A 57,671-nucleotide genomic window follows, 5' to 3' on the forward strand; every position below is an offset into this window, starting at 1 on the left:
CGGCCGAAGTCTTCCGAAAGAAACTGCTCGCGCAGATCAGACATGCCGGCTAGCTTGATGAGCCACAAAAGTCGCGGTTCAGCATGAACTCACACCGCAAAGTTAGAATGTCCTGTTTCTGCAAAGTAGAAATGTCACTCTCTCCCCGGGTTTGATGACGGCGGAGATTGCGGATGGGACTGATTGCGATGAGCGAGCGTGATCTGCAGCGGATCGAGATTTTGTCGAAGGTGATCGCCGGCCGGATGACCCTGGTGTCAGCGGCGCATGTGCTTGACCTGAGCGAGCGTCAGGTGCATCGGCTGCTGGAGCGGATGCGGACTGGCGGCGCGGCATCGATCAGACACAAGGCGATCGGTCGGCCATCGAACAACCGGATCAGCGACGGTGTTCGCGATTACGCGGTGACGCTGGTTGGCGAACGCTATGCGGATTTTGGGCCGACCTTGGCAGCCGAGAAGCTCGCCGAACGCGATGGCTTGCGTGTGTCGCGCGAGACACTTCGAAGCTGGATGGCGGATGCCGGACTGTGGCTGTCGCGCAAGCAGCGCCGAACGTTTCATCAGCCGCGGCTACGACGCGAAGCCTATGGCGAGCTGGTGCAGATCGACGGGTCAGAGCATCGATGGTTCGAGGATCGCGGACCGCCGTGCTCGCTGCTGGTGTTCGTCGACGATGCGACCGGGAGGTTGATGCAGCTGCGCTTTGTGCGTTCCGAAAGCGCCTTCACCTACTTCGAGGCACTGGCGCTCTATCTCAAACGTCACGGCGCACCGATTGCCTTTTACTCGGACAAGCATTCGGTGTTCCGGGTGGCGAAGAAGGATGCCAAGGGTGGCCAGGGCATGACCCAGTTCGGGCGTGCGCTTTGCGAGCTAAATATTGAGATTCTTTGCGCAAATTCGAGTCAGGCCAAGGGCCGTGTCGAGCGGATGAACCGGACGCTGCAGGACCGCCTGGTCAAGGAGCTGCGGCTTTCTGGCATTGATACCATGGAGGCAGGCAATGCGTTCTTGCCGGACTTCGTGGAGGACTACAATACGCGATTTGCGATCATCCCTGCCCGCCCAGACGACCTGCACCGGCCGATGAATCTGGCGCCTGATCGGTTGACGGAGATCCTCTGCAAGCGTGAGCAGCGCTATGTCGGATCGCAGCTGACGTTCTCGTTCGAGCGCAAGCGGATCATGCTGGAGGAGACAGAGGTGACGCGTGGTTTGGTCGGTCGCTATGTCGAGACCTATGCCTATGCGGACGGTCGGCTGGATGTGCGTTGGAAAGGCTATTGCCTGCCCTACTCGGTGTTCGACAAGGATCAGCGGGTGACGCATGCGGCGATTACCGAGAACAAGCGGCTGGGTGAACTCCTAGCCTATATCAAGGAGCGTCAGGACCAGCAGGAACAGCCGGTCGTAAAGAGCAACAGTGACAAAAATGGCTATAAGCCGAGGGGTCGCAAGCCCGGAAGGCGCACGGATTACATGAACGATCCGGCGGTGATTGCGCGACGTGAGAAGGCTCTGTTGCGGCAGCAAGCTGCCGAGTGACGGGTCGATTGGATCGTCTCAAAGCTAAAGCCGAAGGGGTGTGTCCCACCCGCCCCCTCCCTTCCCTTGCAACCTGGCCCAGCCGGTCCGGTCGGGGGCTTGCCTCAGTGCAAGTGGACATGGTGAGTGTCGCATTTCTAAATGGCTGAAGACCCGCCCAAGGTGACATTTCTACTTTGCAAATCGGCGGACATTTCAACCTGGCCGCCACAATAGATGTAGGGGCTATTTAGTAATGCGACAGTTGGGCCAGTTAGAGATGCGACAGTCTCGCCTCTCGACGTGCTGGTCAATGCCAACGTTGGGAGCAAGGATGACGACCTCCAGTCTGGTCGAGACCATGAGCGGTCGGAGTCGTCATGTCCTTTATGATCACCATGTCGCAGAAAGAATTGCATCGCCTCGAAGTTATTCAGAAGATCCGTGATCAGCGCCTGAGCGTCGTTCAGGCCGCCGAGCTGCTCGGCCTCAGCCGAAGTCAGGTGCACCGGCTGCTGCAGGCCTATGACCGCTCCGGCGCGACCGGCCTAGTTTCGAAGAAGCGATCACGACCGAGCAATCGGCGCCACAGCGAGGAGTTTCGCAATGCGGCGCTGGATCTGATCCGCGAACGCTATCTGGATTTCGGCCCGACGCTGGCCCGCGAGAAGCTGATCGAACTGCATCAAATCTCGGTGGCCAAGGAGACGTTACGTCAATGGATGACCGAGGCCAGCATCTGGATCTCGCGGCGCGAACGCAAGAAGCGGGTTTTTCAGCCGCGTGGCCGGCGGGATTGTCTCGGCGAACTCGTCCAGATCGACGGCTCGCATCACTGGTGGTTCGAGAACCGCGGTCCCAAATGCGCCCTGCTCGTCTACATCGATGACGCCACCGGCAAGCTCTTGCATCTGCGGTTTGCCGGATCGGAGAACACCTTCGACTACTTCCATGCGACGAAGGCCTATTTGCAGCAGTGGGGCAAGCCTCTGGCATTCTACAGCGACAAGCACGGTGTCTTCCGCCCAGTCCATGCTTCGGAGAAAGACCGGACGAGCGGCCTGACGCAGTTCGGCCGAGCCCTTTATGAGCTTAACATCGACATCATCTGCGCCAATACCCCACAGGCCAAGGGACGGCCCGCCCTATCTCCCGAAGACATGAGCCGTGGCGTTTCAGGGTGCTCGGCGCAATCATTCCAGATCTCGATGATGTCGTCGAACGGAAGTGCGCTTCAGCGGCGCTATCGAAGAGATCATGACCCACACATGCCGATCTATGGCGTCTTCGCAGTTGCAGTTAATTCGACTTTTACCTAGCAAGCGACACGTGTCATCAATATCATCCACGACAAACATAGAGCGCAGGTAGCCGAAGCCATTCACTGGGGCGTTGCGGTGATCTTCGACGACCGATGGGTTTAAGAAGCGGGAAAGCTCCAGCCGGCTATGACCATCCGGCGTGCGCATCATAGCGATCTCGATACGCTGATCGCCCAATCCGGTGATACGTCCAGCCCACTCTCCTTCGACCGTGGCCCGCCCCTCGAGTTCGAGACCAAGATCGTGAAAGAAATCAATCGTCGCTTCGAGATTCTCTACGACGATTCCTATATTGTCCATCCGCTTGAGTGCCATGTTTATACACTCCAGTGCGCCGTTTGATTTTACGATCTGTCGCCTTGTCGTAGAAGGGCGCGCGTCTCCAAGGCGCCGCAGCACTGGACACTCGTCCTGACGGTCGCCGATCCCTCCGACCCAAGGGCTTCACGAGCGGTCTGCAAGACCGCGAGCAACCTGACGAAGTTCCGCAAGGCATATAGATCTGATCTGAACAAGAAAATCACCGTAGATAAGGGGCTAGCTTTGTTCGCTGCAGTCCCAAGGGGTCCCTAGGAGGAGGCAATGGAAGGAACACCCGACCAGCCCGATGTAGTAGATGGTGAGTCTACGGAACGCTTGAACGTGCTCTTGGTAGACGACGACAACGCTTTCGCGCATCGACTTGGCAAGGCCCTAGAAGATCGCGGTCTGAATGTCGAAATCTGCACGACGATTGAGAACGCGGGCTCTGTTATCAGGCTCGGCCACCTTGATATACTTATAACTGATCTACGCATCGGCGACGAGAACGGTCTTGAACTCGTGAAGCTTTGTAGGGAAGTTTCGCCCAACATCAAGTCGCTAGTCCTTACTGGCTATGGCCACGTCAGCGCTGTTGTTTCGGCGGTGAAACTCGGTGCGACCGAGTTCTTGAGCAAGCCCGCCGACGCAGACGAGATTTTGGAGATACTCGGACTAAGCCAGCCTGAAGAGCAAAGTGGCGGCCCTTGTCTAACGCCTGCCGAACAGGTTCGATGGGAACATATCAACAGGGTATTGGCTGAAAACGGGTACAACATTTCCATGACAGCGAGGTTGCTGAGATTGCACCGGCGGACTTTGCAGCGACTGTTGACCCGTGGCCAGCCGCGCTGATGACTACAACATAAACACAGTTGATTTTGTTTTGATCCGCGGTTCGAGCACTCCGTAATAAGTCCGTTCCATGCAGAGCCCTAAAGCGATGGAACCGGCTCCACACCCCAGGAGCTGACGCGGATCGGCATCGGATCCGCAAGGGCCGGCCTCCGCCGGCCCTTTATTGGAGGAATTTATCAATGGACTACGAAGACGGCATGACAGTGTTTTACGATCCGGTATCAAAGACGGTAATCGTTGTCTTCCGCGGAGTAACTACGATACTGAAAGGACCCTTCGAGAGTGCACGCAGTGGCGTCTCCGCTGGTGAAGACCTGTGCACTAAACTCGGTTGGCGTTCGAACCGGCCGGATGTGGATGCTGACTTCAGTCAAACGTGAACATATAAAGTGCCGCGCCGAGAGTATCGGCCCGGCAGCCCAATCACATCTTGGGAAGCAGAACTTTATCGATCACGTGGATCACGCCGTTCGACTGCTTGACGTCAGCTATCGTCACCGTCGCCGTTCCTCCTGCCTCGTCAGTGAGCGTGATCTTGCCCATGTTCTCTTTAGCCTTCAAAACACAGCCGCCGACCGTCTTGATGTCATGTTCGCCGCCATCATCCTTGATCATCTTGGCGACGGTGCTGGCCAGCGCATCAGCGGCAACCACGTGGCAAGTCAGAATTTTGGTGAGCTTTTCTTTGTTTTCGGGCTTGAGTAGAGTCTCGACGGTTCCTTTCGGAAGCGCCTCAAAGGCTTCGTTGGTCGGAGCGAACACGGTAAGCGGCCCTTTCCCTTCAAGTGTGGAAACCAGGCCCGCAGCCTTGACGGCAGCGACGAGCGTCGTGTGATCCTTCGAATTCGCGGCGTTTTCGACGATGTTCTTGTCCTCGAACATCGCCGCTCCACCGACCTTAGGGTTGGCGGCATATGCAGCCAAGCAGCCTGTCATCATGCTGGCCAACGCGACTGCCGAAACTACCAGAAATTTCTTCATAATCTTCTCCTCTCAATGCCGGCCTCTTGGCTCGGTAGAGGTTCTACGAATAACCGCCGCTCCGGTTCAAAAACGAAGAAAGATCGTGCAAAGTGATCTGCACAAGAGGCTGTGAGCAGGTCTGCGATTGTTGGATCGATGATACTGACCGTCAAATCCCGAGGATTGGCTGTATCAACCGCAAAAACCTGCTCTTGAAGCGTAGCGGCGCCTCGGTCACGGCAAGACATATACAATCTTTGCCAGCATCAGCCTTAGGCTGATGCATCAAGCTGTCGTCGGCCATCTCGACATCGCCTCGCGCAAATGTCGAAACCTCGTCGCTGAAGCTCCCGTCAAGCACCAGCGTCAATTCCACGCCCCGGTGAGAATGCTCCGGGACCGGCTGACCGGCAGCAATCTTGAGCAGTCGCACTGTCGTTGTCTCGTCGCCGGTCGGTATCATCATTTGGGCAGCGCCGCGCCCGAGCTGGCGCCACCTTAGACCGCCCGCTGCGTCGATATAGGTCCTCAAAGGTTCCGGATATGTCCGATCCGAAGCGAAACGATTTTTGATTGGCACAACCTTGTCGATCTGGCCTGCATCGATTTTTGCTTTTAGACTTTGCCAGCTTTGCGAGACATCGGCATCATCAGCGGATTCACTGTCGATAAAATACCCCCCAACGCTTTCGAAGGTCGACAGCTCCGATCTGCATGCCGGGCACAAGGCAAGATGGGTCGCCACAGCAACGCTCCAGCCTTCAGCCAGGGTCCCGGCCGCATATTGCTGGAGCATGTCGCCGTCCAGATGATGTTTTATCATTTGGCTTCGTCCTGAAGCGCTGTACGAAGTTTCTCGCATGCAAGTCGTATCCTTGATTTCACCGTTCCAATTGGGAGGTTTAGTTTTTCTGCGATCGTCGAATGGGTGAGCCCTTCGAAAAACGACATGCGCAGCACTTCGGCATATCTCCCCTTCAAATTTGTCATTGCGCGGCGTAGCGCTGCAGCGCTTTGCTGACGCTCGATTAGCACGTCAGCGGCCTCAAACTCATCCGGGACGAACGCCGGATCGTTTGGATCGAAATCAGGCTTTATAGCTCTGCGAACAGAGTCTATCATCTGATTTCTGGCGATCGTGAATATCCAGGTCGACGCCTGCGCCCTAGACGGGTCGAAAAGCGCAGCCTTGTGCCAGACGCGCATCATCGTCTCCTGCGCCAACTCCTCTGCCAGTATCCGGTTTCCTCTCGTCATTTTCACCATGTAAGAGCGCACGCGCGGATAAAAGTGCCTATAGAGGAGTTCGAACGCGCCGATATCGCGCGAATCTACCACCGCGGCCATCAACACCCTGATCCGTTCTGCATCTAAGCTAACGGTTTCTTCCTCCAATTTACCGACCTTTCGCGCCCCGCCCGACGACGTCGGCCACACTTTCGCGTCGGCGCATGTGGCTCGAAGTACTCCGGTTCGAAGCGGCATCTGTATATTCATGGCGTAACCTACGCATCAGCGCGCTGCTGGATCAAAAAATGAATTCAGAAATTTGCCTCGAGCTATCTGCTTGGGCTTGGATAACCCCGGCGCCGACATCGCGTGCGAGCATCAAAGGCGCGCCACAGTGCCAAAGATCCGCTGCGTGACCCAAAACCCAACGCCTGATGCTGCCGCCGACAAGACCGTTTCCCAGATAAGGTCGGCGACCGTCAAGCCAGTCGACCAGTTTCTCAGGGTGGACTGGTTGGTCAGGTCATAGGTGGCATAAGCCATGAAACCGACGGCAGCGCCGTAGATGATTGCTGTCGCTATCGATCCTGAGATGTACCCTGTCCTGACAGCGAGGAGGTCAGCCCAGCGGCGTAGACCAGGTAGAAAGCCACTGCCGGCGCCAATCGGAACTGCGGCGCAAGCATCTCGCCCAACGTCGGTCGATAGAGACGGTCGGCCATGGTGCTCAGCCAGACAAAATCGATTGCGACGAAGGCGATCAGCGTTGCGGTGTAGGCGGTCAGGTAAGTTTTCATACGGGGCTCCCAGATGGATTTTTCGAGCTCAGTTTATGCGCGTCCATTCCACGCCCTTGCAGATCAAACCGGCGATGACACAGCCTTTCGTGGTCATCCTATCGCCATCGACTTTGACTGTAAGCTTGTAGATCAGGTCGCGTTGCGGGTCGAAAGCGGTGCCCGGGTAGCTGCCCTCGCTGTCTTCCGTGATGGACATAACCAGTTTGTCACCTACCTTCTCCTTCGGCGTGCCGGGCTTTATCCAAGTGTTGACCGCGCAGATATCAGCGCCGCACGACGCAATACGCACACGCGCATTTCCGCCTGCGCGCGCCCAGTTGCCGTTTATATCGGAGGCTTCAGCAGGGATGCCGCTCCAACAAGAAAAACGGGAATTGCCCAGGCAAACGATTTCGCTCTGTTCCTTCCGTTCGCTGTCGCGAGCCTGATGACCTTTATCGGGCTACGATACGCGGGGCTTTGGCGCCGATAAAGAGACATCATAAACTGAAGTGCAAATTAACGATCCAGGGAGGTCTCAATGAAAAATCATCTCAGTAGCGTACGGCCGTTCATGCTCGCGCTTGCCGTCATTGCGTCGGCAACGTGCCTCGCACAGGCCGAACCCGATGGCGTGAAGGTCGAACCAGACCATTACCGCGGCATCTGGCTGGAGGCCGCCAGAAGACCCATGTATCTGACCTACGGCTGCGTCGCGGGCTACTCAACCTATAGGCCCGGCCCATCGAACGGCATCAAGAGGCATATCGACGTTGTCATCGGCCCAAACGCCATTGGAATTAACAACAAGAGAAGCGGGCTCTGGACGAGCCGGTTTTGAGTGGTTGTAGGCTATCCATCCAATAACTGGATCCGATACACGAGCGGCGGCGAAGAGCTCGGGAGGGTGAGAATTTCGCTTTATCATCAGCGTGAAACATGCGTGCATGCCAACCTCCCGCAAGGTTTCATGGTGGGAAAAGCTGGCGGGCAAGAGCGCCGCACTTTGTGGCGCCGGCGCAGTCGCAACGATCCAGTCGAACGGCCCCTCCACAAGTTCGCCGGAGTGTATAAGCCAGCGACCAGGCTCTCCGCCGATCTCTGCCACCCGGCAGTCAAGACGGATATCGAGGCCCTTCGCCATCGCTTTCGTCAAGGCGGTCATAGAGGGAACGGCAACATACCTTGTCGTGCTTGGAACCACGTGTCGCGCCGGACCACCTGCGGTCAACGACACCACATCGCCTGTCCAAGGCTTGACCAAACCCACCCCGCAAGCCTGCTCTATTTCCCTGCGAAAATCCTGATCCCGTACTGTGAAATATTGTGCGCCGTGATCGAACGAGACGTCGTCAATCCTGCGTGTCGCCATCCGACCGCCGACGCCTCTGCTTTCTTCGAAGACGATCACGTCTGCAATTTTCTGCAGTGACCTAACAATAGTCAGCCCCGCAATACCCGCCCCTATAACCCCAACTCGCAGCCGTTCCGCCATTCGAGTTACGCCTCCCATTTCTGCTGCTGCCTCGCGTCACCGTATTTGCTGCCGGTTCGCTCCGCAGACGTCAGGCTTCACAGCCTTCGCAATTGCCCTTGCGCGATCAGCCGATCGACGAAGCCGCGCTCGGCGTCGAACGGATGCCCATCCCATCCCTGATGCGAGAAGCCAGCGAGTAAAACCTGATCGCCAGACGCTGCAACCTCGCCGATCACTTAGGCTATAGTGATTAATCCAGAGCTCGGCACAATGTACGCGCCCGGCATGAGCCCTCGCAGCTCCAAATCCAAGAGATCATGATATCGGCGTGGAATCACCGCAAAGCTTTTGCCGGTGTTAGTGGCGAAGCTTGCAAAGCTCTCAGTATAATCGTCACAAAAATCGTTGAGCTCGGGATATTGTATCGCGAAGACCGGCATGAGTTCGGCAAACCTTGAAGTCTCGCTCATTGCGGCAGCAGGACGGCCAGTATTGCAGACCGCGACGATATCCGTTCGACGGCCGCCCTCGCCGACCGAGCGACAGCCATTGAAGCGAACGACAAGATCACTGCCGTCAATTGCACGCGCTTCACCGCGCGAAAATGAACCGTTGCCAACTATCACGATTGTTCGCGCCATCTCTCTGCTCCACGGTAACTGCATGCTTACGAGGCAATCGCGAAACAGATCAAAAAATTGGAACCTAATGCGCTGGAAATTTGATCCGACCGATGGGTGGCGTCGTACCATCTGGGTTGTCATAACGAAGGACATTTCTAATGGACGCAACCGCCAACGATACCGACTTTCTAGCGGCCGCGGAAATACCAACTCAGGAGGAAGCCGAGGCCGCCGTGCGGACCTTGATCCGCTGGTCTGGCGACGACCCGTCCCGTGAAGGTCTCCTCGATACCCCGGCGCGTGTCGCCAAAGCTTATCGGGAACTTTTCGCCGGCTATGACACAGCGCCGGAAGACGTTTTGGCGAGGATCTTTTCCGATGTCGCCGGTTACGGCGACATGGTGGTCGTCAAGGACATCACATTCCATTCGCATTGCGAGCATCACATGGTGCCGTTTCATGGTGTTGCCCATATCGCGTATTTCCCTGATGGCGGCGTCCTTGGACTTTCAAAAATGGCACGAGTCGTGGACCTTTATGCCCGTCGGCTGCAGACGCAGGAAACAATGACGTCGCAGATTGCAAAAGCCCTCGACGAGAGCCTTCGACCAAAAGGCGTGGCCGTCATGATTGAAGCGGAGCACATGTGCATGGCGATGCGCGGCATTCAAAAGCAGGGTGCCAAAACCATAACTACGACATTCATGGGCCAGTTTGAAGGCTCTGCGCAGGATCAGTCGCGCTTCATGATGCTGGTGTGCGGCTGATTGTCCGAGCTGGAACCATCCGATTTGCAGGGAGTACGTTCAATGGCGGGGAAGCTGGTGACATCGTTAGACCCCGGATACTCGGCCCTCGGGTCCAGTGGCGGCATCGGCCATGCGATCGCCAATTGCTTGGAAGCCGATCCCAATTGTTCAAACACGGTTCAGGTTTTGCGCCGTGATGATCAGCTTGGCATCACTGACGAAGAATCCGTCCATCGCGCAGCCGATCGGTTTCAATCAACGTCGTTCGATTTGATTGTGTGCGCGACGGGAGCTCTCACCATAGATGATGCCGAGCCGGAGAAGTCGATCGGACAGATTTCGCAAAACCGCCATGATGAACCAGTTTGCCGTCAATGCCATTGGACCGGCATTGTTACTGAAGTACTTCGTTCCGTTGCTCGCCAGGAAGAAACGGGTGATCTTCGCATTCCTGTCGGCGCGCGTCGGGTCGATCGGCGACAATCAGCTCGGCGGCTGGATTTCTTATCGATCCTCCAAGGCCGCGCTGAACCAGATCGTCCACACTGCCGCGATCGAAGTGTCCAGGGCAAATCCCGCATCGGTGGTCGTCGCAATGCATCCAGGCAGTGTTGCCACATCCCTGTCGGATGGATTTTCCTCCGGTCACGAAAGGTCGGAGCAAGACGACGCCGCGCGATCCGTTCTTCAGGCGCTTGACGCGCTAGAGCCCGCAAATACCGGCGGCTTCTTCGCATATGACGGGAGCTCAATCGTTTGGCATCAGACATCGCAAATGCTTCGCTGGTGACCAGAACCTGATTAGACCTTGCAAGAGGCTTCGTTGAAACGTGCTCGCAACCTGATCTTTGTGCTTGGCGATCAGCTATCGCTCTCGCTGTCCAGCTTCGATGATGCTGACCCGAAGCACGACGTCATCGTTATGTGCGAGGTCATGGAGGAGGCCTCATATGTCCATCACCATAAACTGAAAATCGCGCTGATTTTCTCTGCGATGCGCCACTTCGCAGCAGAACTCCAGGATCGAGGCTTCTATGTCCGTTACACAAAGCTCGACGATCCCGACAATTCCGGTTCCTTCACCGGTGAACTCAAACGAGCTGTTGAGACTTTACGACCGCGACGTATTGTCATCACCGAGGCCTCCGAGTGGCGAGTCCTTGAGGAAATGGGAAAATGGCACGAAACCATCGGTGTCTCGGTCGAAATACGAACAGATGGCCGTTACCTCTGTTCGAAAGCCGAATTTCAAGATTGGGCACGGGACCGCCGATCCCTGACGATGGAATATTTCTACCGGGATATGCGGCGCCGGACCCGACTCCTAATGAGCGGAACCGACCCGGAAGGCGGCCGATGGAACTTCGACGCTGAAAACCGCAAGCCGGCGAAGCCCGATCTTCTTCGGCCGCGGCATCCACTCTACCGTCCCGATAAGACGACCACGGAGGTGCTTGGGCTTGTCGAACGGACATTTCCGAAAAATATGGGGTCGACCGCAAATTTTTCATTTGCGGTAACGCGCGCCGACGCCGAAGGGGCGGCGCGGACTTTTATGAAAGAGTTCCTGCCGAATTTCGGTGAGTCACAGGATGCGATGCTGAGTGAGGATCCCTTTCTCAATCACGCGCTCTTATCGTTTTACATCAATATCGGTCTGCTCGATCCTTTGAATCTTTGCCGTCAGGCGGAACGAGCCTACATCGAGGGCGACGCTCCACTCAACGCCGTGGAAGGTTTTATTCGGCAAATCATCGGATGGCGCGAGTTTATCCGTGGTATCTACTGGTTGAAGATGCCGGGATACGAAAAGAGCAACGTCTTCGAGGCGCACAGACCGCTTCCCGAGTTTTTTTGGACCGGCGATACCGACATGGCCTGTGTTTCGGATGTGATCACAAAGACGATCACCCACGCCTACGCCCATCATATCCAGCGCCTGATGGTGGTCGGCAATTTCTCGATGCTCGCGGGGCTCAATCCGTTTGAAGTGCATCAATGGTATCTCTCGGTTTATGCGGACGCCTTCGAATGGGTTGAGTTACCCAACGTCATCGGCATGAGCCAATTCGCCGATGGCGGCTTCATGGCGTCCAAGCCATATGCGGCCAGTGGCGCCTACATTTCCCGGATGTCTGATTACTGCAATGGCTGCCGATACAAGGTCGCCAAAAAGATCGGCGACGATGCCTGTCCGTTCAACTCGCTCTATTGGGACTTCATGGATCGTAATGCGGCGGGATTGTCTAAGAACCATCGCCTCTCACAGGTCTTGTCCACATGGCGGCGAATGGATGAGGACAAAAGGCACACCTACCGCCAGAGCGCTGCAGCTTTTCTAAAAAAGCTGGATAATCGAGAGCGTGTTTAATTTCTCCCGAAAGCGCACAGGAAGGGCTGGCACCACGTGACGAAGATGGTCAAAAAATCCGATCTGCGGAGAAAAATCTGTTACGCCTGTGGGTTGCCTTTCGCTTGGCGACGAAAGTGGGCAAAGAACTGGGGCGATGTGAAGTTCTGTTCGGATCGCTGCCGGCGTTCGAAAGCGGCCAAAATTTGAGGAGTTTGTCTTCCTGTACCGGGGTAAGCGAGTGTTAGCCGCAAATCACCTGAGGGTTGAACCGCGCCCCGCCCGGCAGCGTAACAGCTCTAGTTCGAAATCTGAGACAAACATGCTAACCTTGAAAGAAACGCCACCTGAGCAAACAGAGTTTCGTAAGCCGCGATCACGCGCTGCAACGACTGGAGGAATTCCTGCCTGCAGCGGGCTCGCAATACGCTCGATTGCGGAACTTCGATCGGGGCACCGGGCAGCATGTGCATGTTTCGCGGCTGTTGGCAGCACTGCGGCGTCGGGTCGTCTGTGAAGCCGAGGTGATCGCGGCAGTCGTGGCGCGGCACGGGATCGTCCAAGCTGAAAAATTCATCAGTGAGATTTTCTGGCGGACATACTGGAAGGGCTGGCTGGAGCAGCGGCCGGCGGTGTGGACGGGCTACATGAATGAGCTGGACAGAGCGCACGCTCGATCATGATTATGGTATGTGCCAGATGCATGACGCCGCCTGCGAGGGCCTCAGCGGAATTGACTGCTTCGATGCCTGGGTCGTGGAACTGAGAGACATCGGTTATCTTCACAACTGGGCCAGGATGCAATTCGCCTTGATCTGGACGTTTACGCTTGGTCTACCCTGGGAGCTGGGCGCCGCCTTCATGTTCAGCCATCTTGTCGATGTTAACCCGGCGTCCATCACCTTGTCCTGGCGCTGGGTCGCGGGACTGCACACGAAAGGCAAGGCCCATCTTGCCGATGCTGACCGCATCCGCGCTATGACCAACGGCCGGTTATCTCCCGAGGGTATCGCGCGGAAGGCAGTCATTCCAGCTGACGGCATCATCGTGCCACCACCCCCTCCGGTTCGAGATTTTACGCGCTCGGATAAAGCGCAAGCGGCCATGGTGCTGATAACCATCGAGGATCTCTCGCTCGAAACACTGCCTGAAATGCATGAAATTGCGATCAAGGCGATTGCGGTTTTAACAGCTGAACATGAACGGGATCGTATGGCGCTGAACGATGCGCTGAGATGGGCAGCAAACACGTGGCCGCAGGCCGCTGTTCTGGGGTCACCGGAAGAGGACGGGTTTCGAACTGCAAAAGCGCTGGGTTGCGGTCAGGTGATTACAGGCTTTTCGCCTATCGGTCCAACAGCTCGAAGGCTCGATATGCTGGGGCAAACGGCTGCCGGCCGCGGAATGCTGTTGGCAGAACACTTGCGAAGCTGGGACCAAAAGGCATGGCCCTTTTGCGCAAAGGGTTCCATGCCCTCAAACAGCGCACTCCACTTTTGATCAGTAGAATGCTATTGCCAAGGTTTGCCATCATTGCGATCAACAAGCTCACGATTACGTACGCCAAGCGCCTAATCGTGGGGTGTTCAGGTGAATATGGGGAGCCGACCACGGGCGGTGGGGCACCGAGTCCAGCGGCGGACGCACGAATGATCCTCATCATTAGACGATTCCCGATAAGAGTTGTGCTTTTCTAACGGCGCTGATCCAACGCTAGGTAAAGGAAAGGCGATCGAGTCGAACACCCTCAATTGTCTACTTGGCAGACACTTGGACTTGCAGGACGCGTCCGGCGCGGCCATCAATTGAGGCCGCAATCACCAGGAAGCGTTTCTCGTCCTCAAGGTCAGGTTCCACGATCTGACGGATGGGCCCAACAGCATTGACGATAGCCGCGCCTGCGGGATTTGTCGTAAAAGATGCTAAGGCCTGCAATGTTCCTCCGCCGTTAGGGTCCGAAGAAAGCGCCAGAATGTAGGGTGTCTTTGGGTCAAGCCCGGTCACGGATGCCTGCAGGACTTGAGTAAGGCCCTGGTCAAAAAGGCTGACGCTTGTTTTGGCTTTATTTCCTACGTCGACTGAGACAAGCTCTAGATGCGCAGCCTCGCCGGCTTTGCCAAGGGCTGTCAGATTCTGCGTCCCATTTCCGACTGGGACTGCGTTCGGCACGTATATTACAGCCTGAGGCGCTTGTCCTATTGGGATGTTCGCGATGACCTTGTTGTCAGCGGTGTCTATCACAGCGAACTGATCTGCGTTTTCCAGACCAACGTAGACGCGACTTCCGTCACCAGACGGCCAGATGCCGTGGGGTAGGAAGCCAACCGGAATGGTTGCTACCAGCTCAAAATTGTCAGTGCGGTATACTTTCACCTCGTTGGCACCTCCAACCGTGACATAGGCGAATGTGCCATTTTTATTCACGACAATGTTGACATGATTGGTAATGGGCCCCGTATCAATTGTCTCGATCAAATTGAAAGGTGGCTGCGCGTTGAACACCTGGGTCTTTCCAATATCCTTCAAAGTAAACCAGACCTGCTTTCCATCTGGCGATGCAGCTATGTTTGGGCAGAACGGACTTGCCTGCTTGACGCGTCCCACGATTTGATAATTGGCAACGGTCACTATAACGGTCTCGGGATTGAAAGACGAACAGATGTAGCCGTACTTGCCGTCCGGCGAGAATATCTGCATCCCGGGACCCGGCGGCACCTTGATGCGTGTCCTTTCTTTAAAACTCGCGACGTCGATAACGGACACATAATCCTCGCCTCGAACGGTCACCCAGACTTCTTCGCCGTTAGGCGTGAAGAATGCCTCATGTGGAGACCGACCGACGTAAGTTGTGTGCTTCACCGCGTTGGTAGCGGTGTCGATGAACGATACGGAGTTCGAGCCAATAGAGACAACGGCCAAGGTCTTCTTATCAGGCGAGAAACCCATCCCGTGGACCAGGACTTGGCCTTTATAAAGCGGACTAAGATTACCGGGCTGCGGATCGCCCAGCTTGATCACTCCAAGAAGCTTGTTAGCAGAAGGGTCAACTACCGATACCGTGTTAGAAAATTGTTCAGCAGCGTAAGCCCGATCACGACTGCTGACCGCAATGTCAGGGTCGGAAGCTGCAAATGGGACTTGCCCGGCCCAAGAGCAAATTGGAGTAAGCGCGGCGAATACGATGATGGTTGACTTCATGCACATAAAAACCTCCCTGTCGCTTCCAAAGTTGCACACAAGCTGGTAAAATGCTCATGACGAAACGTACTCAATCACCTCGCTCCGAGCGGGGGAGCCGGTGGCGGCACGTCTCCAACCGCCCTCTTCATCGAGACAATCTCTTGTCCCTGAGTAACTATGATTTCTTGAGCTAACCGCCTCAGCGGTTCATTCTTCCCGAACCGCAGATACACTAAAGCCATATCTATTGCGCCTTGATGATGTGGTGCCATCATTGCGACGAAGTCACGATCCACATCGCCCGTATGACGCACGGCCATCTGCGCCATCATCTTTTCCATCGCAGCATTCGTTTCATCGAGCCAACCGTTGACCGCCACTGAGTCCTGAGTAGTGGGCTCCCTTTTATGGTGGTGCTCACCTGCAAAAGACCACGATGTCCACACCACGGTAGCTGCTAGGAATACTTTTGAATTTGACATATCGAGATTCCCTTTGCGGTGAGGCCGCCATTGTCCCAGCGAGGAAGCCTAATCGCTTTTTGTGTGAACTTCCCGCCCTCGCCGGTTAGAAATAATCGGTTCGGCTATTCGGACTTTTCGATGATCTCTACGACCGTGTCTGGGTGCGATATCATAATCACATGCGAACCGCCCTTTATGACTACGGCCTCTTTGGATCCGGCCCTCTTCGCCATCCAAGCATGCGCTTCGGCCGGAATGTTCTTGTCGGCGTCTCCGTAAATGAACCTGGAAGGAATATTTTTCCAGCTCGCAACTGTAGATGCCTCTGACACAGCGACGTCTGTCACAGGCCGTTGCGCTGCGCCATAACGGCAGCGCCGGCTTTTGGCACATCGGCAGCAAACTGTTGAGCGTCTTGCTTGATGTAAAAATCGCTTGTCTTACCATCGAGTTTGATAGGCGCGGCTAGAGTGGGCGGCAAAAACGTGCTACCAGGAAATCGATTAGTTAACGAAGAGCAGTCGCGCCTATATCTGGTGCGAAAGCAGCGACAAAGACAAGAGACCTCACCTTTGCATTGCCCGCAGCTACTTCATTGATGACAGAACCCCCGTAAGAATGTCCGACAAGAATGACGTCTCCCGGCAAAGAGTCGACGATCTTGCGAACGTACGCACCGTCACCTGTGACACTCCTCAGCGGATTAGATGCAGCAGCAACTGGATATCCATCTTGCTCCAGCTTCGCGATCACCTTACTCCAGCTTGACGAATCCGCGAAGGCACCGTGTACTAGGACCACTGTCGGTTTTTCTTGTGAGTGAGCGATGTTCACCCCAACAATAGCGATAGCTGCGAGTGTGATAAGTGCCTTGATTACCATATCCTTCCTCCTTATGATCAGACATTTGTACGCACGCTGTATCAAATGGATCATCTACATTGTGGGAAGTGAACAGCGGTGCAACCGGCCGAGGCCGATTGCGGACCTTGTGTCGCGAAGCGTATTTCGAACAAAAGGCCGTAACCAGTTCCTTGTGAATCTCCAGAGGGCTTTCCGGAATATCCGTCTCAATGGTGGCGTTGCGCACCAAAGAACCGACTAAGCCGTTGAGGCCGTCTTCGACAACCCCATCAAATGCAGAGCGCACCGGCCATATACAGAAAATCTGCCACAGATCGGCGACGTTGCCAGTCGCTTGTCTCTCGCTGATAGACGCCTTCACGCTGTCGCCAGCTTCAGTATTTTCGCCATTCTGGCCCCTATACGCAGCTTGCTCTCGCCGACCAACGACGCCTACATCAGCTGGTGGTGGCAAAAGTGCCTGTCAACGAAATGGCCCGTCAGCTTGGCCGCCATCGTTCGACGATTTACCCCGAGATCAAGCGCAACACGTTTCGCCATCGTGAACTGCCGGACTACGACGGCTACTACAGCACGGTAGCTCACGATATCTCTAAGGACCGGGGACACCGGCTGAGAAAGCTGCGGCGGCACCCGAATTTACGCACGGAGATCATCAGCCAGTTGGAGGCACGCTGGTCTCCGGAGCAGATCGCCGGGCGCCTGTTGTTGGAGGGGCGCAGCCTCGTCGCATGCGTCGGCGACGTCACCTTGCAGGTTGATTTCCGAAAGCATCGTGCGGCTTTGATCCCCAACTGCGCCGTGCAAGTGCTAGCGAGTATCGAGCGGTAAAAGAACAATTGCCAGTGAGAAGCCGAAGGGGAATGTTATCACCCGAAGGGTAGGAAGGGAGGGAAACTTCATTTCTTGACCTCTATTTCTGTTAGGTGCCGCGACGTCGCTCCAGCTTTGACGCCAGATGCCAGCTTCAACAATTTCATCAATTGTTTCGAGTTCATTGCGCGTGGCGGCATAATGGGCTGGGCGGCCGAAGCCGCCGCCCTGCCCAAGTCTTCATCATGCGGCACCAGGCCGATTGATCGTCAGGAAGTGACGGACAACAGGTTTCTCGGGACCGACATGGTAGGCCAGCACCTTGCCCTGCAGGTCGGCGTCGGCGTTGGAGACCCGCTTGTGCTGGCGAAGATGTTCAGCCCAGGATTCCACCATGAACCATTCGACGATCTTTTCCGGGTCAGCCGAGTCCTCGGTGACACCCCAGCCATAGGCACCATCGCGGCGGCGTTCGTTGGAAAGATGATCGATGGCGTGCAGGAATGCGCTGCGGTGCTGCTTCTCGACCTTGTACTCGATCAGGATCAGAACCGGACCACGGTCATGGGCAACGGGTTCCGCAACAAGCGGCTCAGGCCAGTGATTGGACGGCACCATGTCGGCATCGCCTGCAGGAAGCTTCACGCGGTGCATGATGAACCCGGCCACAAGCAGTCCGGCGGCTCCGATGAGCAGGGTCGATTGGATGCCGACAGCCTCGCCGACCGCGCCCCAACCAAGGCTCCCGGCAGTCATCGCACCATTGAAGACGGTGAGGTAGACGGCGAGGCCGCGACCACGCACCCAGTTCGGAAGAACAGCCTGGGCCGCGCCGTTGAGCGTTGTCAGAGCAGTGATCCATGCCGCACCGAGGAACAGAAGAACGATGATGGCAACGATCTTCGGCGGGGCGAGTGACAGGACACCCATAACCGCAGCGGTGATCAGCGCGGCACCGAGAAGCAGGCCGTCGGAACTCAGGCGTTCGCGCAGCTTCGGCATGACCAAAGCGCCACCAATCGCGCCTGCACCGACTGCACCGAGCAGGATGCCGTAGAAGCTGGCATCACCACCCAGCAACTGCCGGGCCACGAGCGGAAGGAGCGCCCACACGGCGCTGGCGAAGGCGAAGAAGATCGAGGCGCGCAGGAGGACGACGTGGAGCGGTTTGCTCGAGCGGGTGTAGCGAAGCCCGGCCCGGAAGGCACCGAAGAAGTTCTCCTGCAGCGCGTCGTTTGCATTCTTCGCCCGTGGCCACCAGACCAGAGCTGCGATCACCACGGCGTAGCTTGCGACATCGGCGCCGTAGGTGATCCCCGCTCCAAAGGCTGCGAGAAGCAGGCCGCCCGCGGCAGGCCCGATGGAGCGGGCAATGTTGATGCCAAGCGAGTTCAGCGCCACGGCGCTCTTGACATCCTCGCGCTTCACCAGTTCCGGAACGATGGCCTGCCAGGTCGGACCCATGAGCGCCGCACCGATCCCGCCGAGGAAGGTCAGACCGATCAGCGCGCTGACCGACAGCATGCCCGTCTGGGACAGGATCATGAGCGAGATGCTGACGGATGCCAGCAGGAGCTGGACGGCGATCAGGAACTTGCGGCGATCGAGGATGTCGGTGAGAACGCCCGCAGGAATGGCAAGCAGGAAGATCGGCAGGGTTCCGGCCGCCTGGACCATGGCGACCGCGGCCGGCGATGCCGAAAGATCCGTCATCAGCCAGGAGCTTGCGACGTCGCGCATGAAGCTTCCGGTATTGCCAAGGACGGTGGCGATCCAGAGAACCGCAAATACAGGCTGTGCGAGTGGCGCGAAGGTTCCGCCGGATGCTTTTGCCGCGCTCATTTGCCTGCTCCCTTTGTGAGGTCGAATGCGGCGACGAAGAGGAATGCGCCAGCGAGGCCAACATGTTCAAAGAACGCGTTGGTCGCCATCATACGGTCCATGCCGGGAGCCATTTCCCAGAAGCGGAGGGCGATGAAGGTCGCGAGAAGTGTGAAGCCAGCCAGCGCCAGGGCGCCTGCCCAACGCAGAACGCCCGAGACCACCATGGCTGAAGCCGCCAGTTCGAACACGATGACGGCGACTGCGAAGAAGGCGGCTGGGTGGAGACCGAAGTGGTCCATTTCGGCCAGTGCGCCGTTGAAATCGAAGATCTTGGTGAGCGGACCCTGGATGTAGGCGGCGCAGAGCGCAAGCAGCGACACGGTTCGCGTGACCGGAGAGGCGACGATGCGTGCCAGACTGCTCCGGACTGGATTCGACATAGGGGATTGGTGGGTCATATCTGCTCCTGCGTTCGCCGATCTGTTCGAGCGGCTGCGTTTGATGGAGCGATATTGGCTGGTTAACATCTTACCAACAATTGCAGCAATCGTTTCGATTTAATTGCTGTTTTTGAAATTATCCGATGGGTCGCTCGGGCGGCGGCGTGGCCGCCCGAGCGCAAAGCTGAGTTTAGACCGCCCAGCAGGAGCAGCCGAGCGCGCCGAAGAATCCCTTGAGGTCGGCGATCGGAAGCTTGGATGTCCAAGCTCCAACATGGTCATGGCCATGCACGCCGCAATTGCTGGCACATCCGCATGTGGAGATCGCCGTGCGGCGCAATGAGCGAGCGCCTGCGCCTTCAGGTTCGCCCCACGCCGCGTAACCGCCGAACTTGCGTACGGGAGACCAGTCGGGCATCGCTGGCGGGATGTCGTTCTCGTCGAGCGTCTTAAAGTCGCCCGCGCCATAGACGATCTTGCCGCCGACCATGGTCAGTTCCGAGGTGAGGAACGAAATCTCGTCCTCGGAGCAGGAGAAGAAGTCCTTGTTCGGCACCACGAGGTCGGCAAACTGGCCCTTCTCGATACGGCCCTTCTTACCTTCTTCGTTCGAGAACCATGTGACCTTTTCGGTCCACATGCGCAGCGCGGTCTCGCGATCGAGGCAGTTTGCACGCGGGTAGAGCTGCATTCCGCCGACTGTCTTGCCGGTCACCATCCAGGAGAGCGAGACCCACGGATTGTACGAAGCGACGCGGGTGGCATCCGTCCCTGCCGAGACATTCACACCCTTGTCGAGCATGCGCTTAATCGGCGGCGTGGCTTCCGCCACTCCATGGCCGTAGCGCTCAACGAAATATTCGCCCTGATAGGCCATGCGGTGCTGAGTGGCGATGCCGCCGCCGAGTGCGGCGATGCGGTCGATCGAGCGATCCGAGATGGTTTCGGCATGGTCGAAGAACCAGTTCAGTCCTTCGAGCGGAATGTCCCTGTTGACCTTCTCGAACACATCGAGGGCGCGGGAGATGGTCTCGTCATAGGTGGCGTGGAGACGCCAGGGCCAGCGGTTTTCCGCCAGTACGTGGACGACCTCTTCCAGCTCGCCTTCCATTTCCGGAGCCATCTCTGGACGGGGCTGGCGGAAATCCTCGAAGTCGGCAGCCGAGAAGACCAGCATCTCACCGGCACCGTTGTGACGGAAGTAGTCGTTGCCCTGCTTGTATTTGACCGACCGCGTCCAGTTCAGGAAGTCCTGTTTCTCTTCCTTGGGCTTCTGGGTGAAGAGGTTGTAGGCCAGACGCACCGTCATCTGGTTCTCATCGGAGAGCTTCTGGATGACCGCGTAGTCGTCCGGATAGTTCTGGAAGCCCCCGCCCGCATCGATCACGCCTGTCACGCCGAGGCGGTTCAGTTCGCGCATGAAGTGACGGGTCGAGTTGACCTGGTAGTCCAGAGGAAGCTTCGGCCCCTTGGCGAGCGTCGAGTACAGAATGCCCGCATTCGGCTTCGCGAGCAGCATGCCCGTCGGGTTTCCGTTGGCATCGCGCGTGATTTCGCCGCCGGGTGGGTTCGCCGTATCGCGGGTGTAGCCGACGGCGCGCAGGGCCGCGCCATTCAGGAGTGCCCGGTCGTAGAGATGCAACAGGAAGACGGGGGTATCGGGAGCGATCGCATTGATCTCCTCTATCGTCGGCAGGCGCTTTTCGGCGAACTGATGTTCAGTGAACCCCCCGACGACGCGAACCCATTGCGGCGCGGGCGTGATCGCCACCTGGCGCTTCAGCATGTCCATCGCATCGGCGAGCGATCGAACGCCATCCCAGCGCAGTTCCATGTTGTAGTTCAGGCCGCCGCGCACGACGTGGGTGTGGTTGTCGATCAGACCCGGCAGGACGCGCTTGCCCCTGAGGTCGACGATCTTCGTGCTGGCACCAGCCAGCGCCATAATCTCGCTGTCGGATCCGACTTCGAGAAACAGGCCGTCCTTGATGGCGATCGCCGTGGCGTTCGGATTGGTCCGGTCGAGGGTCGTCACGCGACCGTTGTGGAGGATCAGGTCGGGATGCATGGTGTCTACTCCGGTCTGGTTTGGATCGGCGGCTTTCGCGGGGGAGAAGAGGTTCGAGAACGCCAGGCTCGACGCGCCTCCAAGAAAGGATCGACGCGTCGTCATCAGCTCCGCTCCTCCGCTTTCGCCTCCGCCTGATGGGCGAGGTCGATAAGATCGCCGCCCTTAGGCAGGTGGCCGAACACGTGCGGCTTGATCTGATGGAGCCATGAAACGGCTGCTGGCTCCTTTGTCCAAAGCGACTTCGCGAGCGGGAGGATCTGCTCGCCGACCAGAATGCCGAGAAGTCCGACCAAGGCAATGACAGGCGGAGCCGGCGAACGGACGTTCAGGAGGCTGTAGACGATGCCCACAAGCACACCTGCACCGAGAGAAAGAAGATAGATTTTCACGGGATGCCCTCCACGGTTAGAGAAAGGCCGCTCCGACGGGGTTATCGGAGCGGCCTGATCAGGCCCTTACTTGGCGGGGTTCGGGCCGATGCGCTTGCCGTGCTTGACACGTTCCTCTGCGCCGTGAACCATCGTGTAGGCGTAGTCGATGCCCATGCCGTATGCGCCGGAATGCTCCTTCACGAGGGTGGTGACAGCATCGTAGGTTTCCCTGCGAGCCCAGTCGCGCTGCCACTCGAGCAGGACCTGCTGCCAAGTGACCGGGATCACGCCTGCCTGAACCATCCGGTCCATCGCGTATTTGTGCGCGTCGGAGGACGTGCCGCCGGAAGCATCCGCGACCATGTAGATCTCATAATCTGGAACATCATGCAGGGCCGAGAGTGCGAAGGTTGTGTTGCACACTTCCGTCCACAGACCGGAGACGACGATCTTCTTGCGGCCCTCGGCGGCGTTCTTCGCCAGCGCGTCACGGACGTTCTGGTCGTCCCAGGAGTTCATCGAGGTGCGCTCGAGAATGTCGTTCTCCGGGTAGACGGCAAGTAGTTCCGGAAAGGTGTTGCCCGAGAAGGATTGCGTCTCGACCGTGGTGATCGTGGTGGGGACGTTGAAAATCTTGGCGGCCTTGGCGAGGCCGACGACATTGTTCTTCAGTACCTGGCGATCAATCGACTGGACGCCGAACGCCATCTGCGGCTGCTGGTCGATGAAGATGAGCTGGGTGTTCGCGGGGGTCAGGACTTCGAGCTTCGACATGGGTCAATTCCTCTTCGGTTGCTGTACCGCCTGTTGCGGTGTCAGAAATGGGCAGCAGCGTCGATCGGAGCGCACGGCGCTCGTTCTGCAATCCTTGAAGTGTTTGCGGATCGGTGTGGCTCCGCTCACTCGTTGTCATTGGCTGCTGAACAGAAACCTAACGCATCGGATAACCGCACGGAATTGCAATATTGATTGTGAATGAATTACGGATTTCGCAACAATTCCCACTAGGTCCACTTCCCCGTTTGGTCACGGGAAGCGCCCGCCGCTCACCCGATGCAACGGATTTTCGCGCGACATTGGAGGAAGGTCTTGTCAGATAGTCAGATGCGTAGAACAAAAGACAGGCAAATCTTGGCGTGCGCCAAGCGCTTCCATGCGCGTCACGCGGTTCGCCGCCAGATACCGGGCGTCGTGCCAACGACATTCGCGAACACGCGAGTAAAGTGGCTCTGATCCGAGAAGCCGCAGGAAATCGCCACTTCGGAGAGAGAGGCGTCCGTCTCAAGCAACAGCGTCCGTGCCCGGGTAATCCTCTCGCGCAGCAGCCATTGATAGGGTGTCACGCCCGTCGTTTCGCGGAATGCGTGGATGAAGTAACCGCGGGAAAGACTGCAAGCTTCCGCGAGCTCCGCGATCGAGACGTTGCCGTGAAGATTGTCGAGGATGAGCGCCTTGGCGACATTCTCCTGGGCGCGGGAGAGTTTGCGCGATCTCGATCCGCTTGAGACGGCACGCTCGCCGTATTGCTGGATGACGTGTGTTCCAATGGCTGCCGTCAGTTGATCGACAAACAGCCTGCTGGCCTTTTCCGGGTTTTCGAGCGCAGGTATCAGAGCGCGTGCCAGGTTGGCGAGAACGGGATCCGGATGGGCAGTGATAGTGTTCAGCGCCGATACTGTCGGGAGATCGGCTTCATCGGCGATCAGGGCAAGCGAGTCGGGAGAAATCTCGAGGAGAAGGAAATCGAAGGGAGCCGCGAGATCGGCCTTGTAGTCCTCTCCCAGGCTGCGGATGTAGACAGAGTCGTGGTCGAAGACATGCGTTGTCGCGTGGTGCTCATGGAAAATGCGGCGGGTATGGCCTGGAAGCGTCGAGACACCGACGGCAAATCCACGGTCGCTGGCGGGCGTGGAGACCTGCTGCAGGAAGGCGTCACGTGACCCCTTGCGCAAGACGGTGAGACCCGCGCCGCGAATTGTTTGGTTCCTGTAGAGCTTGTCGAACGGGCAGCCGAAGCTGTCGGTCGATTCGTTGCCGGGATTTTCCAAGGGAGTGGTGGATTTCCTCAGCAAACACGCTACCTTCCAGTTCGCCTAAGCTGTTTCTTTCCCCATCACCTCCCGGAAAGATCGAGGTACTTCTCTATCCTAATGCGGCCGGGCGCGCCACAACGGTGGATTGAACGGAAAATTGCTAACCAGCGGCCCGGAACATCCATCCGACTTTCAGGCCCTTTTCATACGAGTTCATTGTGAGTGAAGCATCGTCGGTCGCCGACAAGATAGGCGAATGGTTCCAGGCAGGCAATGCTCGCACTCTCGTGACGAGACCTTTCCGCGATACCGAGATGACGATGGCCCACGTCGTTCGCGACTACGCCGAGCATGATCCTGCAGTCGTAATCCCGGCCGACGAGGCGTTTCTCATCGTGCTCTATCTAACCGATGTCGAGCATTCGGACATCTGGCAGGATCGACCGCCATCTCCGCTTAGGATCTATCCCGAAGGATCCATCTGTCTCGTCAACCTGGAAAATGGCGCTGCGATCGCCGTCCGCGGACATTTCGAAGCACTCGTGATCCATCTCCCACGCAAGCATCTGGCCGAGCTTGCGGAGCAGACGGGTGAATCCCCTGTCGACGATCTGGCTGTCTGTCGTGGCATCGACGATCCGACCGTGCGGGACATCGGCGCGGCACTACTTCCCCTGATTGGCGAGTATGAGGTGGACCAGTCGCTCGTCGCACATATCGCACTCGCCCTGAACGCCCACATCGCCCATTGCTATGGCCGTTCGAGCAGGACGCACTGAACGCGCCGCAATCACAGTGGTTCGCGGCGCTCGAGGTCCTCATGGCACGAAAGAGCGCGTCAGGCTGCCAGCGGCACGAGGTTGGCCTGGATCTGATCCCGGTAGTCCTCGTATCGGCTCGGGAGCTTGAGAACTTCTCCGAGATGCGCGGTGTCCTCGTCACGGTTGAACCCAGGCTCGTTGGTGGCGACCTCGAACAGGATACCGCCCGGCGTGCGGAAGTAGATGGCCCAGAAGTAGTCGCGGTCGATGACGGGTGTGACTTGATAGCCCGTGTCCATCAGCGCTTTGCGCACATCGAGCTGCTTCTCGCGGTTGTCGACGGCAAACGCAATGTGGTGAACTGATCCCGCCCCCTGACGCGCAAAGGGCGTTTTCGGCAGGGATGCAAGATCAATCGTGTCCGCTCCGTTTCCGTTTGGAATGATGAAGCGAGTCACGTCGCCGTCCTTTTCGGCGCGCTGGTACCCCATGAAGCCAAGCAGCTCTTCCGTCGCAGCCGTATCGTGCAGGCTGAAGCGAGCGCCGGCGAAACCGCGGATGGCCGCATCGTCGGGAATTCCACCCGCCCGCCATGGCGAGCGGTTGTCGTCGGCGGTCTCGATTAGCGCAAGACCGTCGCCATCCGGGCCCATGAAGCGAAGACGGTTGGCACCGAAGACAGTATCCGTTTCCAGACCGTCGACACCTTGAGCCGCGAAGCGATCCTGCCAGAACTTCAGCGAGCCCTTTGGAACCGAGAACTGCGTCTCACCGACCTCACCCACGCCCGCACGACCAAGCATCATGTTCGGGAATGGGAAGTAGGTCATCACCGTGCCTGCGGAACCATTCTCGTCACCGTAGTACAGGTGGTAGACGCTCGGATCGTCGAAGTTGACAGTCTGCTTGACGCGCCGCAGGCCCAGCGTGTCGGTGAAGAAGCGATTGTTCTGCCGCGCGTCCGATGCCAGCGAAGTCACATGGTGAAGTCCCCTGATGTCCTGGATCATGTCTGTGCCTTTCAATCAGCGCTGGTGTTCAAGTGTTGATATGAATGTACACCCGTTGATCACAGCGCGGAATTGCAATATTCATTGTGATTGAATTGCTAAATTTGAAACAATGATATGAACGACTACAAAGCCCTTCGAACTTTCCTCCTTGCCGCCGAGAAGCGGAACTTCGCGCAGGTAGCCCGCGAACTGGACATGACACCCGCAGCCGTAACGCGTGCCATCGCCGCGCTCGAGGCAGAACTCGGCGTACAGCTCTTTGTGCGCACCACGAGGCAGGTTTCTTTGACGACCGATGGCGCGATCTTTGCCGCGCAGATCCAGCCCGCGGTGAAGACGCTCGAAGACGCGCGGTGCGAGATGATGAACGCGCACAAGGCCGATGAGGGACGGCTTCGGATCAGTGCGCCAACGTGGTTCGGCAAGACCGTGCTCCCGCCGATCCTTTCAGGATTCAAGGAGCGCTATCCGAAGATGAGCTTCGAGATCTCGCTGTCCGATGGATTGGTGAACATCGTCGACGACGACTACGATCTGGCGATCCGCATCTCGTCGCAGCCTTCGGACAAGTTCACGATCTGGAGGAAGATCCGGGTGGTGACGCGCATCCTGGTCGCCGCTCCCGGAAGCAGATTCGCCGACATGCAGCACCCAAACGAACTGAAGCCCGATGACTGCCTCGCGTACAGCGGCGAAAGCCGGCGTGAGAACTGGGTGCTGTCCGACGGCGGGTCAAGCATCACGATTTCGGCAGGTCGAGCCTTCAGCGCCAACAGCGGAGAGGTTCTGGCGGACATGGCCGCCGACGGCGCGGGTGTCGCGCTGCTTCCAGGATTCAACATCGCCGATCACATCAGTAGCGGTCGCCTTGTCCACGTCTTCAAGGGATGGGCGCCGCCGAACCTGTGGCTGACGCTGTTCTACCCGCCCTACCAAGCCCTCCCGCCAAGGATTGCGTCATTCTCCAAGTTCTTCGAGGATCAGGTCGCGGCAAAGATGGTCATGTTGGACTGACGCACGCACATGCCCGTCACCATGATCTGGCACACGCCTTTCAGCTTCGATCATGCTGTTGGAATGCTCTAAGCCTAGCTGCGACTATTTGCTGTAGCTGCCACAGGTTTCGATCATAGATTTTGCGATCCGCCAGATCTGAAACCGTCCGATGCAGGTACTCCGCGCAAGATCCGGCAGGTCCACATGCCTGGGCGATCAACCCTGCCGCCTCTTCGAGCGGGATCTTCTCCGTGAGCGGAGATTGCCTGCCGCTCGCCCAGAACGTGAGCGCGCGCCGCACACCCGTCGGTGTCTTGACCGCAACCCAACGCACCATATCGCACACTTCGGCATACCGAATCTCTCGCGCCAGAAGAGTACGCAGATTCTCCCTCTTGGTAGTGCACGGAAGCTTGAGGACAAGACCCGAACAGCTTCCTCCTGGCCGAAGCGCGAGCATGAGACCGGGCGCGTCGGAGGTGGCCCTGAGCCGCTCAATCCTCAACGAGAACGCACGGTGCCAGCCGTAAGCGACCGCCTCTTCGCTGGCGGCCACCTCGAAACCCGGATTCCACATCAAGGATCCGTACGCGAACACCCATATCTCCTCGTCATCAGCCTCTTCCTCAACCCTGCTGACGAGGTCGTCGAGCTGCTCGGGCGAGATCGGGTTCCAATTGGGTTCCGGTCCCTCGTCTTCGACAATTCTGATGGTCGTGGCGACGAGGTCGGGGGTGAGTTCCATGGTAGCAGGTGCGGGCGCCTTGGCGGCCGGTGTTTTTGGCATCGTGTGAACCGTTTCAACGGGTTTGCCGCCGGAGGCCCATCGTCTCCGGCGCTTCATGGAGTAGCTGCCGCCCGATCAATCAGCGGAACGGTTGATGATTGCCCGGAAAGTGATTTCGACGATCTGTTCGGGGAAAGCCAGCGCCGAAACCCCGATTAGGTTGCTGGCGCACTGAGGTACATCCGTACCGTACATTTCCTTGCGGACCTTGGATCCAGCCGCAAACGCGCTAGGAACATCAAGCACGTACAGTGTCTCTTCAATGACATCGTCGAGGGTCGCACCATATCTGGCGAGCAGAGTCTTTGCGTTGATGTAGGTCTGGCGGATCTGGCTCTCCATCTGCGAGAAGTCCGCAGGCCGCTTATCCTCATCGAGTTCCGCCGGAGCGACAAGATTGCCGTTGCCATCGTGGCTCAACTGGCCCGAGACATAGATCGTGTCCTTGACCTGCACGGCTTGAACGTATCCGAAGGCGCGCTCCCAGGCGACGCCATGGTTCTCTACTTTCTTGGACGGGTTGCTGTTCGTCATCGTAGATTCCTTTCATCGAATGATGGCGCGCCGAGTGGGCACTCGTGGTTCATGGAGGCGACGGATGCGTGGGAGGCCGCACCCGCCGCCGGACCGATCAGGCCTTCACGAAGGCCAGGAGATCGGCATTCAGGACATCGGCGTTGACGGTCAGCATGCCGTGCGAGAAGCCGGGATAGGTCTTGAGCGTGCCATTCTTCAGGAGCTTGGAAGACTTCAGTGCGGAGTCTGCGATCGGCACGATCTGGTCGTCTTCGCCATGCAGGACGAGGGCTGGAACCGTGATTGCCTTCAGATCTTCCGTCTGGTCAGTTTCAGAGAACGCCTTGATGCCGTCGTAATGCGCCTTCGCGCCGCCCATCATGCCCTGGCGCCACCAATTCTGGATCACGCCTTCCTGGACTGTCGCGCCATCCCGATTGAAACCGTAGAAGGGACCAGCCGGAACATCACGGAAGAACTGCGCGCGGTTGGCGGCAAGCGCCGAGCGGAAACCGTCGAAGACTTCCATCGGCAGACCTTCAGGATTCGCTTCAGTCTTGAGCATCAGTGGAGGTACGGCGGAAACGAGAACCGCCTTGGCGACGCGGCCGGCTGGCTGGCCGTGCTTGGCGACGTAGCGAGCGACTTCACCGCCGCCGGTGGAGTGACCGATGTGGACGGCATTCTTAAGGTCGAGCGCTTCGACCACGGCGAAGGCATCCGCGGCGTAGTGATCCATATCATGGCCCTCGGAAACCTGAGCGGAACGTCCGTGACCACGGCGATCGTGCGCAACGACGCGATAACCCTTCGACAGGAAGAACAGCATCTGGGCATCCCAGTCGTCCGACGACAGCGGCCAGCCGTGGTGGAAGACGATCGGCTGCGCGTCCTTCGGACCCCAGTCCTTGTAGAATATTTCGGCGCCGTCCTTGGTGGTTAAATATGCCATTGTCTTGGTTCCTTCGGTTGAGCTGGATGCTGATGCAGCCTCGGCTGCAAGATTGAGAGACGGTGAAATCGCCATGGCTGCGACGGCGGCACCGGCGGAAAGGAGTGCGCTCCTGCGCGTCATGGAAGAAAAGGTCTGCGTCATTCTCGGCTACCTGCGGCTTCTTCGTTGAGGCATCAGGCGACGCTGAGTTCGTCTGACGGGCGGATAGTGCCGCAAGCGTAGGGCGCTCACAATTGCGCCAGTTGTTTCGATTTTATTGCGGAATCTGAAATGGTGACGGTGGTCGACGGTCCCGATGGCTCCTCAACATTTCGTCACGCGACGGTCCGATCAGCCCAGTTCCTGAGTGCTCAAGGAAAACGCCCTCCCCTTCGCCAGCAGCTTTAGTGGAAGTTCCGGCTTTGGACCTTGACGGTGTCGATATGGAGGTTCGGAATAAAGATATCGCGCACTTTGCTTGCTTCGGACGGTCTTATGGCATCTCCGCCCCCCGAGGAACTGTGAGCGAACTCGCCAACCCGTCCGCACTGCAGCTCAGCACGGGTCCCGGTAGCGACGATGGTAGCCCATCGCCCCTCTCGGCACCGGACAGGCCAGAAGTCGCCGCCGCAAAGTCTCAATAGTCCTCGGCGCCAAGGCTGTCGTGCAGATGCATCCTGAAGATGGCCTCACGCGCGCTCTGTTCTGGAAGCGAGATCTCGACGTGACGGTCAAGCCATCCTGCCTGCAGGATCGCAGCATCGACCATCTTGGGATGATTGCAGGCAGCGACGACGATAACACCCTCCCTGCCGTCGATGCTGTCGAGTTACTCTAGGAGGCCATTGATCGCCTTGATGTCGTAGGACGCATTGCTACCCTGAGCGCCATCCCTAGATCCGAAAGCGTCGACCTCGTCGATGAACAGGATCGCTGGCGCAGCATCCTTGCCTTGAAGCTCTTCTGCATGGCCTTCAGGAAGTCGTTGAGATATCCCTTCGCCTGCCGCTTGGCGTACGAAGTGGCGATCAGCTTGACATGGCATGAGGCGGCGAGCGCGCGGGCGAACATTGTCTTGCCCGTCCCTGGCGGACCCGACAGCAGCATTCCCTTGTCGACGTCTTCCCAGGAGATCGTCCCCGCGCGCCAGTCGGCGAGCTCTCGCGCAAGATCGAGCCCCCACTCCTTCGCTTCGCCGTAGCCCCTCCATGTCTTCGAGGCGCACCTGCGAGAGCGCTTCGGGATCCTTGGTCTGCTTTGATGCCGAGGGTTCCTCCCGCGCCATCTTTTCAACGATTGCGAAGGCGCGCGAGATCGGCCGGCCTCGTGTCATCGCAAGCTTCAGGCGTTTCCAGTTGGATCTCGCGAGCGCCTTCGCTTGCAGATCGGTGACACCGATACCGTATGCCCACCGAACCACGCCGCGCATCAGGCGACTGTCGGGAGACGGAACGTGGACGATTGCATCGAGAGCGTGCCGGAGATCCGATGGGACGCTTCTGCCGACTTGAAGAGGATGATCGTCTTCGTGTTCTGCAGCATGTCCAACACGGAGTCGGTTGAGGATTCCGCCTTTTCGTGATCGAACGCCTTGACCTGATCCCGGAAGCGGAAATCAAGTTCCCGGTCGATCACCACGAGCGCTGCCCGCATGTAGGTGACCCTGCGATCCCAGTCGGGAACGATTAGTCCGATGGCGTAGCGAGTGGCACGCTTCAACGGTCGGATGGCGCCGCTGATGGACGCGTATGCGAGGAATTCGGGCAGCGAGAAATCGTGCCCGTCGCGAGAAATATTTTTCATTGTGTGATTCCGGATTGAAGAAGATGTCGGCTGGCGCCCGATGGCGCGTCACGTCATCCCGTATCCGGCGCACCCGCGTTTCCGGGCTGATCAGGGCTTCATCCAGATCGATCTCCAAGAATCCTCGGAGGACAAGCGAGGCCACCGTCGGCATAGGTCGCCCTTCCCTCACCCGACATGCACTCGGCGACTGTCAACGATCCCATCTCCTCGAGGCCGGCCACGAGGCGAATCGTGTCACCGAGCGGCGCTCGGTAAAAGCCGTATCGGAGAAGATCCTGCGCATTCCGGAGTCGAAAGCTGTCGGCGAATTCGATCATCGCCACGGGGCCCCATGGATTCGATCGCGCTGGATAGCCAGACCGGCGGCGATGGCTCCTCCTGGCCGACGTCGATCAGGAAGGATCCGCCCGCGACGGTCAGCACTAGGAGTCGAGCTGGTATTCGTCGTCCCCGTCACGCGGCGGCGGCGGCGCAGCTCTCCATCGAACGACATCGGGATCGAGATCGAGCAGGCATGCGAAGTCCCTCGCCTGTTGGGATCTGAATTGCGCGGCCATCGCATTTGATAGCCGCCATCGGTGTGTAGATCGTTGAAAGCGTGACCTCGCGCGGGACAGCAGCATCCCAGCGTCATTCGAGACGCTCTTCATGGCATCCCTCGAAAACGAAACGCAGAACTGGGTTTGATCCTACGAATTGAGACTCATGGAGCTTGCCGTCATGACACCTATCGTACCACCGCCGAGCTGCGGAGCATCGCTTTGGAAACTATTCCTTTGCCTGAAAATCCTCGGACAGGCTCTTGGGGCTAACTTCGTTCACTTGGGCCTCAACCTTGAAGTTCGCCATTACCCGCAGGGTCGCAAAAGTCGCGATTGAGAGAACGATGGCAGTCTCGTAGGCGCCCAATCCCACTGCTGCACCGATCGCACCGGTTGCCCATAGGCTTGCGGCCGTTGCCGTGCCGCGAATACTAGCTTTTCCGACCAGTATCGCGCCACCACCGATAAATCCGACCCCATTGATGATCCCTTCAATGATACGGGCTGTCGCTTCCGCATTTTCTTTGGTCACGGTTTCGGCCGCCTGAATGAATCCACAGGCTGCGATGGCGACAAGCGGGAAGGTACGCAGGCCGGCACTACGCTCGTTCCGTTCCCGATCCCATGCAATCGGTAGCGCAAGGATATAGGCAGCCAACAACGCGGTAAGGTTTCGCAGCAAGTCGCCTTGAACGCCGATATTGTCAAACCAGTCAGGCACCACTTCCTCCATGGTTGTGAACCGTGAAAGATGGGCGACGGTGGATATCCGACAAGACGTAGGTCTGCCGAAGGACGAAAGAACCTCATGAGACGAAGAGGCCAGTATGGGTAGCCCTTGTCGGCTGTCCGGGCCAAGCCGTTCCCATCCTCTCTTCGAGCAAGTGCCGCTCGATAAACTTCGAAGCAGCGTTATCTTCAATCGATGATGACATGATCGCATCGAACCACGGAGGCTTAAGTGATCGTCGGAAGCGTTGAAAAGGCCGACGGAGCAAGGCCGCCCTCGGAGGAGAATGGAATAACATCCACCATCTCTGCCCGCACCGTTCTCATTCTCATTGGCGTAGCTGTCATCCTACGTGTCGGCCAGGAGATCTTCGTTCCCCTCGCGCTTGCACTTTTACTCACCTTCATGCTCGCTCCGATCGTGAGTTTCTTTCGATCGCGGCGCATTCCCAAAATAGCTGCAGTGCTGCTAGCTGTCGCCTTCGCCTTCGTGTCCATCGCCGTTTTCAGTTTCGTCGTTGCCACGCAGGTTGCCAACCTCGCGCAAAACATTCCCACCTACCAACGCAACATTGTGGCGAAGGTAGACGCCCTCGCCCACACAGGATCCGACAATAGTGTGCTTCAAAAGGTCCAGAGGGCGGTTGAACGCGTCGGCGAGGAGTTGAAGTTTAATGCAACGGAAAGTCAGAAGGAAGCCCCCGTCCCGGCAATCGACCAGCGACAGCCGCTGCCGGTGGAGATTATAGCGCGCTCAAACCCTATTGAGACGTTGGGCAACCTGATCATACCGCTCATAGGCCCATTCGCCACCGCCGGACTCGTTGTCGTCCTGGTAATCTTCATGCTGCTGGAGCGAGAGGATCTTCGGGACAGGTTCATTAGGCTCGTCGGTTTGGGTGATCTACACAAGACCACTGCAGCGCTTCAGGAGGCGGGTAAGCGCGTCGGTAAATATCTCCTCATGCAACTGGTTGTGAATACCCTTTACGCCATTCCGATCACGATCGGCCTGTGGCTGCTGGGTATCCCCAATGCGATCCTATGGGGTTTACTAACACTCGTCCTCCGGTTCGTGCCTTACATCGGCCCATTGATCGGCATGATCCTTCCGCTGTTCCTGGCACTGGCCATTGCACCAGGATGGTCGCTGGTCGCGTGGGTGGCAGGACTTTTCATCGTAACCGAATTGACGAGCAATAACATTGTTGAGCCGTGGCTCTATGGTAGTCACACCGGCTTGTCTTCGCTAGCGATCATCGTATCGGCCATCTTCTGGTCGTGGCTCTGGGGCCCAGTAGGGCTGATGCTGTCCACTCCCCTCACCGTCTGCTTGATGGTTCTCGGACGCTACGTGCCGCAATTTGATTTTCTGGACGTTCTCCTTGGGAACCAACCGGTCTTAAGAGCCCACGAGAAGCTCTATCAACGCCTTCTAGCCGGTGACCCGAACGAGGCAACCGACAATGCTGAGGAGTTTCTCATGGAGGAGTATTTAGTGGACTACTATGAGTCGGTTGCGTTGCCGGCCCTAATACTTGGCGAAGCCGACCGACAGCGTGGTGTAATGACAGAGCGGCAGATTGCACTCGTCGCCTCCACCGCCCTTACTCTCGTGGAAAATCTCGCAGAGATCGCCGACGACGAAGAAAGTGATGAGGAGTCCGAGCACACGCCGACGGACGAGATAAAGGAGCTTCCTGACGGGCGAGGCAGAACTGTAGCATGTGTCGGCGGGCGCAGCGCACTTGATCGGGTCGCGGCTTCGATGCTCGCTCAGGTCCTTGCTATCCAGGGAGCTGGCGTCGTCACCGAGCCAGATGGCGCGTCTCCCGGAGGAGTGCCCGCCCTTTCGGCGATCGAATCCGCCGACACGGCCGTCGTGGCCTTTCTGAACGGCCGCTCTAAATCACATGCCCGTCAAGTGGTTCGCCGGTTAAAACGCCTCAAACCCGGCCTCCGCGTCGGTGTGCTACTGCCGGCTGCCGATGGCGATCAGTATCCAAAGGTGGCAGCCGAAGAACTCAACGCCGACTTTGTTTCAAGTTCGATAAGCGAGGCAATTCGTGAAGCCTTGTCAAGTTCGGCCGCTGTCGAATTGAAAGCAACGGTGAGGCGATTGGCGAGGCCGACCCAACGCAGATCCATTGAAGCCTAGGGTTAGAAATACGTGTCCGACTTTTGTCCTTCGTAAACCGGACATGCACCGCCGGGAACGCCCCCTGCCGCTCGCCAGCGGCATGCATGGCGATGACGAGGTTCGTATAGGCGGGTGCGCGTCGCGCCGGTCGATGGACACGGAACGCGGCCACATCGCTGCGCGTTAGATGGGCAGTTCGTTGACATTCAGGAAAAGATCACAGCGTCGTTGAACAGTTATGCCGTGACCATTTTTATATTTGGAGGCGTCGTGCTCCTAACGACGTGGCTGCCACTCGTCCTTCGGCGGATGCCACTCTCCCTTCCCATTTGCTGTATCATCATCGGCATTTCGTTGGCGTGGTTGCACCTTACGATGCTTCCCCGGACAAATCCGCTGGCAAACCTTCGCCTCACTGAGCATATGACAGAGGTGGTGGTCATCGTCGCCCTGATGGGCGCCGGCCTGAAACTCGACCGGCCAATCGGCTGGAAGCGCTGGATCATAACGTGGCGGCTCCTCGGGATTGGTATGCCTCTTTCAATTGCGGCTATTGCCGTTCTCGGGTGGTATATTCTCGGGTTGAAGCCAGCTTCGGCCCTCCTCCTGGGAGCTGCCCTCGCACCGACAGATCCGGTTCTTGCTTCGGACGTGCAGGTCGGACCGCCACAGACCGGCCAGAAAGATGAGATTCGCTTCGCTTTGACGTCAGAGGCCGGCCTGAACGATGGACTTAGCTTTCCATTCGTAATGGCGGCGATCGCACTCGCGACCAACCCCGGATCCAATTTCGAGTGGATCGGACGATGGCTGGCGATTGATGTCTTGTGGAGACTTCTCGCAGGCCTCGCGGTCGGCTGGGCGATCGGTCGCATCCTAGGCTATTTCACGTTCAGGCTGCCGGTGTCGCGACGGATCGCAAAGACAGGAGACGGGCTTGCCGCGCTAGGTTTCACTTTCATATCTTATGGCGCAACCGAACTCATTCATGGCTACGGCTTCGTTGCGGTATTTGTCACCGCGCTCACGCTTCGCGCTGTTGAACGGCACAGCGACTATCATTCGGAATTGCACGATTTCGGAGAGCAGATCGAACGCCTACTGATGATGCTCCTCCTCGTATTCTTTGGCGCGGCACTGGCAGAAGGCACGTTGTTCCTTCTGGTCGACCGGTGGGTTGTCCTCGTCGCCGTGTTGGTTCTCGCAATTGCTCGACCTTTGGCTGGGTGGATAAGCCTGCTTGGATGCCGACATCCCCAAGCCGAGAAGATTATCATTTCCGTGTTCGGTATCCGCGGACTGGGATCCATATATTATCTGGCCTATGCGTCGGGTATTGCAAGATTCGAGGGCATCGAGACGGTGTGGGCAACTGTCTTTCTTATTATCCTGATGTCGATCGTGGTACACGGAATCACCGTCACGCCAGTTATGCGATGGATCGATCGGCGTCGCGGCGTAGACCCCCTGAAACCCATGGCTGCATCTGTTGAAAATGGCTTATGACCCAGTCGCTGCGCTTGGATTTGCGAAACAGCTGCGAAAGACGTCAGAATCAAGACCCCACCCCTAGGAGTATCTTCTTCAACTCTGGATTCTTAACGCGCCGCGCCGCCTCCTTAGGCTTCATCCACGCTACGTTTCGCTCGGTCATCTCCGGAAATTGCTTCTTCCGGCGGCGGACCTTCAGAAGGTAAACATCCACGACCGGCTCAACCTCAAGACCGTTACAAAGAATTTTGGAATATCGAAACCGTCCGAAGAGCTTTCTGCTTACCTTTCCAATGACACCGGCCTCCTCCCAGGCCTCACGCTCTGCGACCTTATGAGGCCTCAGCCCGCGGATGGGCCAACCCTTTGGTATCATCCAACGCTTAGTCTCTCTTGTGGTAATGAGAAGGACCTCGGGCCCATCTGACTTAGTACGTAGGCAAAGCGCTCCGAATTGTCTGACCGGCTCGGCCCGTACATAACCTTTCGATTTATCGCTCTTTATATTCATTTTCTGGCTCGATTCTGGATCGCCCCTAACCCAACGGACCGCACCGCGTTCCAGCCAAAATTCGATCGGTGTGGCCCTTATTTGCCCACACGTTAATCTGATGCTTGTGCCCACCGACCTAACCATTGATTTTAAATGGCAATGCCCTGGCTTCCTCACGCCGGATCTAGTTTGTCGCTCGCCATGCCCAACAGCGAACGATCCCGTTGCAGAGCTGGCCGGGCGATCTCCAGGAATAACGTTCCCTTTAACTTTCAACAAGCTAAACCCGGACGTTAACAACGCTCGACCTTTATGTGAGCGCCAATCCGATCTCCTTCCCTGCCTGTCACGGCAGCGTTTTTGTTCACGCTGCCGATCCTTGATTCAAAACTCACGAATGACGATCAATGGCTTGAGACTGGGGCGTCACCGCGAGAACGTGAAACACAGGGAGAAAGACCAGAGCAGCCCTCGAAAAAGCCGATCGCCGCACCCCACGCCCATAAAGAGCCCAAAAGCGAGCGGCCGCCTATCACCACAATCCCGTTCCCAAACGCTCTAATTCCTGCTGCGAGGGAAACGCAGCGAGCATCGCATTTTCAGTCACTGGGGCTTCACCACATCATCCTGCCCATAATCCGCTCCGCAGATCCCAGCTTGGCTTTATTTCGCACTCTTGCCATTATTACTAATGTGGTTTCCCTCTCGAGCGTGCAGGCAACCTTTTGGCTTTCCGCAAATGAGGAATGACCCCTGCGTGGGTGAGAGCGACATGGCATTCTTTGCTAAAGAAACGTCAATAGTGGCGGCGGGCGCCCTCGCCTTCTGCCTTCTCGCTTGCGTTGCTCAGGCGGCATCGTGCGGCAATGGCGCTGCCGGGTTTGAGCAGTGGAAAGTGGAGTTTGCCCGGTCGGCAAAGGCCGCTGGCGTCAAGGAAAAAGGTATTGCAGCGCTTGCGGGTGCAAAGTACGCGAGAGGGACCATCCAGGCCGACCGCTCCGTCAACAAGACTTTCTCCGGCTCGGTCGCCGACTTTATGCGACGACGTGGCGCAGCCGCGATTATTTCGAAGGGCCGGTCGCTCAAGATGGCGAATACAGCACTCTTCCACAATATCGAGCGCAACTACGGTGTGCCCGCAGGTGTACTGCTCGCCATCTGGGGCATGGAAACCGCCTTCGGCACCTCCATGGGCAACCAGAACACCGTTTCTGCAATCCTCACGCTCGCCTACGATTGCCGCCGCCCGCAATTTTTCGCGCCACATGCCGTCGCGGCGCTCAAGCTTGTGGACAGAGGTGTCCTTAGCGCCGGCTCGGTCGGGGCCATGCACGGCGAGATCGGCCAAACAGGGTTCCTTCCCGGGAACGTTCTGAAATACGGCGTCGGCAGCAGGAATATGCGTGACAAGAGCACTGCGCTGATGTCCACGGCCAACTTTCTAAGGGCGCACGGCTGGCGGGCCGATGGAGGCTATCAGGACAACATGAGCGCCATCGCTAGTTGGAACTCCGCAAGTGTCTACCAGCAGGCGATCGTGCGCATTAGCGAGGCAATCGATGGGGGCTAACCCTGCGCGAAGTTTTAAAGCCCCCAATGGGGACGGAGGGTCAGTTGCAGTGGTAAGGGCTACGCAATGTCACAGACTACGGTTCGGTACGATCCAACTTCTGTCCCTGTCTAAATGACCGAGCTTCAAGCGTTTTTGCAGCTGACACAAAGGTGATCCGCGTGTCGCAGCACCAGACAATATTGTCACCTGCTTCGGGCGCTTCTCGCCTTGTCAATTCTTCAGTGGATGGCTATCGACGTGGGAGCATTTGCGATGCTCCCGGCCAGGTTTGGAAACCGGGCGATCAGGATGCGCGTCAGGTCCTCCTGAGTGCGGTGGCCCTGATTGAAAAGAACGATCGCCGCGCTGCATATTACTTCCGATGTCTTCTCATCCGGCTTCGCTTTGAAATGTCGGTACCAGGATTGAACGGCCTGCGAGAGCACGGCCAGATCGGATTCCAGAAAACCTGTAACGAACATTTCTTACCTCCCAATAAGTGGAGGCCATGCAGGGTTCGATGCATGAGCAGTACTGAGCCTCCAATACCTGTTGCGCAACGAGACTACCTCCTCTTCGGTGAGACATGTAAGTCGGACCAAGGTCCCGTACGAAACCGTACAATAAAACCTCGCGTGCAAAACCTTTAAGTTGAAGTAGTTGGAGTTTTTCCGCCATGCCCTAGCTAAAAACTTAACCTTTAACTGTTGTTATTTATCCATTTTTCCTTCCAGGTTGCATGCCTAATACTTTTGGCGACGTGGACCGAAATAGAATTCCTTATTAAAGTTGCATCGGTTTCCGACGCCTTGAACATGCCAAGTACCGCGATACTCGTCGGCGGCTTGGACCCTAAATCTATTGTTAGAGGATTGCCAGGATGCCTTACAAAAAAGATGACAGTCTGCCACGCAATACCGCGCGCAGACATTTTCTAGGTGTTGCCGCTGCCGCCAGTGCGCGGCTCGCTGGTGTTGCGGCTTTGGCGACGGCAGCTTCCAAGTCTCCCGCGAGTGCAATGGGGCGGCGCTGGGGGCGTGGTCACTCCGGCGGAGGCGGGAATGGCTCCGGCGGACAGGGAGGCTCCGGTGGAGGCGGCGGTGGTGGCGGAGCACAGTGCTTCCTGCGTGGGACGGCGATCCTCACCGATTGCGGCGAAAAGCCTGTCGAGGATCTGCGCGTCGGCGATAACCTTGCCCTTCCGGACGGGAGCGCCCGTCCAGTCAAATGGGTCGGCCGGCAGGTTTTCAAGAAGAGCGGTGCGCGCTGGCATGAAGGTGTCGTGCCGATCCGCGTTTCCCGCCACGCGCTGGACAGCCGCACACCACATTCCGATCTCTACCTGTCGCCAGGCCATGCGCTGTTTCTGAACGGCGTGCTGATCCGCGTGAGGGATCTCGTCAACGGCACGACAATCGCGCCGGTCGTTCCTGCCGATGACACCTCGATCGAGTATTATGCTGTCCTGCTCAGTACCCACGAGGTCATTCTTGCCGAAGGTGCTGCGGCCGAGACCTTCCATCCGTCGGAGAGCAATTACGAGAACTTCTCCAATTTTGCGGAGTACAAGCGCCTCTATGCAGAGGAGCGCACCGTGATGACATCCTACGCGACGGTGGTGGGCGAGGAAGGTGGTTGGAAGCATCTGAAGGCGCTTCTTCAGCTTGGCGCTTCGCCTCTAGTGCCGATGTGCGATCCATTCGGGGACGCCTGCGAGGCGATCAATACGCGAGCCAAAGAGCTTGAATATTGATCATTGTCGCCGAGTCGGGTGGTCCGTGAATTGAGACGATCGGTGACACCGATCGTCGCAGGCGCAGCCTACGCCCTATTCGACTTGGCACCGGCCGTTTTGCGCCAACAGGTGGCAAAGCCATGGGGTTGATTGGTCTCCGATACCGACCTGCCTAGCTGCGGCCAGACGTGGCAACTGGTACATGTTCGAAATGATGCCTTGCCTCGGCAATTTGAGCCAAGCATGGCTGGACATATTTTGGGGGGAAAGCAAACGTTTGATTTCGGGTTCGAGCTACAAGTTCGTCTGATATAGGGGGCGTCGGAGCGTCGGATGGCTGGTGGGAGCTTGTGTTTGAAGAAGCGGTGGTTGACATCGACGGCGCGCTGTTGAAGCTGTTGTCGGGCCGCATCATAAATTCACATACTTCGCTGTTTGTTAGCGCTACCCCTATCACAATGCCGACCTCTATATCTGCCATCGGAAGCGTAACGGAAGGCAATGAATTGAATGGATAAGACCACCACTGACCGTCCCGCGGCGCACTATCCGCTTTTTGGATCTGATGCGAATAAATGACTTGGCATCGGTGAGAAATTCACGTATATCGTGTATAGCCGTTACAACTTTTCGGATGCACTCCCCGGCTTCCGAGCGGCGTTGTTCCCCTCTGAAGGTAGATCCTTCACACCTTAGGGCCTCCGGTAGGATGGCCCTTTTTTGTTTGTCCGGGAAGATAGACCTCACGCGCTTGACCCGGCATCAGTTACAGTACCGGGAGGGTGATCAAGTAGGTTTCGGCTTGCTGGCGGATCTTTCAGCCCGGTACCTCGATCGAGGACTGTGTTTTTGTCGCTAGTCCCGCTTGGCATTCCCTGGGCAGCGCGTTGCCCCCGCAGTCCAATCTCCGCATCTTTCCGAAGTCGTTAATGCCGCTCCGGGGAAGCTAAAGTATCTGGCGCCCGAGCGTCGTCCATTTCAGCGTTTCAGGATGAAGAAATCCCCGCATCTTGCGATCCTCGTGGGTCGTCGGCGGCGCGGCCCAAGGCGACTGGTCCCCTGCTTGACGGTAAGCAATGTCGCCTGGCGAGCCACAGGGGTTTTACAAGGGGCGCGCAAACGGCGCCAGTGAAGGGACCTCGCAGTTGGCTGACGCTGCGAGGTTTCCTCATTATACAAGACTTTTACGTGTTAATGTTCACTGCAGTTTGAGCCACCAGTTTGACCCTGCTAGAGCGGCTTAACAGCGCTGCCCCTCGGGGCGGCCGCAATTATCCTCCGCAGAGCTTCCGACCGGATAGACAGGCTCCGCATATCGGGATGGCCTAGCGTGAAGGCGGCTATCGTCTCTCATCTCCTCAACACAACGCTCAAAACTAGACCAAGCCAAGCAATTCCGGGGCACGCCACCAGCACGATTTCCAGATTTGTGACATCGACAGCAATTCGTCGTTCTTCGCAAAGCATCGGAACAAATCGCTTTGTCTTAGGTTTGATCGTCGGACTTCAAGGAGAAAACGATGAATAAAATCACCGCAATTTCGATGGGGCTGTTAATCTCGGCCACGGCTGCCTTCGCGCAAAGCGAAACGCCATCAACATCCCAAACAACGCCAGCCGTGAATACGGAACACAATCCCGCCGCTCCAGTAGCCGGCAAAAACAGCTTTACTGAGGATCAGGCGAAATCTCGCATCGAAGACGCTGGCTACACGGATGTCACTGCCCTGAAGCTGGATGACCAGGGGGTGTGGCGAGCAACCGCCAAGAAGGACGGCAAGCAAGCCGGAGTCTCCCTGGACTTCCAGGGCAACGTCACGATGGCGAAATAACAAAGCTCCAGGAGAAAAAATATGCGAACGATCACAGGACTCTATGACAGCTACGACGAAGCCCGCGCCGCAGTTGCGGCTTTGGAAGACGCAGGCGTACCTTCTGATGACATCAGTATCGTCACGAACAAAGCAAACGGGGTGGACGTTGAAGGTCAAGGTAGTTACACGGCAGAAGGCGCTGGCACCGGAGCCGGGGTCGGCGCGGTCGCAGGCGGGGCCGGGGGACTGCTAACAGGGCTCGGATTGATGGCAATCCCGGGCGTCGGTCCTGTCGTTGCCGCCGGTTGGCTCGTGGCTACTGCAGCCGGTGCGGCTGCCGGCGCCGTTGCGGGTGGTGCCGTGGGTGGGATCGTCGGCTCCATGATCAATGAAGGTGTGCCGGAAGACGAGGCAAACTTTTATGCCGAAGGGGTTCGCCGTGGCGGTTCACTGGTAACGGCAAGAGTAGACGAAAGCAGAGCTGCAGCAGCGCAGGCAATCCTCAACGGATCTCGAGCCGTGGATTACGCGGCACGACGAGCGAGCTATCACGAAGAGGGCTGGACGCGTTTCGACGAGGCCGCTGAGCCCTATACACCCCAGCAGATCGCGGCGGAGCGCCAGCGTTATCGTAGCCATCTATGAGGGGCTGAACGTGCGCAAGTTCTCTGTCAGGTGGCCAACGGCCGCCTGACAGGAATGGAACAGCCCATGCGCTGTGTACGCTCGATCAGACACACACTTGCACAGAAGGTGCGTGCAAAGTGTCGCTCTTCCTTGGTCGGCAAAAATTGGTAGAAGTCTGCGTGATGGCTCCGTATTTCCGCTGCTCCGCCCCGCATATGTGATCGCGCTCGCGATCTCCTCGTGTCGAAGTGCTTCGGGAAAACACCACCGCTGACGCGCTCGACGTGACGAAATCTGAATTTTCCGTTGGAAACATGACGGTTATCCCGGTTTCGGTAAGCTGGTCATCCGCAAGGGCTGGGCCGGTCTCTCCATCCGCAAGCCAAACATCCACAAAAGCGAATTCGCAATCCATCTGTCTGGCTGCGGAAGACGCGACCAGGGCCCCACGAGAAGAGCGCTGACAATCTCCCCGATTTTCATGGCGATCAGAAATTCGTCTTCTACGATGAGTATCTACACATTAGCCACCTTGCCAGCGATCTCTTTGGCTGCAGCCTCTCGCTGGCTGTAACAGGAACTGGCGAGCTTTGGAACAAAATGTCGGGAACCGCCGTGGGCCATGCCGCGTTACTGTCGCCATGAGTTCCGCTAATTTCGTGGTAAAATCGTCGATGATTCTAATTCCTCGCTCCCGGAGGGTATTTGCGATCGTTTGAGTTGCTGAACGGTATACGTTTCTTGCTACGTGCTGATGGCTCTTCGTTCGCGAGGAAAGAAGGAAGGAAGGAAGGAAGGGCCGGTGGAGAAGACGCTGCAGGGAAGATGCATCCTCGTTGTGGAGGACGACTACTACGTCGCAACGGATCTTGCATCCAAACTCTCGGCTCACGGCGTGGAAGTTGCCGGTCCTGCTGCAGGCGTCGCTGGTGCGCTTGCACAACTCCGATCAAGTCCGGACATTGAGGGCGCAATCCTGGATATCAATCTGGGCGGTGAAATGGCGTTTCCTGTGGCTGATGAGTTGGAACGTCGAGGGCTCCCTTTCATTTTTGCAACCGGATACGAACCTGATGTTGTGCCGGCACGCCATGCCGACAAGATCCTTCTCAGGAAGCCGCTTGATGACGATACCATTGCCGGGGCACTTCTTGCTGCTTTTCACCCGCGAGGCGCCACAGCGCAAGATGTGGAGCGCAACGGCATCCTTCGAAGATTGCCTCCATCCGAACTCAACGACCTGCTACCCCTGCTTCGGACGATATTTCTACCCCGGGGCGCGATCAGGAGATGCAGGGACAAATCGTCACCCGTGTCTATTTCCCCCTCGATTGCGTAGCCTCACTCGTCGCCGTCTCCAGGGAAGGAAGCCGGATCGAAACGGGATTAATCGGCAACGAGGGCATGACGGGGTACGGCATCGCCGAGGGCGACAAAGAGACACCCTTCGAGCTGATCAATCAGATCGCAGGATATACTTTGGCAATAGCCGCCGACGATTTCAAACAGGCTTTGTCAACGAGCGCCGGTTTGCGCACCCTCGCCCTCCGGTTTGCCCGTTCGATGAGTGTACAGGTCAGTTACACGGCGTTGGCCAACGGTCGACTTGATATCCGGCGTAGACTGGCACGCTGGTTGCTGATGGTCCATGATCGCGTCGACCAAAACATTTTCCATCTTACTCACGACGATCTAGCAATCATGCTAGGGGTGAGGCGGTCATCCGTAACGGACGCCCTTCACCTTCTGGAGGGCGACAGGTTAATCAGGTCGACGCGCAACAACATCGAGATTGTAAATCCGCGGGGCTTAATCGACGCCGCGAGTGAAGTATATGGAGCACCGGAGCTTGAGTACGAGCGTTTGATGGGCCTTCCAGCGGGTCCTGCTGCCGAGGATGGTGGGGGCGCAAGAGCCAGCCGTAAACATCTCGTTTCGTAACCCGTCGCGGGTGAGGGAATTGCTTTGCTCGACGCATCTCAACCAAAATGCGTGCAGATGGATTCTCCCGGCGTGCCCGTGCAACCTAGACATTTTTGATCCAGCGAGCAAACGGAGCATGATCTATTTCACCAGCGACACGCATTTTGGCGATCCACGCGTCCTGCGGATCGATCGTCGGCCGTTTCCGGATTTGGCTTCTCACGACGCAACCCTCATCCAAAACTGGAATTCGATGGTGAAACCCGAGGATGACGTCTGGCATCTGGGAGATTTCATGCGAGAGACAGGAGGCGATTGCGATCAACTTCTATCGTATTTGAATGGCCGAAAACATCTCATTGTTGGCAATAATGATCCTGAAACGACTGTTCGCGCAAGAGGGTGGGGAAGTGTCCAACACTATGCCGAAATATCGGTCGGCAGCCAGTTGTTGATCTTGTGTCACTATCCCTTTCGGACCTGGAACAAGATGGGAAGAAAGTCGATCAACCTGCACGGCCACTCGCACGGGAGACTCAAACCGTTTCCCCGCCAATTCGACGTCGGCGTCGATGCTCAGGCATTGCGACCTGTTGCATTGGAGACGATCCTCTCGGCCCGGTAGCGAAGCCCCTCGTAATCGGCCCACCCCGCCAAATACCCTGGCACGCTAGCGGCTCAATAGGCTGCCCACTTGCAGGCATTTAGAGCAAATCACGCTACGATAGACGTAGCGCCAGGGGGAACCTGCGTCTGCCTGGAGTTGCATGGCGTTTCTTGCCGCAATACGTCTCGTAAGGAGGAGAGCGTCACCGCACTGCGTCAGCCAAGTTAGCGGGCTGACCAAGCTCTTTGACGCTGGGGGGTGTCAACGAGATGTTCAGGCGACTCGGTGGAGCAGCGAGCTAACTGGCCATGATCGAAGTTCCCGTTCATTAGGCTCTATCCATTATTATCACAGGAGTCTTTTCTCGCCTTGCAATTGCGTCCAGCCTCCCCACTTAAGAGATAGTAGCAGTCATGGAACGGGCACTGCTTTTAGGGCAACGAAAAGCTCTAGCCCCAAGCGGGAGGACGCGATGTCTTCCACAGCAAGAATTTCCAGACACGAACGCGCAATGCGATCCCTCAGCGGCTTAAAATACGGGGATTTCTTAATGAAATCGATGCCGTACATGGCTGTAGCATTCATTCTCTACCTCATACTGCAAGGCACGTTCTGGTAGTGTCCTGATTCAGAACTCGCGTCGTTTCCGCTGAGCTTTGGTCCAATCGACCAATAGGAGTTCCCTATGTCAGAACGCACAACAGAATCTGAGATTACCTTTTCTCGTCCTTTTGCCCTAAGCGCTCTGGTTGCTCCGCTCGATGCGGGCACCTACCGAGTGATAGTAGATGAAGAACTGATAGAAGGACTGTCATTTCCCGCTTACCGAAGAACTGCGATGCATATCGAAATACCGGCCCTTGGCGTCAGTATCGGGACAAGGCAATTGTTGCAGGTGCATCCGCGGGACTTGGAGTCCGCAATCAAGAAGGATGCCGAGGGTAACGAATAGCGAGCGGCCCGGTGACCGGTATCTGATTTACAAAAGATAGTCGCGTTATGGTTTCTCGGGCTGCTCGACGGATAATGGTGGCCGCTTTGGCAATTGGGCTCGCTCTCGCGGTCCTTTATGGATTGAGCTGCCCATTCGATGCTCATGGAGAAACCAATGGCGCAGTCCTTGGACCTCGCGTGCGATAGGACAGCTCACAGCCACCGCGACGTTCAAATGACGGCCGCAACTGAGAGGAGCAGCAAATGACTGCCACGAAGGCTCACCAGTCTCGTTCGTCCAGGTTGGCCAGGGTCTGGACAATAAGTGATTTTGCCAAGCGCTTCCGGCTTGACCGCCTTGAAGAGAAACGACTGCTGAAGCTGTTGGGGCCAACTGCGACAGAACGCCAGCTTCTGCTCAACGCCGGAAGAAGGCCGCTGAACCACGCCGGGGACCCTTCATGAAGAATGCACAAACGTGCATTCGATGATTATCGCGTCGGCAACTTCATGCAAGTCCAGATGGAGAGAGATGCCTGGTGAATCTCAATACTTGCTTTGCCCCAGTTTAAGGATCAAAATCGATGTGCCCCACGCCCGAGGAACGAAAAACACTTAGACGCGTCCTCAAGCGGGCCGACTACGCTACGTCTGAGATGCAAGCGGCCGAAGGTGATCGGCACTTGGAGGAGGTCGCTGTGATCCGTCGGATTGAGGCTGCAACTATCCCGACCGTCAATTATCCGGCCTCCAAACGGCAAAGACTGAACGCGGACTTTGCGGCTGTTTCAGCTTGGGAAAATGAGGGAGGGTCCGTTCGCTTATCAAAGCGAACGGACCGCAGGAAGGGCTAGCCGTTCACACGAAGCACATAACGTCGAACCGATAGGATCAGCCGAACTTCACGAAGGAATGCCCGAAATGTACAATTCCAATCGCGCTGGCGACGAACTTTCTTGGACGCTCGGTCGCTGCGTCCGGCCCTATTCCGCCGCGACTACCTGGAACCCCGATGGCCGGCTAAGGTCTTCAAGATTGTATACGCGGACGTTTGGGCACACCCTCCTGGCAATATCGGTCAGGTGCCTGTGATGGGTCAGATAAATGACTTGGCCATGCAGGCCCATCTCCGAAAGGAGCCTGAAAGCCTCCTCGGCCCGAAAATCGTCGAATGTCTCCATGATGTCGTCAGCGATAAACGGAATCGATGTCCGGTTGGCCACAAATTCATGGTATCCGGCGACACGCAATGCCAAGTATAACTGAAACCTTGCACCTTTCGAAAGTTCATTGGCAGCTTTCGAACCACCGGCCGCAGAGACGGCAATCAGAACATCGCCATCCTTTCCAGGTTGCGCGGCGACCCCTTGGTAGGCACCGCGACTGATCGTGCGGAACGCGTCCGATGCACGAGCCATCATTCCACTACGATGACGATCTCTGTAGATTGCAAGGGCGTGCTCTGCAGCAGCAACGCCGGCACGGATCTCCATGTAGCGACGGGCACTTTCCTCGATGTCGATCAACACCGTCCTGCGTTGCTCCTCAATTGAGGCTACCGTCGCATCCCCACCGACTGCGTCCAAGGCATCCTGCGCCTTCGATCGGCTGTGAAATACATCGCGACAGCGGGCGTCCTGGTCGTCAAGGAGCGGCATCAGTTTTGCCAGTTCGTTGCCCAGTGCCGATCTGTCAGCGGAAGCTGTCAATGCTTCGATTTCGAGCATTGGGGAGCCAGCAGTCATTTCGAAAAGTTCGCGCTCGGATTCAAGAATGGCGTTTTCGAGATCTCGCCTTCGGTAGGCAAGATCGATGCTGGCCTCGACTGCTTCGAACGAGCTGACCCCAAAAAAATCCATCATCTCCCGCATCCGAGCCATAAGAAGGCCCTGTGTCGCTCGTAGAGCAAGTCCGTCGTGCCGCACTCCGTCAAGTTGACATTTCAGTTTCCGGTCGCGTTCGGCGTCAAGACCGACGGTCTTGATCCTTTCAAAAATTGCCTGGCAAAGAGCAATGGGAGAACCTTCGGAACCCAAACCAAGCGAAGCGCTCAACTGCAGTACTATCTCCTCGAAGGAATCTTTGTCCTTTTCCATCTTCTGAATGCGATCAAAGAGGCTCTCCCGGGCATCTAAAGTCGAGGCCAGTCGCTCAAGAAGGGTCAGGATTTCGGTCACCGCACCGACACCTGGAGAATGCCCAAGGTCCCGAAGCCAGCAGCCGGCACAAAGAGCGCTCCACTGGGATAGCCATGTCCTTGAGGCTTCGTCAGCGGCTTCCATGATATGCTTGCGCTCGATGATGTCATTGCGAAGCCTTTCGATCTGCGCCGCCTTGTTCACAGACGTATGGAAGGCGTTCAACGCCGTCTCTGCAATCGAGATCAGCGCGCCGACATCAGCCTGCCGGTCGATCATGATTTTCGCACCGGTCAATGCTTGAACGATTGATCGTCTGGATTTTTCGATTTGATCGCGAACATCACCGATTTCCCGCTCGACCTCAGCAAGATCGTCTCTCGCCCTCAGGGCCGCTTCCCGTCTGCGTAGCCATTCCTCCATTTCCCAGGGGTTTCCAGTTACGGCCGGATCTGACTCCGACTGCGCAAGGCCCTGACAGACTTCAGCCCGAAGCACCTCCATCTCAGACCGTGCGTCAGCGAGGATTTTTTCCTGGCTCCGAATATCGGCAGCCACCACCGCAAGCCGTTGGTTAAGCTGGCTAAGCTTGCCAATATCAGCAAAGTGCATGAGCCTCTGCGATATCACATGATCGTGGCGGCGCATCGCCATCTCGAACCCATCCGCGGATGCGTTGTCCATTGCCTGTCGATGCAGCGCCCAGGCATGGTCGCGTTCCGCACGGATAACCGCTGCGGCTTGCTCCTCGATGTTTCCTGCCTGAGCACGCAACGTGTTGATTTCAGCCTCAAGCCTTGCTGCCTCGAGTTCGAGACGCTGCAACTCAGCGCGCGATATCCGCTGTTGATCATCCAGAGCGGAGTAGCTCTTCTTCCAGGATTCGATACGTGCACCTGTAGGTGGAACCAGCGATAAAAGAGCTTCCACCTCTCCATGCCACGGTGCTAGTGCCCTCAACGTTTCAGTCAGGTTTGCGCGCGCCACGTCCCCGCGACGGGCCAATGATCGGAGAACGATATCCTGGTCTGACTTCGGGACTGCCTTGATGACAGCTTGAAGGGTCTCGATCGCTCGGACGCGCTCCCCACAGGTCAACGTGTGGTCGACCTCTTCACCTTCCTGGTTCGCGAGTGCCCGTTCCGCCCTCAGCAACTCGTCTCGGGCGGCGCAATACTTCGCGTCGACACCCGACTTCGACCCAATGAGCGAGCGCAGAGATCCGATTGTAACCGCGTCCAGAAGCAGATCCGCGGGAGCTGTCTCCCCTGCCCTGCCCAATAGTGCAAGGATACTTTCGATGGACAGCTCCGATGCTCGAGCCGTCAACTTGGGAATGTCCTTTTCAGCCGTGACATACCGCGCTCGAAGTTCGGAAAGCTCCTCCACCTGCGCTGCTATGGCGAGCGCGGCAGGATCAATTGAAATGTCGGCTATCTCAGTCTCGAGCAAAGCTACAGATGCAGAATGGTCCTCAAGTTTTACCCTTACCTCTATCTCGCTCCGTCTCAGCTCGTGCAGCTCCTGCCGCCAGGTTTCTGGCGGTTGCGGTACGGGGTCGAGGTCAGCGAGCCGATCCTTCAACGAGCCGCGCCGTGACATGACTGGAAGCGCGTTGAGGACGCATTTGACTTCCTCGATCCTGCGCTGCGTTCGCGCCCTCGCGCCGATCGCCTCTTCGTAAAGCCCAGCGAGCCTGTCGCGCTCGACAACGAGCCTGGAAAACTCACTCGCTTGCAGATCGAGCGTCTCACGCTGCTGTTTCAGATCAGAGAGGCGGCCTTTCAGTTCGGCAAGCGCCCCACTTCTCGCGCGATACTTGTAGAAGGTGTCGGCGTCGCTTCTGATTACGGTCAATTGCCTGCTGAGGTCCGCAAGGCCGGCGCTTGCGGCAAACAGCAATTCGCCGAGGTTCCCCTTGCTTGCGAGAATGCCTTCACCGCCCTTCTCCAGACTTTCGTCGTCCAGGGAAAACATTGTGGCGAACGCGTCCCGATCAATACCGCCCAAATCAGCCTTGATGTCGATCTCCGGCTGGACGCGCTCCTGGTCATCGAGAAGACTGTTCTGCGGGCGCTTGATACGAACGAACTCTCGGTTCTTTCCGCCGACATTTACGTCTGCACCAATGCGCATCGTAGGATAGGGATGCAGGAAGCCATATCGGCTTGAAGTGCCAATTCCAAAAATGAGGTCTACAATCGCATCAAATGTGGTCGACTTTCCCGCTTCATTTGGACCGTAAATGATGTGAAGATCGGGCGTTCCCAGAGACCGGAAGCCAAAATCCAGCACGCCGTCGGTAAACTTTCCATATCGCGTCAGATCAAGCCGATTGATACGCATTCATTCCCCCTGCGTATTGCGCAGCAGTGCCACGATGTTGGCCGAGCCTTCTTGGGCGAAACCGGCCAGCACATCCTGGAAGGCTGTCTCATCGGTGCCGAAGATATTTCGGAGCTCCGGAGGGAGCTGTCCGCGCAGTTCGTCCGCAATGGCAGCAATCTCTTGCTGATAGGCTGCCGACCCAAGGACATCCGCATTGATGATGGAGGTCAATTCCGAAAGCGCACTTCCGGTGTTGCCTTCCGTATCTTCCGCACCGATGCACGAGGTGTGGACCTTGTCGATCCAGATGGTGCCGCTGCCCGAGCCTCTCGTTTCCAATTCGGTTCTAATGAGATCGAGTTCCCGGCGAATTCGCCATGCCATCTCATGGGAACCATGAAGCTGAATCCGTGCAACCAGATGATCTGCCGGAATCGTTGAGCGCAGTCTTTCAAGCCCCCCGGAAACTTTACCAATCATTGCCTTCCAGTCAGCAACGTCTGAAACGTCAATGAACAGCCGCTCAAATTGAGCGACGTTGATGCATCGCTCCTCCACGATCACTGACCGATCATCTCGGATTGTCACCAGCGAGACCGACTTGGGTCCGTCCTCGTTTATGTCGCGGCCTTGCGGCATTCCCGGCATTACAACGGTAGAGGCAGCCCCTTCGGCTACCGACCGCTTGTGGATGTGGCCCAAGGCCCAGTACCGAAAACCGCTCTGATGCAAGTCAGCGAGGTTGCATGGAGCATATCGGTCGTGCCCCTCAGAGCCTCCAAGGCTCGTATGCATGATACCGATATTGACCGCATCGGGCACAGGCATCGGGTAATGCCTCAACAGGCTCTGGGGAGCATGCGGCTTCGCAAAGCTCAGGCCATGGATGACGACGGGGAACTGCCCGGCACCCCGATGCACTGCTACCGCTTCCGCCTGGGAACCGAAAATCTTGACAGACTCCGGCATGACGAGCTCGGACGTGATTTTTGACAGTGCGTCGTGGTTGCCGCGGATGATGAAGGTCTGTATGCCGGCCTCATCAAGACGCCTGAGCTGCTCTGCCAGAAAGCGAGCCGTTTTCATCGACGTCTGTTCGCCGTCGTAGAGGTCCCCTGCCAAAAGAAGCGCATCCACCTGCTCTTCCAGACACAGGTCGACAATCCGAATGAACGTACGTCTCGTCGCCAGGCCGATCAAATCGGACAGTTCCGGATTGCGCAGGGCAAGCGTCCTCAAGGGCGAGTCGAGATGAATGTCGGCGGTGTGCACGAAGCGATAGGCCAAATCAATACCTCATCATTGACCTGTCTTGTTACGATAGAGACCGATTCACCGCGACAGCCAATTCCCGTTTTGTTCTTTTCTCCACAGATTAGTCGGACATAGCCGCAATCCCCGCCCGGACCGAGCTCGCCCCTGCATGCGCAAATTGGCGACTGGGGTCATGTGATTGTCGCGCCTTGATCTCACAGCAGGTCAAGGCAGCCAACACCGTTCAGGGCCGCGTGCGCAATTTAGATCGCGTTAAGCGGGCGACGTTACAGTATCGGTGGATACCTCGATTCCAATTCCCGTGGTGCTCGAGGGATCACTTATCGTGTGTGATATCGACCACTTCAAGCATGTGAACGATACCTGTGGCCATGCGGCGGGCGACCTGGTTATCCAGGGGCTGGCAAAGGAATCGACGCGCATTGTTGGCAAGCTCTGCCATTCCCGGTCACTCTGCCAAAGAGCGCCGCCCTCGCGGTATAATAGGCTAGCGGACGTTCCGATGACGTAAGGAATACGATGACAGGACTTACGCATCTGTCTTTGGTCATCGACGTGATCTCCTCGACGGCAATGATTTCGGCCAGGTTCGCGACCGTAATATCTCTGCCCGCTTTGGACGCCCAATGCACCTTTTTGGGGTGCAACCTCTCCTGATGGCCGGATTGTAAAGCCTTCACCTTTCATTAACCATATGTCCCTAGCGTCCGGAAAGCGAAACAACACTCTCCGGAGAATTTCAAGGAGGACGCCATGTCGCTCGCAACCGTGCCCGGCAAAATCCGGCTATATGGTACTCATGCCATACTGGTCATGACGGAAGGCAGCCTGCACCAGACCGTATGCATCTCCGACGATGCACTGCCCCCTGGCGAAAGCGACCTTATCCAAAGCATACTTCGTGACCTCCCCTTGTATGAGGGCATTGCCGACCGCAAGTTCGCAGAGGGCCAATTGGCATATGATGGGCGAGTATGGATCACATCTTCTGACATCACTCCCCATTAAGCAGGCATAACCGTCGCCGCGATGACGGCTGTTGTCCGTCGCGCCTCAGGCGGGTGATCATTGCCGCGCTGATCGACACGACGATCAATGCCTCCCACTCATCGTCCGATAAAGGGTAGATTCTGAATCCTACTGACTTAGACTGGACGGATGATTTTAACCGCGCGTCTTCCCGAGCAAGATCTCGCTTTCTTCGACGGCTTGCGCCGCATCCACTTTCCACCTGGTCGCAACCACGTGACGGCCCACCTCACCGTGTTTTACCGGGTATCGGACTGGCATCTCTCAACGATACATCAACTTCTTGAAGTCGTCGCGAGCTCCCACTCGCCGATGCAAGCATCGACGACCGGCATCTGGCATCTCGGATCCGGAGTGGCGTTTACGCTTGACTCTCCGGAGCTGGAGCGGATTCGTGGTGTTTTACGCGAGAAGTTCGAACCATGGCTCAGCCCCGAGGACAAGCAAGGTTGGCGGCCCCACATCACTATCCAAAACGGAGCCGATAGAGCGAGAGTCGCTGCATCGTACGCAGCGGTCACGGCAGCTTTTCAACCTCGCCTTTTGTCGATTACGGGGTTGGACCTATGGACCTACAGGGGAGGGCCATGGAGGGCCGAAGGAAGTTTTGCTTTCTCCGATAATGACCACCTCGGGACGGTGGGCAGCACCTAGGCGGCTGCCCTGGCTGATCGCAGAGCACATACTACGTGACTCCACTTCCATTGTATGCGCTGATACTCATATTCTCAACTTGAGGGGGAATGGAGGTGCGAAACCAACTTGCCGCACGAATAATTTCCCTCCATCCTCTACCGAGGAAACGAGAGAGGCTTGGCGTATGAGGGATATCCGCCCATATTGCCAGGCCTCTCTTGTCTTACGAGAAACCTTAAGCAGGACAGACATCCATGGGATCGCCCGAGCGGTGCTCCGACCGAGGATGCCAATGACCGCGATTCAGCAAAGCGCAGCAAGAGCCGCGAGAATACACCTTCCAGCCCTTGCGTTTCGACAATCAGGCCGCCGATCGCGGCGCCGCTGGCAATGGCAATCTGAAAAGTGGTCGGCATCAATGCTCCTGCGTTGATTAGAAGCGTAGTCGGCCCCCGGAGAGCGAGCCGGCATTTAGCCGGCTGCTGCCCATGACAACCCCCGGACCGGCGATTGCGCCAGTGACAGCCGTCATCGTGACTGATTGTCCTGCCGCCTCAAAGGCATTGGCGCAGGTCTGACGTTCATAATGTCATCTCTAAAGTTCTGGTCGTTGAAGGCTAGACGTGGCACCCCGGTGTTTCTATGCTAGAAAAAACGACCTATTTGATAATTCGTCCAAATTCCGGATACAGCAATGAGCGATGCATTGACAGAAATGATGCGAGGGTTGCGCTTGGATGGCGTCGAATACGGGCGATGTCAGCCGTCAGCACCCTGGGCGACAGCTTTTCCAGCAAAGGAAGAAGCGCAATTTCATTTTGTAGCGGCAGGCAGAGCTCATCTGCAATCGCCGAATGGCGAGTGGACCGAAATGCTGCCGGGCGACGCGGTGCTGCTGCCGAGAGGCGACGCTCATGTAATTGCCAGTGAGCCCGGGCTAGATCCGACGCCAGTCGACAGCATGCCTCGCAAACCGGTTTGTGATGGTATTGTCGACTTGCAATGCCCCTGTGCCGATAACAGAAATCTCCTATTCTTTGCGGTCATGCGCTTCAACGTCGACAAGCATCATCCCCTGTTGCAGTTGATGCCAAAGATGATGCGGACAAGTGACCTTGCTGCCAATGAACCATCAATCCCCGCCCTCCTCGAGGCAATGATGCGTGAGGCCGACATGAACCGCGTAGGAGCTGGTGGAATTCTGGCTCGGCTTGCCGACGTCTTGACTGCAACCCTCATCAGAACTTGGGTGGAACATGGGTGCGGAGACGCGACCGGTTGGCTGGCTGCTGTCCGAAATCCAGAGGTGGGCCGCGTTCTCGCCGCTATTCATTTCGATCCGGCACATGACTGGACGGTGGAAGAACTTGCAAGAAAAATGGGGGCGTCACGGTCCGCGTTTGCGGAGCGCTTCTCCAGGGTTGTCGGTGAAACTCCAGCCCGGTATGTTGCTCGAATGCGCATGCATCAGGCTCATCAATGGCTCTTGGAGGGTCAGCGCGTGGGCGCGATTGCCGAGCGTCTCGGCTACGAGTCAGAAGCGTCCTTCAGCCGCGCTTTCAAACGTATCATGGGTGCATCGCCGGTAACCTTTCGAGGAAGGGCTCTGGACTCTTCCCGTCCTCTCAGGCGAGTGGCCTCTTGAACAAAAGGGCGGCACCTCGACCAGCTTGTCTTGTTCGATCCGGCATCACGTTCCCGGCGCCTTTGGTTTCGAACGGCTAACACGGATCATCAGATCCCACATCCGTTGAGAATGCCGGGTTATTCGGCACAATGGCTCACTGTCGTGTGGTCCGTGACAATGGCAGGGGCAACGACGCGAGCCCGGTCGAGCGTAGGCAGCGCCAAGAGATTTGAAGGCTGCATCGTCCCGATTCATCGACCTGTTTCAAAAAACGACCACAGCAAGTCAGTGTTGACCCCAACCTCCCGGTTGGTCGGGCGAGTCTCAGATCCGGTCTGAGTTGCGCGTTAATCAAGCCGCCTTCCAGCCGATGACAGTCACATCCGAGTTTGTCGACAGGCATGGATGAGCCGGGAGGAACAGCCTAACCATCGCGTCGACTGTCGAAACGCCGCTCTGATTGAGTTCCTCGTCGCTCAAATCTGAAATTGCCTTCCGCTGAACCGAAACGACGTCCACCTTCGTTGTTGACCAGCAGCCGCTCGCGGAGCGGATCTCAAGCGGACCTGGTTCAACCGAACAGTATCCAACCCGAACAGCAATTGTTTTGGCGCCACTTTCAACGGACTCCATATGGCTATCCGCTATGATTATGTTTTGCATCATGTCTCCGTTCAGGGCCAACCGCGCATCACAGAAAGGACCGGTGGATCGATCCAGGCAGCTCTAATAAACTGTGAGATGGCGGGCGAAAACCGTAAATCCGGCATAGCAGCTATGCGCGCCACAGACGCGATGTCTCCGGCCAATGTGCTTTTGGCCAGCCAAGAGGACCTCTGCGCTCGGATAAGTCTCGGGCCCAGGAACCGACGGATCCAGCCTGATGGGTTCCCGTTACTGGTGCGTTTCCAGCAGGAAACGGGCACAGGCTGCTCACGTTAGCGTGGTTACTGCTTCAAAGTACGCCAGCGTACGCAACCCGTGGTCAGACCAAGGTCCGATTGCCAACCCCATGTGCAATCCTACTCTCCTTCTATCCTTCATCTCCTGGAAGGATAAGGGAGGCCACTCGGGTGGGGTTGGTATTGGTCGGTGGCCTCCCAGCCACGTCAAACTCCGGATCAGGGCGCCTGAAACGAGTGCTCCAGATGAGATTTTCGGACGCTTCACATGTCAGTTGCAGGCATCTGCGTTTGGTTTCGCCGGGGGCCGCCGTGTTCGGAACCTTTCGGATCGTAAATCATAAGAAAGCGGTCATTGTCTGGAGGCAGTGATGAAAAGCGTCCGAACCATTGAAAGGCGGCGTCGCCAGCGAGGCGAGCAATATTTGCGGCGAACAGTTTCAGCAAAACACGATCTTTAGGCCAGGAAGGCCGAAGTGCTTTTGTCCGATTTGCCCCTCGGCAATCGAGTTCGATCTGCGTACGGTGGCAAAGAAGCGAAAACTTGAAGGCGCCTTGTTTCTCGACGTCGATGCGGCAATCACAGCAGCACTGTACTGGGGCCAAGGGCTGTTTCTCAACAAACCTCCAAACAGCCGACCCGAACCCGGCCAGCGGCTGGAGATTACATGCGAAGCTCGAAAGGCAGTAGCACTTCTTCCGATTCGATAGTGGCCAAACCAACGTCTGCCAATTCACTCATCGGCTCAGGCACCCAGGAGACGTTCCTGCGCCGCGATGATCATCGTGGGAGGCACTTGGACGGTTTCAAAAAGTTCATAGAGAAAGTATTTCAACGACGAAATTTCAACTTCAACATTGGCCGCGAATATGGGATCTCCGGCGGCCCATCTCCTCATGGTGAAAATGGATCGGCCTATAGAGCCGGGCCGTGAAAGAACGTTGGGATCAAAGTGCTTGCTTTCTGCGACGTACCATACGAACAGCCGGACGGCCAGCATCGCCGGCGTTAGCCTTGCGTTGCTCGCAAGACATTTCTCGCTTTCGAGAGCGCTTCGCGACATTACGTCAAGACGGCAAACGTCGAGTCCCAACTCAAGAAGGCGTTGCGACAGTTCCGCTTCACGCGGGTCGGGGTGGGTAAAGTGGTCAGCGAGGTTCATGCTCAAAAGATAGCGCCGGGACACGAAAAGTCATATTCCCCTTACCCTCGTCAATTCGGCTAAGGTCATTCTAGAAGACCGGACGAGGGATGCAACCGTAAGCCCGCGCGAACCGAGCCAAGTCCAGATGCGACCTCCGTTTTCATCACAGAACTCACCGAAAGCCAGGCTCATCGGATCGAAGGAGCACCCACTTTCCCTTCAGCTTGTGCGCCTCAATTGCCATTCCCCTGCGACTCGCACTTTTGCGAGTTGCCGCCAGGCTTTCTTGAGGATCATCAGGTGCGGCCCGATCGTCGCCATCCTTGTGACACCTTCGGGACCGTGATGGGCGCTGCCCGAACGAAGGACGTACAACATGGCAACTATTCATACTTCACCTCCAGCGAAAATGGCCTAGGTCTTGCCGTTAGTGTCCTTTAGCACCATCGTTTCGGGTTGGGCACGCCGACGTCCGGGTCTGGCGTTTCCGCAGCGTAGCATGGTGTAGCGAGGACAGCGCTTGAGGCGGCGGCGACACAGAAAGCATGTTCACGGGGTGCAGGCTTCGTCCTCCAGCCCTGCGACGTGACGAACGGGAGCGCGCAAGGGGAACCAGGTACGACAGTCGTCGATATCCAGCATGTCAATGCTGAGGCGTTGGGCCCGACTGTTCGGCAGACCAGTCGTTATCTCCATTAATAGCTGGTTGATCCTAACTTCAAATACGTCAACGCCCGCTCGCGCGGCATGGCGATCCGGCCCCTCTCAAAGATTGTATTCGAGCGCGGCCCCAACTGAGGCGTGCGAACACATTGATTACTCAGGTTGATTAGGCTTCTCTTGAAGTGCTACCCTCCACTGATTCATCGCTACACTAGGCATTAGAAATAGGGAAGCAGCTTGCAAGAAGTCGCCATAAACGAAGACGACGCCGGCACATTTGGTAATCACTATG

51 protein-coding genes and 7 pseudogenes (1 of these 58 running past the window's edge) are annotated in these 57,671 nt (G+C 57.2%); 29 read left to right on the forward strand and 29 right to left on the reverse strand.

The genetic code is table 11. The features are described from left to right. The first annotated feature begins 173 nt into the window (after positions 1–173). Positions 174–1,547: an ISNCY family transposase gene (locus FHX16_RS29110; RefSeq protein ID WP_183759097.1), complete on the forward strand. Its 1,374-nt coding sequence runs from the start codon at positions 174–176 to the stop codon at positions 1,545–1,547. Positions 1,548–1,906: 359 nt separating this feature from the next. Beyond that, positions 1,907–2,662 (forward strand): annotated as a pseudogene (locus FHX16_RS29115) (ISNCY family transposase); the annotation flags it as partial. A gap of 174 nt (positions 2,663–2,836) precedes the next feature. On the opposite strand, the pseudogene FHX16_RS29120 reads toward FHX16_RS29115, so the two are convergent. Beyond that, positions 2,837–3,163 (reverse strand): annotated as a pseudogene (locus tag FHX16_RS29120) (VOC family protein); the annotation flags it as partial. 267 nt (positions 3,164–3,430) lie between these two features. On the opposite strand from FHX16_RS29120, the gene FHX16_RS29125 reads away from it, so the two are divergent. Together FHX16_RS29125 and FHX16_RS29130 are read left to right on the forward strand one after the other, a co-directional pair. Further along, complete coding sequence (locus FHX16_RS29125) at positions 3,431–4,003, forward strand: response regulator transcription factor (protein ID WP_183759125.1); 573 nt, start codon at positions 3,431–3,433, stop codon at positions 4,001–4,003. A 182-nt stretch (positions 4,004–4,185) separates the two neighbouring features. Continuing rightward, positions 4,186–4,386 carry a hypothetical protein gene (locus FHX16_RS29130; RefSeq protein ID WP_183865068.1) on the forward strand — a complete coding sequence of 67 codons (201 nt, stop codon included), beginning with the start codon at positions 4,186–4,188 and terminating at the stop codon, positions 4,384–4,386. Between the two features lie 43 nt (positions 4,387–4,429). On the opposite strand, the gene FHX16_RS29135 is transcribed toward FHX16_RS29130, so the two are convergent. The 5 genes and pseudogenes from FHX16_RS29135 to FHX16_RS29155 form a co-directional block, all read right to left on the reverse strand. Beyond that, entirely contained in the window at positions 4,430–4,987 is a 558-nt protein-coding gene (locus FHX16_RS29135; RefSeq protein ID WP_183865067.1) for a fasciclin domain-containing protein, read from the reverse strand. A 151-nt stretch (positions 4,988–5,138) separates the two neighbouring features. After that, positions 5,139–5,792 (reverse strand): ChrR family anti-sigma-E factor, encoded by a 654-nt coding sequence (locus FHX16_RS29140; RefSeq protein ID WP_183759099.1) that lies wholly within the window; start codon positions 5,790–5,792, stop codon positions 5,139–5,141. After that, positions 5,789–6,364 (reverse strand): sigma-70 family RNA polymerase sigma factor, encoded by a 576-nt coding sequence (locus tag FHX16_RS29145; RefSeq protein WP_246712847.1) that lies wholly within the window; start codon positions 6,362–6,364, stop codon positions 5,789–5,791. The genes FHX16_RS29140 and FHX16_RS29145 overlap by 4 nt, the downstream gene beginning before the upstream one ends. Before the next feature lie 213 nt (positions 6,365–6,577). Further along, a pseudogene (locus FHX16_RS29150) lies at positions 6,578–6,996 on the reverse strand (DUF2177 family protein). Between the two features lie 28 nt (positions 6,997–7,024). Beyond that, positions 7,025–7,390: a DUF2147 domain-containing protein gene (locus FHX16_RS29155; RefSeq protein WP_183865071.1), complete on the reverse strand. Its 366-nt coding sequence runs from the start codon at positions 7,388–7,390 to the stop codon at positions 7,025–7,027. Positions 7,391–7,519: 129 nt separating this feature from the next. Here FHX16_RS29155 and FHX16_RS31510 point away from each other — a divergent pair, with 129 nt between their 5' ends. Next, a complete protein-coding gene (locus tag FHX16_RS31510) occupies positions 7,520–7,819 on the forward strand; it encodes a hypothetical protein (RefSeq protein ID WP_310503161.1) in 300 nt (99 codons plus the stop codon). Here FHX16_RS31510 and FHX16_RS31725 read toward each other — a convergent pair. Both FHX16_RS31725 and FHX16_RS29165 read right to left on the reverse strand, forming a co-directional pair. Continuing rightward, positions 7,703–8,491, reverse strand: a complete 789-nt coding sequence (locus FHX16_RS31725; RefSeq protein ID WP_405049334.1) for an NAD(P)/FAD-dependent oxidoreductase — start codon at positions 8,489–8,491, stop codon at positions 7,703–7,705. The genes FHX16_RS31510 and FHX16_RS31725 overlap by 117 nt on opposite strands. Positions 8,492–8,550: 59 nt before the next feature. Next, positions 8,551–9,096 (reverse strand): annotated as a pseudogene (locus tag FHX16_RS29165) (Urease operon accessory protein). Positions 9,097–9,236: 140 nt separating this feature from the next. Between FHX16_RS29165 and folE the strand changes: the two are divergent. From folE to FHX16_RS29190, 5 genes and pseudogenes are all read left to right on the forward strand, one after another. Next, positions 9,237–9,845, forward strand: coding sequence for a GTP cyclohydrolase I FolE (gene folE / locus FHX16_RS29170; RefSeq protein WP_183759101.1), 609 nt, complete (start codon positions 9,237–9,239; stop codon positions 9,843–9,845). Positions 9,846–9,887: 42 nt separating this feature from the next. Beyond that, positions 9,888–10,617, forward strand: a pseudogene (locus tag FHX16_RS29175) (SDR family oxidoreductase). An 18-nt stretch (positions 10,618–10,635) separates the two neighbouring features. Then, a complete protein-coding gene (locus FHX16_RS29180; protein WP_246720228.1) occupies positions 10,636–12,198 on the forward strand; it encodes a cryptochrome/photolyase family protein in 1,563 nt (520 codons plus the stop codon). A gap of 45 nt (positions 12,199–12,243) precedes the next feature. After that, positions 12,244–12,387 carry a DUF2256 domain-containing protein gene (locus FHX16_RS29185; RefSeq protein WP_210281074.1) on the forward strand — a complete coding sequence of 48 codons (144 nt, stop codon included), beginning with the start codon at positions 12,244–12,246 and terminating at the stop codon, positions 12,385–12,387. A 489-nt stretch (positions 12,388–12,876) separates the two neighbouring features. Further along, positions 12,877–13,677: an FAD-binding domain-containing protein gene (locus FHX16_RS29190; protein WP_259131770.1), complete on the forward strand. Its 801-nt coding sequence runs from the start codon at positions 12,877–12,879 to the stop codon at positions 13,675–13,677. A 255-nt stretch (positions 13,678–13,932) separates the two neighbouring features. Here FHX16_RS29190 and FHX16_RS29195 read toward each other — a convergent pair whose 3' ends face one another. From FHX16_RS29195 to FHX16_RS29205, 3 genes and pseudogenes are all read right to left on the reverse strand, one after another. Continuing rightward, entirely contained in the window at positions 13,933–15,375 is a 1,443-nt protein-coding gene (locus FHX16_RS29195; protein ID WP_183865062.1) for a YncE family protein, read from the reverse strand. A 74-nt stretch (positions 15,376–15,449) separates the two neighbouring features. After that, the gene (locus tag FHX16_RS29200) at positions 15,450–15,839 is read right to left on the reverse strand and encodes a DUF305 domain-containing protein (protein WP_259131773.1); all 390 of its coding nucleotides are present in this window, start codon (positions 15,837–15,839) and stop codon (positions 15,450–15,452) included. Between the two features lie 104 nt (positions 15,840–15,943). Beyond that, a pseudogene (locus FHX16_RS29205) lies at positions 15,944–16,703 on the reverse strand (alpha/beta fold hydrolase). 423 nt (positions 16,704–17,126) lie between these two features. Between FHX16_RS29205 and FHX16_RS29210 the strand changes: the two are divergent. Then, positions 17,127–17,403, forward strand: a pseudogene (locus FHX16_RS29210) (IS30 family transposase); the annotation flags it as partial. Between the two features lie 338 nt (positions 17,404–17,741). Here the strand turns inward: FHX16_RS29210 and FHX16_RS29215 are convergent. The 6 genes from FHX16_RS29215 to FHX16_RS29240 all read right to left on the reverse strand — a co-directional run bounded on the left by FHX16_RS29215 (position 17,742) and on the right by FHX16_RS29240 (position 24,252). After that, entirely contained in the window at positions 17,742–19,340 is a 1,599-nt protein-coding gene (locus FHX16_RS29215; RefSeq protein WP_259131774.1) for an MFS transporter, read from the reverse strand. Next, positions 19,337–19,780, reverse strand: a complete 444-nt coding sequence (locus tag FHX16_RS29220) for a DoxX family protein (RefSeq protein WP_183865059.1) — start codon at positions 19,778–19,780, stop codon at positions 19,337–19,339. Before FHX16_RS29220 ends, FHX16_RS29215 begins: the two co-directional genes overlap by 4 nt. Before the next feature lie 172 nt (positions 19,781–19,952). Next, entirely contained in the window at positions 19,953–21,935 is a 1,983-nt protein-coding gene (locus FHX16_RS29225; protein ID WP_183865058.1) for an amidohydrolase, read from the reverse strand. Further along, positions 21,935–22,222, reverse strand: coding sequence for a XapX domain-containing protein (locus tag FHX16_RS29230; RefSeq protein ID WP_183865057.1), 288 nt, complete (start codon positions 22,220–22,222; stop codon positions 21,935–21,937). The genes FHX16_RS29225 and FHX16_RS29230 overlap by 1 nt, the downstream gene beginning before the upstream one ends. Positions 22,223–22,288: 66 nt before the next feature. Then, complete coding sequence (locus FHX16_RS29235; RefSeq protein WP_183759109.1) at positions 22,289–22,978, reverse strand: hydrolase; 690 nt, start codon at positions 22,976–22,978, stop codon at positions 22,289–22,291. Between the two features lie 386 nt (positions 22,979–23,364). Continuing rightward, entirely contained in the window at positions 23,365–24,252 is an 888-nt protein-coding gene (locus FHX16_RS29240) for a helix-turn-helix domain-containing protein (RefSeq protein WP_246712846.1), read from the reverse strand. A 203-nt stretch (positions 24,253–24,455) separates the two neighbouring features. On the opposite strand from FHX16_RS29240, the gene FHX16_RS29245 reads away from it, so the two are divergent. After that, a complete protein-coding gene (locus FHX16_RS29245) occupies positions 24,456–25,016 on the forward strand; it encodes a hypothetical protein (protein ID WP_259131777.1) in 561 nt (186 codons plus the stop codon). 59 nt (positions 25,017–25,075) lie between these two features. On the opposite strand, the gene FHX16_RS29250 is transcribed toward FHX16_RS29245, so the two are convergent. Further along, positions 25,076–26,008, reverse strand: coding sequence for a VOC family protein (locus FHX16_RS29250; protein WP_259131778.1), 933 nt, complete (start codon positions 26,006–26,008; stop codon positions 25,076–25,078). 117 nt (positions 26,009–26,125) lie between these two features. Here FHX16_RS29250 and FHX16_RS29255 point away from each other — a divergent pair, with 117 nt between their 5' ends. Then, positions 26,126–27,025 carry a LysR family transcriptional regulator gene (locus tag FHX16_RS29255; RefSeq protein WP_183865054.1) on the forward strand — a complete coding sequence of 300 codons (900 nt, stop codon included), beginning with the start codon at positions 26,126–26,128 and terminating at the stop codon, positions 27,023–27,025. 40 nt (positions 27,026–27,065) lie between these two features. Here FHX16_RS29255 and FHX16_RS29260 read toward each other — a convergent pair whose 3' ends face one another. The 3 genes from FHX16_RS29260 to FHX16_RS29270 all read right to left on the reverse strand — a co-directional run bounded on the left by FHX16_RS29260 (position 27,066) and on the right by FHX16_RS29270 (position 29,262). Then, positions 27,066–27,794: a gamma-glutamylcyclotransferase gene (locus FHX16_RS29260; protein WP_183865053.1), complete on the reverse strand. Its 729-nt coding sequence runs from the start codon at positions 27,792–27,794 to the stop codon at positions 27,066–27,068. A gap of 75 nt (positions 27,795–27,869) precedes the next feature. Continuing rightward, positions 27,870–28,328: a RidA family protein gene (locus tag FHX16_RS29265; RefSeq protein WP_183759114.1), complete on the reverse strand. Its 459-nt coding sequence runs from the start codon at positions 28,326–28,328 to the stop codon at positions 27,870–27,872. A gap of 97 nt (positions 28,329–28,425) precedes the next feature. Continuing rightward, the gene (locus FHX16_RS29270) at positions 28,426–29,262 is read right to left on the reverse strand and encodes an alpha/beta fold hydrolase (protein ID WP_183759115.1); all 837 of its coding nucleotides are present in this window, start codon (positions 29,260–29,262) and stop codon (positions 28,426–28,428) included. A gap of 652 nt (positions 29,263–29,914) precedes the next feature. Here FHX16_RS29270 and FHX16_RS29275 point away from each other — a divergent pair. Further along, the gene (locus FHX16_RS29275; protein ID WP_259131782.1) at positions 29,915–30,082 is read left to right on the forward strand and encodes a hypothetical protein; all 168 of its coding nucleotides are present in this window, start codon (positions 29,915–29,917) and stop codon (positions 30,080–30,082) included. Here FHX16_RS29275 and FHX16_RS31730 read toward each other — a convergent pair. The 3 genes from FHX16_RS31730 to FHX16_RS29290 form a co-directional block, all read right to left on the reverse strand. Further along, the gene (locus FHX16_RS31730) at positions 30,079–30,351 is read right to left on the reverse strand and encodes an AAA family ATPase (RefSeq protein WP_183865051.1); all 273 of its coding nucleotides are present in this window, start codon (positions 30,349–30,351) and stop codon (positions 30,079–30,081) included. The genes FHX16_RS29275 and FHX16_RS31730 overlap by 4 nt on opposite strands. A 321-nt stretch (positions 30,352–30,672) precedes the next feature. Continuing rightward, positions 30,673–31,047, reverse strand: coding sequence for a hypothetical protein (locus FHX16_RS29285; protein ID WP_183865050.1), 375 nt, complete (start codon positions 31,045–31,047; stop codon positions 30,673–30,675). 771 nt (positions 31,048–31,818) lie between these two features. After that, the gene (locus FHX16_RS29290; protein WP_259131787.1) at positions 31,819–32,313 is read right to left on the reverse strand and encodes an MgtC/SapB family protein; all 495 of its coding nucleotides are present in this window, start codon (positions 32,311–32,313) and stop codon (positions 31,819–31,821) included. Positions 32,314–32,553: 240 nt separating this feature from the next. On the opposite strand from FHX16_RS29290, the gene FHX16_RS29295 reads away from it, so the two are divergent. Continuing rightward, entirely contained in the window at positions 32,554–34,479 is a 1,926-nt protein-coding gene (locus FHX16_RS29295; RefSeq protein ID WP_405049335.1) for an AI-2E family transporter, read from the forward strand. 210 nt (positions 34,480–34,689) lie between these two features. Next, complete coding sequence (locus FHX16_RS29300) at positions 34,690–35,967, forward strand: cation:proton antiporter (protein WP_259131789.1); 1,278 nt, start codon at positions 34,690–34,692, stop codon at positions 35,965–35,967. 49 nt (positions 35,968–36,016) lie between these two features. On the opposite strand, the gene FHX16_RS29305 is transcribed toward FHX16_RS29300, so the two are convergent. Beyond that, entirely contained in the window at positions 36,017–36,463 is a 447-nt protein-coding gene (locus FHX16_RS29305; protein ID WP_259131791.1) for an NUDIX hydrolase, read from the reverse strand. A 754-nt stretch (positions 36,464–37,217) separates the two neighbouring features. Between FHX16_RS29305 and FHX16_RS29310 the strand changes: the two genes are divergently transcribed. Then, positions 37,218–38,015, forward strand: coding sequence for a lytic transglycosylase domain-containing protein (locus tag FHX16_RS29310; protein WP_259131792.1), 798 nt, complete (start codon positions 37,218–37,220; stop codon positions 38,013–38,015). A 221-nt stretch (positions 38,016–38,236) separates the two neighbouring features. Here FHX16_RS29310 and FHX16_RS29315 read toward each other — a convergent pair whose 3' ends face one another. Next, the gene (locus FHX16_RS29315) at positions 38,237–38,479 is read right to left on the reverse strand and encodes a hypothetical protein (protein WP_183865140.1); all 243 of its coding nucleotides are present in this window, start codon (positions 38,477–38,479) and stop codon (positions 38,237–38,239) included. Between the two features lie 398 nt (positions 38,480–38,877). Here FHX16_RS29315 and FHX16_RS29320 point away from each other — a divergent pair, with 398 nt between their 5' ends. The 7 genes from FHX16_RS29320 (at position 38,878) to FHX16_RS29350 (ending at position 45,655) form a co-directional block, all read left to right on the forward strand. Next, the gene (locus FHX16_RS29320; protein ID WP_259131795.1) at positions 38,878–39,750 is read left to right on the forward strand and encodes a Hint domain-containing protein; all 873 of its coding nucleotides are present in this window, start codon (positions 38,878–38,880) and stop codon (positions 39,748–39,750) included. 1,502 nt (positions 39,751–41,252) lie between these two features. After that, positions 41,253–41,564, forward strand: coding sequence for a PepSY domain-containing protein (locus FHX16_RS29325; protein WP_183758340.1), 312 nt, complete (start codon positions 41,253–41,255; stop codon positions 41,562–41,564). Positions 41,565–41,585: 21 nt separating this feature from the next. Continuing rightward, on the forward strand, positions 41,586–42,191 hold the full coding sequence (locus FHX16_RS29330; RefSeq protein ID WP_259131797.1) for a general stress protein: 606 nt from the start codon (positions 41,586–41,588) through the stop codon (positions 42,189–42,191). Positions 42,192–42,975: 784 nt separating this feature from the next. Further along, positions 42,976–43,512 (forward strand): hypothetical protein, encoded by a 537-nt coding sequence (locus FHX16_RS29335; RefSeq protein WP_259131799.1) that lies wholly within the window; start codon positions 42,976–42,978, stop codon positions 43,510–43,512. After that, positions 43,464–44,114, forward strand: a complete 651-nt coding sequence (locus FHX16_RS29340; protein WP_259131802.1) for a Crp/Fnr family transcriptional regulator — start codon at positions 43,464–43,466, stop codon at positions 44,112–44,114. Before FHX16_RS29335 ends, FHX16_RS29340 begins: the two co-directional genes overlap by 49 nt. Positions 44,115–44,232: 118 nt before the next feature. Next, positions 44,233–44,721, forward strand: a complete 489-nt coding sequence (locus FHX16_RS29345; RefSeq protein WP_246712864.1) for a metallophosphoesterase family protein — start codon at positions 44,233–44,235, stop codon at positions 44,719–44,721. 667 nt (positions 44,722–45,388) lie between these two features. Further along, the gene (locus FHX16_RS29350) at positions 45,389–45,655 is read left to right on the forward strand and encodes a hypothetical protein (protein ID WP_183758334.1); all 267 of its coding nucleotides are present in this window, start codon (positions 45,389–45,391) and stop codon (positions 45,653–45,655) included. A 964-nt stretch (positions 45,656–46,619) separates the two neighbouring features. On the opposite strand, the gene FHX16_RS29360 is transcribed toward FHX16_RS29350, so the two are convergent. Both FHX16_RS29360 and FHX16_RS29365 read right to left on the reverse strand, forming a co-directional pair. Beyond that, positions 46,620–50,120 carry an AAA family ATPase gene (locus tag FHX16_RS29360; protein ID WP_259131804.1) on the reverse strand — a complete coding sequence of 1,167 codons (3,501 nt, stop codon included), beginning with the start codon at positions 50,118–50,120 and terminating at the stop codon, positions 46,620–46,622. After that, positions 50,121–51,389, reverse strand: coding sequence for a DNA repair exonuclease (locus FHX16_RS29365; protein ID WP_259131806.1), 1,269 nt, complete (start codon positions 51,387–51,389; stop codon positions 50,121–50,123). It lies immediately after the preceding gene. A 313-nt stretch (positions 51,390–51,702) separates the two neighbouring features. On the opposite strand from FHX16_RS29365, the gene FHX16_RS31735 reads away from it, so the two are divergent. The 4 genes from FHX16_RS31735 (at position 51,703) to FHX16_RS29380 (ending at position 54,687) form a co-directional block, all read left to right on the forward strand. Then, positions 51,703–51,888, forward strand: coding sequence for a diguanylate cyclase domain-containing protein (locus tag FHX16_RS31735; protein ID WP_405049336.1), 186 nt, complete (start codon positions 51,703–51,705; stop codon positions 51,886–51,888). Between the two features lie 242 nt (positions 51,889–52,130). Beyond that, positions 52,131–52,385: a hypothetical protein gene (locus FHX16_RS29375; protein WP_259131808.1), complete on the forward strand. Its 255-nt coding sequence runs from the start codon at positions 52,131–52,133 to the stop codon at positions 52,383–52,385. Positions 52,386–52,535: 150 nt separating this feature from the next. Further along, the gene (locus tag FHX16_RS31740) at positions 52,536–53,060 is read left to right on the forward strand and encodes a 2'-5' RNA ligase family protein (RefSeq protein ID WP_405049337.1); all 525 of its coding nucleotides are present in this window, start codon (positions 52,536–52,538) and stop codon (positions 53,058–53,060) included. A 676-nt stretch (positions 53,061–53,736) separates the two neighbouring features. Continuing rightward, positions 53,737–54,687, forward strand: a complete 951-nt coding sequence (locus FHX16_RS29380) for an AraC family transcriptional regulator (protein ID WP_183758322.1) — start codon at positions 53,737–53,739, stop codon at positions 54,685–54,687. A 1,630-nt stretch (positions 54,688–56,317) separates the two neighbouring features. Here FHX16_RS29380 and FHX16_RS29385 read toward each other — a convergent pair. Then, entirely contained in the window at positions 56,318–56,758 is a 441-nt protein-coding gene (locus FHX16_RS29385) for a hypothetical protein (RefSeq protein ID WP_183758319.1), read from the reverse strand. Between the two features lie 858 nt (positions 56,759–57,616). Here FHX16_RS29385 and FHX16_RS29390 point away from each other — a divergent pair. Beyond that, on the forward strand, positions 57,617–57,671 hold the beginning of the coding sequence (locus FHX16_RS29390; protein ID WP_259131812.1) for a hypothetical protein. It continues 266 nt past the right edge of the window; 55 of the gene's 321 nt are visible here — the first part of the coding sequence; the start codon lies at positions 57,617–57,619; its stop codon lies beyond the right edge, outside the window.

The sequence above is a fragment of the Rhizobium sp. BK661 genome, from assembly GCF_024808825.1.
In the GTDB taxonomy this organism is placed as follows: Bacteria; Pseudomonadota; Alphaproteobacteria; order Rhizobiales; family Rhizobiaceae; genus Rhizobium.

What these genes read in the sequence shown, in the direction of transcription:
- FHX16_RS29110 (WP_183759097.1), top strand. Translation starts at nt 174, where the DNA reads ATGGGACTGATTGCGATGAGCGAGCGTGATCTGCAGCGGATCGAGATT.
- FHX16_RS29125 (WP_183759125.1), top strand. Translation starts at nt 3,431, where the DNA reads ATGGAAGGAACACCCGACCAGCCCGATGTAGTAGATGGTGAGTCTACG.
- FHX16_RS29130 (WP_183865068.1), top strand. Translation starts at nt 4,186, where the DNA reads ATGGACTACGAAGACGGCATGACAGTGTTTTACGATCCGGTATCAAAG.
- FHX16_RS29135 (WP_183865067.1), bottom strand. Translation starts at nt 4,987, where the DNA reads ATGAAGAAATTTCTGGTAGTTTCGGCAGTCGCGTTGGCCAGCATGATG.
- FHX16_RS29140 (WP_183759099.1), bottom strand. Translation starts at nt 5,792, where the DNA reads ATGATAAAACATCATCTGGACGGCGACATGCTCCAGCAATATGCGGCC.
- FHX16_RS31510 (WP_310503161.1), top strand. Translation starts at nt 7,520, where the DNA reads ATGAAAAATCATCTCAGTAGCGTACGGCCGTTCATGCTCGCGCTTGCC.
- FHX16_RS31725 (WP_405049334.1), bottom strand. Translation starts at nt 8,491, where the DNA reads ATGGGAGGCGTAACTCGAATGGCGGAACGGCTGCGAGTTGGGGTTATA.
- folE (WP_183759101.1), top strand. Translation starts at nt 9,237, where the DNA reads ATGGACGCAACCGCCAACGATACCGACTTTCTAGCGGCCGCGGAAATA.
- FHX16_RS29185 (WP_210281074.1), top strand. Translation starts at nt 12,244, where the DNA reads ATGGTCAAAAAATCCGATCTGCGGAGAAAAATCTGTTACGCCTGTGGG.
- FHX16_RS29190 (WP_259131770.1), top strand. Translation starts at nt 12,877, where the DNA reads ATGCATGACGCCGCCTGCGAGGGCCTCAGCGGAATTGACTGCTTCGAT.
- FHX16_RS29195 (WP_183865062.1), bottom strand. Translation starts at nt 15,375, where the DNA reads ATGAAGTCAACCATCATCGTATTCGCCGCGCTTACTCCAATTTGCTCT.
- FHX16_RS29200 (WP_259131773.1), bottom strand. Translation starts at nt 15,839, where the DNA reads ATGTCAAATTCAAAAGTATTCCTAGCAGCTACCGTGGTGTGGACATCG.
- FHX16_RS29215 (WP_259131774.1), bottom strand. Translation starts at nt 19,340, where the DNA reads ATGAGCGCGGCAAAAGCATCCGGCGGAACCTTCGCGCCACTCGCACAG.
- FHX16_RS29220 (WP_183865059.1), bottom strand. Translation starts at nt 19,780, where the DNA reads ATGACCCACCAATCCCCTATGTCGAATCCAGTCCGGAGCAGTCTGGCA.
- FHX16_RS29225 (WP_183865058.1), bottom strand. Translation starts at nt 21,935, where the DNA reads ATGACGACGCGTCGATCCTTTCTTGGAGGCGCGTCGAGCCTGGCGTTC.
- FHX16_RS29235 (WP_183759109.1), bottom strand. Translation starts at nt 22,978, where the DNA reads ATGTCGAAGCTCGAAGTCCTGACCCCCGCGAACACCCAGCTCATCTTC.
- FHX16_RS29250 (WP_259131778.1), bottom strand. Translation starts at nt 26,008, where the DNA reads ATGATCCAGGACATCAGGGGACTTCACCATGTGACTTCGCTGGCATCG.
- FHX16_RS29255 (WP_183865054.1), top strand. Translation starts at nt 26,126, where the DNA reads ATGAACGACTACAAAGCCCTTCGAACTTTCCTCCTTGCCGCCGAGAAG.
- FHX16_RS29260 (WP_183865053.1), bottom strand. Translation starts at nt 27,794, where the DNA reads ATGCCAAAAACACCGGCCGCCAAGGCGCCCGCACCTGCTACCATGGAA.
- FHX16_RS29265 (WP_183759114.1), bottom strand. Translation starts at nt 28,328, where the DNA reads ATGACGAACAGCAACCCGTCCAAGAAAGTAGAGAACCATGGCGTCGCC.
- FHX16_RS29270 (WP_183759115.1), bottom strand. Translation starts at nt 29,262, where the DNA reads ATGGCATATTTAACCACCAAGGACGGCGCCGAAATATTCTACAAGGAC.
- FHX16_RS29275 (WP_259131782.1), top strand. Translation starts at nt 29,915, where the DNA reads ATGCATCCTGAAGATGGCCTCACGCGCGCTCTGTTCTGGAAGCGAGAT.
- FHX16_RS31730 (WP_183865051.1), bottom strand. Translation starts at nt 30,351, where the DNA reads ATGCTGCTGTCGGGTCCGCCAGGGACGGGCAAGACAATGTTCGCCCGC.
- FHX16_RS29285 (WP_183865050.1), bottom strand. Translation starts at nt 31,047, where the DNA reads ATGAAAAATATTTCTCGCGACGGGCACGATTTCTCGCTGCCCGAATTC.
- FHX16_RS29305 (WP_259131791.1), bottom strand. Translation starts at nt 36,463, where the DNA reads ATGAATATAAAGAGCGATAAATCGAAAGGTTATGTACGGGCCGAGCCG.
- FHX16_RS29310 (WP_259131792.1), top strand. Translation starts at nt 37,218, where the DNA reads ATGGCATTCTTTGCTAAAGAAACGTCAATAGTGGCGGCGGGCGCCCTC.
- FHX16_RS29315 (WP_183865140.1), bottom strand. Translation starts at nt 38,479, where the DNA reads ATGTTCGTTACAGGTTTTCTGGAATCCGATCTGGCCGTGCTCTCGCAG.
- FHX16_RS29320 (WP_259131795.1), top strand. Translation starts at nt 38,878, where the DNA reads ATGCCTTACAAAAAAGATGACAGTCTGCCACGCAATACCGCGCGCAGA.
- FHX16_RS29325 (WP_183758340.1), top strand. Translation starts at nt 41,253, where the DNA reads ATGAATAAAATCACCGCAATTTCGATGGGGCTGTTAATCTCGGCCACG.
- FHX16_RS29330 (WP_259131797.1), top strand. Translation starts at nt 41,586, where the DNA reads ATGCGAACGATCACAGGACTCTATGACAGCTACGACGAAGCCCGCGCC.
- FHX16_RS29340 (WP_259131802.1), top strand. Translation starts at nt 43,464, where the DNA reads ATGCAGGGACAAATCGTCACCCGTGTCTATTTCCCCCTCGATTGCGTA.
- FHX16_RS29345 (WP_246712864.1), top strand. Translation starts at nt 44,233, where the DNA reads ATGATCTATTTCACCAGCGACACGCATTTTGGCGATCCACGCGTCCTG.
- FHX16_RS29350 (WP_183758334.1), top strand. Translation starts at nt 45,389, where the DNA reads ATGTCAGAACGCACAACAGAATCTGAGATTACCTTTTCTCGTCCTTTT.
- FHX16_RS29360 (WP_259131804.1), bottom strand. Translation starts at nt 50,120, where the DNA reads ATGCGTATCAATCGGCTTGATCTGACGCGATATGGAAAGTTTACCGAC.
- FHX16_RS29375 (WP_259131808.1), top strand. Translation starts at nt 52,131, where the DNA reads ATGTCGCTCGCAACCGTGCCCGGCAAAATCCGGCTATATGGTACTCAT.
- FHX16_RS31740 (WP_405049337.1), top strand. Translation starts at nt 52,536, where the DNA reads ATGATTTTAACCGCGCGTCTTCCCGAGCAAGATCTCGCTTTCTTCGAC.
- FHX16_RS29380 (WP_183758322.1), top strand. Translation starts at nt 53,737, where the DNA reads ATGAGCGATGCATTGACAGAAATGATGCGAGGGTTGCGCTTGGATGGC.